This window comes from Streptomyces sp. SA15 (assembly GCF_002291145.1).
Classification (GTDB): Bacteria; Actinomycetota; Actinomycetes; order Streptomycetales; family Streptomycetaceae; genus Streptomyces.
Genome location: NZ_NTGE01000188.1, coordinates 1 through 56,260 on the forward strand (window position 1 = coordinate 1; position 56,260 = coordinate 56,260).

At 69.6% G+C, this 56,260-nt stretch carries 49 protein-coding genes and 3 pseudogenes; 29 read left to right on the forward strand and 23 right to left on the reverse strand.

All coding sequences use genetic code 11. The features are described 5' to 3' along the window. A partial coding sequence (locus tag CLM62_RS40000) for a PQQ-binding-like beta-propeller repeat protein (RefSeq protein ID WP_179382425.1) occupies positions 1-1,252 on the forward strand: 1,252 nt, incomplete at its 5' end. A gap of 162 nt (positions 1,253-1,414) precedes the next feature. On the opposite strand, the pseudogene CLM62_RS40005 reads toward CLM62_RS40000, so the two are convergent. Next, positions 1,415-1,744 (reverse strand): annotated as a pseudogene (locus tag CLM62_RS40005) (IS701 family transposase); the annotation flags it as partial. A 175-nt stretch (positions 1,745-1,919) separates the two neighbouring features. Between CLM62_RS40005 and CLM62_RS53310 the strand changes: the two are divergent. Continuing rightward, positions 1,920-2,065: pseudogene (locus tag CLM62_RS53310) on the forward strand (transposase); the annotation flags it as partial. An 86-nt stretch (positions 2,066-2,151) separates the two neighbouring features. Here the strand turns inward: CLM62_RS53310 and CLM62_RS40010 are convergent. From CLM62_RS40010 to CLM62_RS40025, 4 genes are all read right to left on the reverse strand, one after another. Next, positions 2,152-3,501: a hypothetical protein gene (locus CLM62_RS40010; protein WP_095754799.1), complete on the reverse strand. Its 1,350-nt coding sequence runs from the start codon at positions 3,499-3,501 to the stop codon at positions 2,152-2,154. Between the two features lie 1,334 nt (positions 3,502-4,835). After that, complete coding sequence (locus CLM62_RS40015; protein WP_095754800.1) at positions 4,836-5,609, reverse strand: enoyl-CoA hydratase/isomerase family protein; 774 nt, start codon at positions 5,607-5,609, stop codon at positions 4,836-4,838. Then, positions 5,606-6,025, reverse strand: coding sequence for a Zn-ribbon domain-containing OB-fold protein (locus tag CLM62_RS40020; protein WP_095754801.1), 420 nt, complete (start codon positions 6,023-6,025; stop codon positions 5,606-5,608). Before CLM62_RS40020 ends, CLM62_RS40015 begins: the two co-directional genes overlap by 4 nt. A gap of 61 nt (positions 6,026-6,086) precedes the next feature. Further along, complete coding sequence (locus tag CLM62_RS40025) at positions 6,087-7,283, reverse strand: lipid-transfer protein (RefSeq protein WP_257004361.1); 1,197 nt, start codon at positions 7,281-7,283, stop codon at positions 6,087-6,089. Positions 7,284-7,423: 140 nt separating this feature from the next. Here CLM62_RS40025 and CLM62_RS40030 point away from each other — a divergent pair, with 140 nt between their 5' ends. The 3 genes from CLM62_RS40030 to CLM62_RS49560 all read left to right on the forward strand — a co-directional run bounded on the left by CLM62_RS40030 (position 7,424) and on the right by CLM62_RS49560 (position 10,699). Continuing rightward, the gene (locus tag CLM62_RS40030; protein WP_095754803.1) at positions 7,424-9,046 is read left to right on the forward strand and encodes a FadD3 family acyl-CoA ligase; all 1,623 of its coding nucleotides are present in this window, start codon (positions 7,424-7,426) and stop codon (positions 9,044-9,046) included. A gap of 433 nt (positions 9,047-9,479) precedes the next feature. Then, entirely contained in the window at positions 9,480-10,070 is a 591-nt protein-coding gene (locus CLM62_RS40035; protein ID WP_095754804.1) for a response regulator transcription factor, read from the forward strand. Positions 10,071-10,306: 236 nt separating this feature from the next. Beyond that, positions 10,307-10,699 carry a hypothetical protein gene (locus tag CLM62_RS49560; protein ID WP_143659233.1) on the forward strand — a complete coding sequence of 131 codons (393 nt, stop codon included), beginning with the start codon at positions 10,307-10,309 and terminating at the stop codon, positions 10,697-10,699. A gap of 167 nt (positions 10,700-10,866) precedes the next feature. Here the strand turns inward: CLM62_RS49560 and CLM62_RS40040 are convergent, their stop codons facing one another. The 3 genes from CLM62_RS40040 to CLM62_RS40050 form a co-directional block, all read right to left on the reverse strand. Continuing rightward, positions 10,867-11,565, reverse strand: coding sequence for a hypothetical protein (locus tag CLM62_RS40040; protein ID WP_257004363.1), 699 nt, complete (start codon positions 11,563-11,565; stop codon positions 10,867-10,869). Between the two features lie 321 nt (positions 11,566-11,886). Further along, the gene (locus CLM62_RS40045; protein WP_095754805.1) at positions 11,887-12,090 is read right to left on the reverse strand and encodes a DUF397 domain-containing protein; all 204 of its coding nucleotides are present in this window, start codon (positions 12,088-12,090) and stop codon (positions 11,887-11,889) included. Further along, complete coding sequence (locus CLM62_RS40050) at positions 12,071-12,922, reverse strand: helix-turn-helix transcriptional regulator (RefSeq protein WP_095754806.1); 852 nt, start codon at positions 12,920-12,922, stop codon at positions 12,071-12,073. Before CLM62_RS40050 ends, CLM62_RS40045 begins: the two co-directional genes overlap by 20 nt. 117 nt (positions 12,923-13,039) lie before the next feature. On the opposite strand from CLM62_RS40050, the gene CLM62_RS40055 reads away from it, so the two are divergent. The 3 genes from CLM62_RS40055 to CLM62_RS40065 are packed head-to-tail and all read left to right on the forward strand — an operon-like array spanning position 13,040 to position 14,342. Next, positions 13,040-13,612, forward strand: a complete 573-nt coding sequence (locus tag CLM62_RS40055) for an ATP-binding protein (protein ID WP_095754807.1) — start codon at positions 13,040-13,042, stop codon at positions 13,610-13,612. A gap of 41 nt (positions 13,613-13,653) precedes the next feature. After that, the gene (locus CLM62_RS40060) at positions 13,654-13,944 is read left to right on the forward strand and encodes a hypothetical protein (protein ID WP_095754839.1); all 291 of its coding nucleotides are present in this window, start codon (positions 13,654-13,656) and stop codon (positions 13,942-13,944) included. Continuing rightward, on the forward strand, positions 13,944-14,342 hold the full coding sequence (locus CLM62_RS40065; protein ID WP_179382427.1) for a hypothetical protein: 399 nt from the start codon (positions 13,944-13,946) through the stop codon (positions 14,340-14,342). Before CLM62_RS40060 ends, CLM62_RS40065 begins: the two co-directional genes overlap by 1 nt. Before the next feature lie 81 nt (positions 14,343-14,423). Here CLM62_RS40065 and CLM62_RS40070 read toward each other — a convergent pair whose 3' ends face one another. Both CLM62_RS40070 and CLM62_RS40075 read right to left on the reverse strand, forming a co-directional pair. Beyond that, positions 14,424-14,612: a hypothetical protein gene (locus CLM62_RS40070; protein WP_107483855.1), complete on the reverse strand. Its 189-nt coding sequence runs from the start codon at positions 14,610-14,612 to the stop codon at positions 14,424-14,426. 208 nt (positions 14,613-14,820) lie between these two features. Continuing rightward, positions 14,821-17,799 carry a BTAD domain-containing putative transcriptional regulator gene (locus tag CLM62_RS40075; RefSeq protein ID WP_095754808.1) on the reverse strand — a complete coding sequence of 993 codons (2,979 nt, stop codon included), beginning with the start codon at positions 17,797-17,799 and terminating at the stop codon, positions 14,821-14,823. A gap of 210 nt (positions 17,800-18,009) precedes the next feature. Here CLM62_RS40075 and CLM62_RS40080 point away from each other — a divergent pair, with 210 nt between their 5' ends. The 7 genes from CLM62_RS40080 (at position 18,010) to CLM62_RS40115 (ending at position 27,288) form a co-directional block, all read left to right on the forward strand. Then, a complete protein-coding gene (locus CLM62_RS40080) occupies positions 18,010-19,296 on the forward strand; it encodes an amidohydrolase family protein (protein WP_257004364.1) in 1,287 nt (428 codons plus the stop codon). Further along, a complete protein-coding gene (locus tag CLM62_RS40085) occupies positions 19,296-20,210 on the forward strand; it encodes a TIGR03619 family F420-dependent LLM class oxidoreductase (RefSeq protein WP_095754842.1) in 915 nt (304 codons plus the stop codon). The genes CLM62_RS40080 and CLM62_RS40085 overlap by 1 nt, the downstream gene beginning before the upstream one ends. A 9-nt stretch (positions 20,211-20,219) precedes the next feature. Beyond that, positions 20,220-20,990 (forward strand): SDR family NAD(P)-dependent oxidoreductase, encoded by a 771-nt coding sequence (locus CLM62_RS40090; RefSeq protein WP_095754809.1) that lies wholly within the window; start codon positions 20,220-20,222, stop codon positions 20,988-20,990. Between the two features lie 123 nt (positions 20,991-21,113). Continuing rightward, on the forward strand, positions 21,114-22,232 hold the full coding sequence (locus CLM62_RS40095; protein WP_095754810.1) for an LLM class flavin-dependent oxidoreductase: 1,119 nt from the start codon (positions 21,114-21,116) through the stop codon (positions 22,230-22,232). 15 nt (positions 22,233-22,247) lie between these two features. Continuing rightward, positions 22,248-23,981, forward strand: a complete 1,734-nt coding sequence (locus CLM62_RS40100) for an amidohydrolase family protein (RefSeq protein WP_095754811.1) — start codon at positions 22,248-22,250, stop codon at positions 23,979-23,981. A gap of 8 nt (positions 23,982-23,989) precedes the next feature. Continuing rightward, positions 23,990-25,486, forward strand: coding sequence for an aldehyde dehydrogenase family protein (locus CLM62_RS40105; RefSeq protein ID WP_095754812.1), 1,497 nt, complete (start codon positions 23,990-23,992; stop codon positions 25,484-25,486). A 1,001-nt stretch (positions 25,487-26,487) separates the two neighbouring features. After that, complete coding sequence (locus CLM62_RS40115) at positions 26,488-27,288, forward strand: alpha/beta fold hydrolase (RefSeq protein WP_095754813.1); 801 nt, start codon at positions 26,488-26,490, stop codon at positions 27,286-27,288. A 32-nt stretch (positions 27,289-27,320) separates the two neighbouring features. On the opposite strand, the gene CLM62_RS40120 is transcribed toward CLM62_RS40115, so the two are convergent. Then, positions 27,321-27,716, reverse strand: a complete 396-nt coding sequence (locus CLM62_RS40120; RefSeq protein ID WP_095754814.1) for a nitroreductase family deazaflavin-dependent oxidoreductase — start codon at positions 27,714-27,716, stop codon at positions 27,321-27,323. Beyond that, positions 27,716-27,895, reverse strand: a complete 180-nt coding sequence (locus CLM62_RS40125; protein WP_095754815.1) for a DUF397 domain-containing protein — start codon at positions 27,893-27,895, stop codon at positions 27,716-27,718. Before CLM62_RS40125 ends, CLM62_RS40120 begins: the two co-directional genes overlap by 1 nt. Before the next feature lie 302 nt (positions 27,896-28,197). Between CLM62_RS40125 and CLM62_RS40130 the strand changes: the two genes are divergently transcribed. The 5 genes from CLM62_RS40130 (at position 28,198) to CLM62_RS40150 (ending at position 31,771) form a co-directional block, all read left to right on the forward strand. Continuing rightward, entirely contained in the window at positions 28,198-28,476 is a 279-nt protein-coding gene (locus CLM62_RS40130; protein ID WP_143659234.1) for a hypothetical protein, read from the forward strand. Between the two features lie 181 nt (positions 28,477-28,657). Continuing rightward, positions 28,658-30,247, forward strand: coding sequence for a peptidoglycan-binding protein (locus tag CLM62_RS40135; RefSeq protein WP_095754817.1), 1,590 nt, complete (start codon positions 28,658-28,660; stop codon positions 30,245-30,247). Between the two features lie 142 nt (positions 30,248-30,389). After that, positions 30,390-30,782, forward strand: coding sequence for a type VII secretion target (locus tag CLM62_RS40140; RefSeq protein ID WP_179382428.1), 393 nt, complete (start codon positions 30,390-30,392; stop codon positions 30,780-30,782). 43 nt (positions 30,783-30,825) lie between these two features. Further along, entirely contained in the window at positions 30,826-31,347 is a 522-nt protein-coding gene (locus CLM62_RS40145) for a protease inhibitor I42 family protein (protein WP_257004368.1), read from the forward strand. A gap of 13 nt (positions 31,348-31,360) precedes the next feature. After that, on the forward strand, positions 31,361-31,771 hold the full coding sequence (locus CLM62_RS40150; RefSeq protein WP_095754820.1) for a hypothetical protein: 411 nt from the start codon (positions 31,361-31,363) through the stop codon (positions 31,769-31,771). Between the two features lie 9 nt (positions 31,772-31,780). Here CLM62_RS40150 and CLM62_RS40155 read toward each other — a convergent pair whose 3' ends face one another. After that, positions 31,781-33,322 (reverse strand): CehA/McbA family metallohydrolase, encoded by a 1,542-nt coding sequence (locus CLM62_RS40155; RefSeq protein WP_095754821.1) that lies wholly within the window; start codon positions 33,320-33,322, stop codon positions 31,781-31,783. Positions 33,323-33,478: 156 nt separating this feature from the next. On the opposite strand from CLM62_RS40155, the gene CLM62_RS40160 reads away from it, so the two are divergent. The 3 genes from CLM62_RS40160 (at position 33,479) to CLM62_RS40170 (ending at position 37,719) form a co-directional block, all read left to right on the forward strand. Continuing rightward, positions 33,479-34,399, forward strand: coding sequence for an LLM class F420-dependent oxidoreductase (locus CLM62_RS40160; protein ID WP_257004369.1), 921 nt, complete (start codon positions 33,479-33,481; stop codon positions 34,397-34,399). Between the two features lie 68 nt (positions 34,400-34,467). Further along, the gene (locus CLM62_RS40165; RefSeq protein ID WP_095754822.1) at positions 34,468-37,053 is read left to right on the forward strand and encodes a bifunctional FO biosynthesis protein CofGH; all 2,586 of its coding nucleotides are present in this window, start codon (positions 34,468-34,470) and stop codon (positions 37,051-37,053) included. Between the two features lie 96 nt (positions 37,054-37,149). After that, positions 37,150-37,719: a hypothetical protein gene (locus CLM62_RS40170; protein WP_095754823.1), complete on the forward strand. Its 570-nt coding sequence runs from the start codon at positions 37,150-37,152 to the stop codon at positions 37,717-37,719. A 34-nt stretch (positions 37,720-37,753) separates the two neighbouring features. On the opposite strand, the gene CLM62_RS40175 is transcribed toward CLM62_RS40170, so the two are convergent. From CLM62_RS40175 to CLM62_RS40185, 3 genes are all read right to left on the reverse strand, one after another. Beyond that, positions 37,754-38,260 carry a DUF2165 domain-containing protein gene (locus tag CLM62_RS40175; protein WP_095754844.1) on the reverse strand — a complete coding sequence of 169 codons (507 nt, stop codon included), beginning with the start codon at positions 38,258-38,260 and terminating at the stop codon, positions 37,754-37,756. Between the two features lie 81 nt (positions 38,261-38,341). Beyond that, on the reverse strand, positions 38,342-38,695 hold the full coding sequence (locus tag CLM62_RS40180) for a hypothetical protein (protein ID WP_095754824.1): 354 nt from the start codon (positions 38,693-38,695) through the stop codon (positions 38,342-38,344). Continuing rightward, positions 38,692-39,153, reverse strand: coding sequence for a prevent-host-death family protein (locus tag CLM62_RS40185; RefSeq protein ID WP_095754825.1), 462 nt, complete (start codon positions 39,151-39,153; stop codon positions 38,692-38,694). Before CLM62_RS40185 ends, CLM62_RS40180 begins: the two co-directional genes overlap by 4 nt. A gap of 576 nt (positions 39,154-39,729) precedes the next feature. Here CLM62_RS40185 and CLM62_RS50475 point away from each other — a divergent pair. Beyond that, positions 39,730-39,894: a hypothetical protein gene (locus CLM62_RS50475; RefSeq protein WP_179382429.1), complete on the forward strand. Its 165-nt coding sequence runs from the start codon at positions 39,730-39,732 to the stop codon at positions 39,892-39,894. Positions 39,895-39,898: 4 nt separating this feature from the next. On the opposite strand, the gene CLM62_RS40190 is transcribed toward CLM62_RS50475, so the two are convergent. After that, the gene (locus tag CLM62_RS40190) at positions 39,899-40,087 is read right to left on the reverse strand and encodes a DUF397 domain-containing protein (protein ID WP_095754826.1); all 189 of its coding nucleotides are present in this window, start codon (positions 40,085-40,087) and stop codon (positions 39,899-39,901) included. After that, a pseudogene (locus CLM62_RS40195) lies at positions 40,084-40,883 on the reverse strand (helix-turn-helix domain-containing protein). The gene CLM62_RS40190 and the pseudogene CLM62_RS40195 overlap by 4 nt, the downstream one beginning before the upstream one ends. Positions 40,884-41,017: 134 nt before the next feature. Here CLM62_RS40195 and CLM62_RS40200 point away from each other — a divergent pair. Further along, on the forward strand, positions 41,018-42,136 hold the full coding sequence (locus CLM62_RS40200) for an ADP-ribosylglycohydrolase family protein (protein ID WP_095754827.1): 1,119 nt from the start codon (positions 41,018-41,020) through the stop codon (positions 42,134-42,136). A gap of 22 nt (positions 42,137-42,158) precedes the next feature. On the opposite strand, the gene CLM62_RS40205 is transcribed toward CLM62_RS40200, so the two are convergent. From CLM62_RS40205 to CLM62_RS40215, 3 genes are all read right to left on the reverse strand, one after another. After that, positions 42,159-44,729: a sialidase family protein gene (locus CLM62_RS40205; protein ID WP_095754828.1), complete on the reverse strand. Its 2,571-nt coding sequence runs from the start codon at positions 44,727-44,729 to the stop codon at positions 42,159-42,161. Positions 44,730-44,851: 122 nt separating this feature from the next. Then, complete coding sequence (locus CLM62_RS40210; RefSeq protein WP_095754829.1) at positions 44,852-46,426, reverse strand: sodium:solute symporter family protein; 1,575 nt, start codon at positions 46,424-46,426, stop codon at positions 44,852-44,854. 163 nt (positions 46,427-46,589) lie between these two features. After that, positions 46,590-47,375 carry an SDR family oxidoreductase gene (locus tag CLM62_RS40215; RefSeq protein WP_095754830.1) on the reverse strand — a complete coding sequence of 262 codons (786 nt, stop codon included), beginning with the start codon at positions 47,373-47,375 and terminating at the stop codon, positions 46,590-46,592. Between the two features lie 203 nt (positions 47,376-47,578). Between CLM62_RS40215 and CLM62_RS40220 the strand changes: the two genes are divergently transcribed. After that, on the forward strand, positions 47,579-48,433 hold the full coding sequence (locus tag CLM62_RS40220; protein WP_095754831.1) for a hypothetical protein: 855 nt from the start codon (positions 47,579-47,581) through the stop codon (positions 48,431-48,433). 4 nt (positions 48,434-48,437) lie between these two features. On the opposite strand, the gene CLM62_RS40225 is transcribed toward CLM62_RS40220, so the two are convergent. Continuing rightward, positions 48,438-50,387, reverse strand: coding sequence for an MFS transporter (locus CLM62_RS40225; RefSeq protein ID WP_095754832.1), 1,950 nt, complete (start codon positions 50,385-50,387; stop codon positions 48,438-48,440). Positions 50,388-50,560: 173 nt separating this feature from the next. Next, on the reverse strand, positions 50,561-53,617 hold the full coding sequence (locus tag CLM62_RS40230) for a D-alanyl-D-alanine carboxypeptidase (protein WP_095754833.1): 3,057 nt from the start codon (positions 53,615-53,617) through the stop codon (positions 50,561-50,563). A gap of 227 nt (positions 53,618-53,844) precedes the next feature. On the opposite strand from CLM62_RS40230, the gene CLM62_RS40235 reads away from it, so the two are divergent. From CLM62_RS40235 to CLM62_RS40245, 3 genes are all read left to right on the forward strand, one after another. Beyond that, positions 53,845-54,600, forward strand: coding sequence for a GPP34 family phosphoprotein (locus CLM62_RS40235; RefSeq protein ID WP_095754834.1), 756 nt, complete (start codon positions 53,845-53,847; stop codon positions 54,598-54,600). Positions 54,601-54,969: 369 nt separating this feature from the next. Continuing rightward, on the forward strand, positions 54,970-55,827 hold the full coding sequence (locus tag CLM62_RS40240) for a helix-turn-helix transcriptional regulator (RefSeq protein ID WP_095754835.1): 858 nt from the start codon (positions 54,970-54,972) through the stop codon (positions 55,825-55,827). A gap of 183 nt (positions 55,828-56,010) precedes the next feature. Further along, positions 56,011-56,202, forward strand: a complete 192-nt coding sequence (locus CLM62_RS40245) for a DUF397 domain-containing protein (protein WP_095754836.1) — start codon at positions 56,011-56,013, stop codon at positions 56,200-56,202. The last annotated feature ends 58 nt before the right edge of the window (positions 56,203-56,260 follow it).

Genomic DNA, 56,260 nt, shown 5'->3' on the forward strand with positions numbered 1-56,260 from the left:
CGCCGTCAAGGCGCCCCCTCCGGAGGCCGGCCTGGTCGCCTCCTGGTCCAAGCCCCGCCCCGGCGTCAACGGCGCCGACCCCGCCGTACCGTCGGCGCCTCCCCCGCCCCCGGAAACCGCGTCGGGCTGGCGCCCGTGGCGTTTCCGCATGTCGAACGACGTCTGGGGCACCCCCTCCGTCGCCGGCGACCTCGTCTACGTGACCTCCTTCGAGGTCCACGCGCTCGACGTGGCCACCGGCCGGCGCCGCTTCAAGACGCGGGACGTGGCCTGGTCGATGGCGGTCGCGGACGGCCGTATCCACGCCTCCGACGGACCCACCCTGTTCGCCCTCGACGCCCGTGAGGGCGCCGACCTGTGGCGGCTGTCGACGGACGCCTGGGTGTACTCCCTGAAGGCCGACCGCGGCACCGTGATCACCGGCACGCGCGGTGGCGGCGTCCAGGCCTGGGAGGCCTCCAGCGGCCACAAGCTGTGGGAGATCACCGGCTGCCAGACCGACTTCGAGTCCCCGGAAGCCGGACCGACGCTGCACGAGGGCACGGTGTACCTCTGGCAGGACGCCCGGCTGCGCGCCCTGGACGCCCGCACGGGCGACGAGCGCTGGTCGTACCCGATCGGCGACGCCGCCTCCTGCGGCGGGGTACCGGTGCGGGTGGCGCCGGCCCACGACGGATACGTGTACGTCTCCGCCGGCACCCGTGTCCTCGCCCTGGAGGCCGCCGGCGGCCGGGTGCGCTGGCACTTCGAGGCGCCGGCGGTCTTCCTCTGCGCGCCGACCTTCGTACCGGGCCCGGCGGTCGCCGGCGGCGGCATCTACCTGACCGACTACCTCGGCACGGTCTACGCCCTCGACGCCACCGACGGCCGCGACCGCTGGCGCATCGCGACCGAGGCCCGGGCGTCCATCGAACCGGTGCTGGTGGCCGCGGGGCATGTGCACGTGGGCAGCGGCAAGGGGCTGTACACCCTGGACGCCGTCACCGGCACCCCGAAGTGGCGCTTCCAGGCGGGCGGCGACATCGTGGGCGCGCCTGCGGTGGCGGAGGGCCGTATCCATTTCGGCTCGACCGACCACCTGCTGTACACGCTCAAGGCCGACGACGGCCGCCTCCGCTGGAAGCTGGCGACGGGCGGCGAGATCACCGGCTCCCCGGTCGTGAAGGACGGGGTGGTGTACGCGTGCAGCAAGGACCGGTGCGTGTACGCGCTGGACGCGGAGAAGGGGACGGGGACGGCGCGCACGGCTTGAGTACTGCAACGGTGCTTGTTCTGATTGCTGGGCAGTTTCAGGGACTGTGTCCGCGTCGTTTGTAGTGGTTGATGCGGGCTTGGTGCTGGCGTCGTCGTCGCCAGTGCGACCAGTGCAGAACGTCGTCGACCGGGGTCGGACGGCGGTCCGTGAGGCGGGTGATCAGGCGTCGGATCTCGGCGAGGCTGAGGTGGATGAGCTGGGAGGATCCGTTTCTGCTTTCTCCGTGTCCAGCTCCCGCGCCCGCAGGACGGTCAGGCAGGCGTGAGCAGCCATGGCCAGGGTCATGTGGCGGTGCCAGCCGGGGTAGCGGCGGACCTGGTAGTCGTTCAGGCCGCATTCCTGCTTCGCAGTCTGGAAGCATTCCTCGACAGCCCACCGGCTGCCCGCGATGCGGATCAGCTCGTCCAGGGTCGTGTCGGCGGGGCAGTAGGCGATGTAGTAGGAGATCTCTTCGGGCCGGCTGACGCTGCGGCGGGCCAGAACCCGCCGCATGTAAGCCAGCGCCGACTGACGCGGCTCCTCCCGGTTGAACCTGTGCACGAACCGCTCATGCAGAGCGTCCAGTTCACCCGCCCACAACCTGACACCAGCATGGTCCCCACCCATAACCACACCAACGAGCGATGGCCAGCAGTCACGGCAAGCACCGTTGCAGTACTAACAGGTGAAGGCGGACGCCACCGTCACCTCCGCCTCGCGGGGCTTTGACGCCGGGAAGAAGATCAACGGACGCAAGCGCCACCCGCTTACCGACACCTCGGGCTCCTTCTGGCCGTGCTGGTCACGCCGACCTCCACGACCGACCGGGATGCGGATTCTGCTGCCTGCGGCGCAGAGGACGGGACGGCCCCCGCGTTGCGTTCGGCGGGGGCCGTCAGTAGGCGTACCGGAGCGGGCTATTCGAGGCACAGTCGGGGGACTTGCTCGCACTTGTAGGGCGGCGGGCCTGGGGGCTTGGGGCTCGGCGGTGGTGGCGGCGTCTTGCCGGGGTCGGTGACTCTCGCCCCGGCCGGGTACCTCGCCACCTCCTGGATGCGGTAGCGGACCTCGAAGTCGTTGGACGTGGACCTGGTGACGTGTGTGGACCCGACGCCGAACGCGTCCCGGGCGGTGAACGTCCTGGCGAATAGCCCGATGACGTCGTTGTTGTCCAAAAGGCTTCCGCTCACCTTCGCGGGATCGCGTTTGACGCCGAACTTCCCGTCGATCCAGTCCGACTCCCAGCCGCTGCTCTGGAGGTGGAGGCTGCCGTTGTCGGGGACGAAGAACTCAGCCGTCATGTTCGGCAGCTGCACGGTCTGGCCGTTGTCGACGTCCCTGAGGGCTCTGCTGCTAGCGGCATTCGGCCGCAGCCAGCGTGGGCCGGCCTGCAGGTACAGCTCCCATTCCCCGGAGGCTATGGGGTCATGGTCGCGCAGGACCCGGATCGAGTCGAACGTGACGCGCAGTTTTCGGTAGCCCCGCGTGAGCTGTGTCTCCCGCCATCCGGTGACGATCGTCGCGCCGTAGGTGTGGGAGGGGGCGGTCCTGCCCGCGTTCATCGGGATGCGCACGTGGACTCTGGTGGGGTTGTCGGCCGGGGTCGGGGTGAGCACGGGCCGCCCTCTCCCGGCCATCGTGCCTTCCCGGTGGGGGGTGAAGGCGATCGGCCTGGCTGTGGGCGAGGGCCGGGGCGGCAGCGGAATGTCGAACTCGTAGTCACGGTTGGCGACGGGGGCGTTGTAGTAGCCGCCGCGGCCGTGCGCCCAAAAGCGCGTGACGTTGGTGAGCGAGGGCGCCTGGTCGCGCCCGACCGTGATCCTCGGCTCCGCACGGGTGAAGGCGACCGCTTTGGGCGGGTGTATCTCCGTGCGGTAGGGACGGTGGCCGCAGTCGAAGACGTGCCGTCCCATCATCCAGGCGCGGTCGCCCTTGGTGGGGAAGTACGTCATCGGGAAGTAGGCGGTCTCCCATTCCATTTCCATGGCACGTGGGCGGTCGGTGTAGCGGTGGTCCCGTACCAGGTCGACGATCTTCTCGTTCCCGTTGCTGACCATCCGGTGGTAGTACGGCGCGTCGATCGCCATATACCAGATCCAGTCGTGGCTGTTGTGGCTGAACGGCCAGTCCTCGCTGGTGACCTTGCTCAGCAGGACCTTGCCTTCGACCGCTTCGGGCCGCCCGGCGTTCCCGAGCTCGGGAAGTGTCCCCGGTGGCCCCGCGATTGTGTCGCGAGGATCGTTGCTTACCCACTGCGGCTTCACCATGTTGAGCTGCTGGCCGCCCCAGCTTGGGCCGCCGGTACGGCAACCGCGGGCCCTCGCCCGCTCGTTGGGGATTTCCCCCGGGGGCCCGGCGAGGGCACTCGACGTTATGACCAGACCGAGCGCGGCACACAGCAGGGCAAGCGTACGGCCGCCTCTTCGGGCTGTCCGGGATCGAGGAGCGCTCATGAATCCGTCCTCTCCGGTGCTGTTTCGGCTTTCCTGACTGGTGGCAGTACCTATTGACGGCGGGACAAGGCACGCCGACGAATCAGCGGAGAAAACACCTCGGCTCGCCGCCGACACGCCTGCACAACACGCGGCCGGCTCGCACGAAAGCACCGGCTGCACAGCCACTGCGGAAACGTGGCGGAGGCGGCGCCGAAGGCCGCGTCGCCGGTTGTCACTCCGCATCCGACCACATGACCGCAAGACCGGTTCCGCCGTTGCCATCGGTCTTTGATGGAGCTAGACACGATGATCGGCACCCGAATCTCTTACTCGAATGCGCGACTGATACCTCTCAGCTGCAGCATTCCGCAGCTTCCTGTATTCGTGCGTGCACGGGGGCATGGCAACGCTGGCGCAACTCAGGAGGCCGTATCTCTGTGAAGGTTGAAGGCCTCCAGGCGCGAGAAACTCCCGTTGGTTCCGTCGGATTATGGACCAGAGCGGATCAAACCGCTACTGTCGACGCATCCCTTTCGGCTCCTCTGCTCAGAGTGCACCGAGCGGTCCTACTCGGCAAATCCGAGAGCCGCGGCAGCATCGAATGCGCCACCTCAGACCGCAGGTGGACGTCGCCTGCGGGACTGGCCCGAGCAGTTCTGCGAGGGCGTGACCTGGCCCTGCAGGCGATCCAGTACCGGGGCAACGCCCCGATCCCGGCGGAGACGATCAGGGAAGAACAGGCAGTGGGCGGCGAGCCTGATCCCGGATCAGACGTTCTGTAACGACCAGCCGATCGGCTAACCACCGCGTCAATACGGGCTGTGCGGCGCTCTCCCGTGCTCTCGCCCTGGCCCTGGGTCTCCTTTTTTTTGGGGGGGGCGGGGCGCGAAAGGCTGTCAGATCGCGGTCTACGCCTCCGGTTGGCGGGCAGTGCGGGGCCGGGGCTCCCCGTTGCCCCGGGCGCCGTGTTTTTGCACAGGTCACCACGCCCGTACAGGCGAGGCGGGGTGGTGATATCCCCCTCAGTGCCTGTGTGCTGCCCCGATTCTGATTAGTTAGGGGTCCTTGCACTATGAGCGCGCGACCCGGGCGGGCCTAGTGCAAGGACCCCTGAGGTGTGCTGTCCGGCGGCGGGGCGCGTACGGCATCCCAGGCGTTACGCCCGGTCACCGCACCATGAACCCGTCGCGTCGCCGGGCGGCGAACAGCTCCGCCTGGCGGTCGGCGGGCAGGTTGCCCAGCGCGATGAGGTGCGGCGCCTGCGCGAACCCCTGCGCCAGTGCCGCCTCCCTCGCCGCCCACAGCGCACGGACGGTCCCCTGCACGCCCTCGGCCGGATACCCGGCGATGACGCCGGCGCAGGCGACCGCCGCGTCCAACGCCCCACCCGCCTCGGCGACTTCGGACACCAGCCCGACCTCGTACGCCCGCCGGGCGGAGATCCGCTCCGCCGTCCCCATCAGCATCATCCGCGCGACCTCCCCGTACGGCATCCGCTGCGTCATGAGCATCGACTCGTACGCGCTGACCATGCCGTAGGTGGTGTGCGGGTCGAAGAAGGCGGCGTCGGCCGCGGCGACGACGAACTCGCACTCCCCGAGCAGATAGAAGGCGCCCCCACAGGCCAACCCCTCCACGGCGGCGACGACCGGCTTCCACAGGTCGTTCGCCTTCGGCCCGATCCGCAGCAGGGGATCGTCCTGCATGTACGGCGAGTTCGGCTGCGGCACGACGGCGTCCCGGTCGAGCCCGGTGCAGAAGGCCCGCTCGCCGGCACCCGTGAGCACGATGGCCCGTACGGCATCGTCGAACCGCAGCCCCCGCCACACCTCCTGTAGTTCTCCGGCCATGGCGAGGTCGATGGCATGGAGCTTGCCCGGCCGGTCGAGGGTGACGACGGCGACGCCGGTGTCCTTGTCGGTGGTGAGGCGTACGGTCACGGGTGCTCCAGGATCCACTGGGGGAGGTGGGCCGTCCGCTCGAACACGACGTGCACCTTCGCGCCGATGCGAATGCTCCGCGGATCACGGGAGTTGAGCGGCGCTCCGGCCTCGCTGACCAGGTTGCCGACCATCCGTATGCGCGGGGCCTCGGCGAGCTCGACGACGATGACGTTGTACGGGGCCTGCTCCGCGTACTCGGGCAGGAGGGGCGGGTGGGGAACGACGTACGACCAGATCCGCCCCTGCCCGGACACCCGGCGCCACTCGCTCGCGAAGGACTGGCAGTGCGGGCAGCAGGGCCGGGGCGGGAACCGGAGCTCAAGGCAGTCGGCGCACCTCTGGACGCGCAGCTCGCCCTGGGCGGCGTACTGCCAGAAGGGGGCGCCGTCGGGGTCGATGACGGGGGTCAGCATGGGCAGCTCCTTCAGCTCAGCTTCTTCGGCTCTCTCAGCTCCTTCAGCTACATGGGCTACTTCAATTCCGCAGCAGCAGGGCGGAGGTAGGGACGCCTTCACCGGCGGTGACCAGGCAGGTGGCGGCGCCCGGCACTTGGGCCGTACTCGTCCCCCGGAGCTGCTTGACACCTTCGTTGATGAGGTTGAAGCCGTGCACGTACGCCTCGCTGAGCCCGCCGCCCCCGGTGTTGAGCGGCAGCCGTCCGCCGATCTCCAGCGCACCCCCCTCCGTGAAGGCCCCGCCTTCCCCCCGCCCGCAGAAGCCGTAGCCCTCGAGGGAGAGCGGTACGAGAGGGGTGAACGCGTCGTAGATCTGGGCGACATCGACGTCCTGGGGCGTGAAGTCGGCGTGTTTCCAGAGGTGTCGGGCGGCGGTCCAGGCGGGGCCGGTGAGCGGGTCGTCGTTCCAGTAGTTGACCATGCCGTGGTGCTGCGCGGGCAGCCCTTGGGCGGCGGAGTGGACGTGGACGGGTCTGTGCCGGCAGTCCCGCGCACGCTCCCTGCTGACGATGACGCAGGCCAACGCCCCGTCCGTCTCCAGGCAGTTGTCGAAGAGGCAGAGGGGCTCGCTGATCCAGCGGGAGGTCATGTACATCTCGCGGGTCAGGGGCCGTTCGTACATGATCGCGGCGGGGTTCTGGTTCGCGCGGTTACGGCAGGCGAGGGCGACGTTGAAGAGGTGGTCGCGGGTGGCGCCGTACTCGTGCATGTACCGGCGGGCGAGCACGGCGATCTCGTCGACGGGCCGGAGGAGACCGAAGGGCCGGGTCCACTGGGCGGGCGTGGGCAGTTGGACGGCGGTGTTGCGCCAAGGCCGGGGCCCGGACCCCCGCTTGCGCGACCGCCAGGCGACGCCGACGGTGGCCTGCCCCGTGGCGATGGCGGCGGCGAGGTGGGCGACGGTCGCGCAGGAACCGCCGCCGCCGTACCCGATCTTGCTGAAGAAGGTGAGGTCACCGAAGCCGACGGCTTTCGCGAGCTCGACCTCGTCGGTCTCCTCCATCGTGTACGAGGCGAGGGCGTCGACCTCGCCGGGCGCGATCCCGGCGTCGTCGAGGGCGGCGAGGACGGCACGGCAGGCGAGGGTCTTCTCGTCCTCGGGGAGGCGCTTGGCGAAGGGGGTCTGACCGATGCCGACGATGGCGGTGGCGTCTTTGATTCCTGCCGGTCCTACTGCTCCTGCTGCTCCGGCCATGGTTCCTGCTGCTCCGGCCATGCTGGGCGTTACCTCCGCACGCTCGCTGGGCGGCTGACAGACCGTCAGGCTACAGCTAATCTGACGGATAGTCAGCTAGTAGTCAGGTAGTAGTCGGCTAGTAGTCGGCTAGTGAGTGGGGACTGGACTGGAGGCCTGCTGTGCGCGGTGACTTGGAGTGGGGAACCATCCCCGGGCTGGTCCGGTCGGCGGCCGAACGGTACGCGGACGTCGAGGCGGTGGTGGAGGGCCGTACCCGGATCTCCTACGGCGAACTGGGCACCCGGGTGGAACGCGCGGCGGCGGCGTGCGTCGCGAACGGCGTGGCGGTGGGCGACCGGGTCGCGATCTGGGCCCCGAACACCCTCGACTGGATCGTCTCGGCGCTGGGCGCGGTGTCGGCGGGCGCGGTACTGGTCCCGCTGAACACGCGCTTCAAGGGGGCGGAGGCGGCGGACGTGCTGCGGCGGAGCGGTGCCCGTCTGCTCTTCGTGACGGGCACCTTCCTGGGTACGTCGTACGTGGCGTCGCTGCGGAGGGCGGCGGGGGAGGGGCCCGGCGGTCCGGGACCGCTGCCGGGGTTGCCGGCGCTGGAACAGGTGGTGGTCCTCTCGGACGACGCCCCGGCGGACTTCCGCACCTGGAAGGACTTCCTGGCGAGCGGGGACGGGGTGGCGGAGGCGGAGGTACGGGCACGGGTATCGGCGCTCGCCCCGTCCCTTCCGTCGGACATCGTCTACACGTCGGGTACGACGGGCCGCCCCAAGGGCGCGGTGATCACCCACGCACAGACACTGCGCGCGTACGAGATCTGGACCGACCTGGCGGGGCTGCGCCGCGGGGACCGCTACCTGATCGTGAACCCCTTCTTCCACACGTTCGGCTACAAGGCGGGGGTCGTGGCCTGCCTGATGCGGGGCGCGACGATGATCCCGCAGCCGGTGTTCAACGTGGACACCGTGCTGGCGAACATAGCGGCGGAGCGGGTGTCGGTCCTCCCGGGCCCGCCGACACTCCACCAGTCGCTGCTGGATCATCCGGCTCGCGACGCACACGACCTCTCGGCGTTGAGGCTGGTGGTGACGGGGGCGGCGGTGGTCCCCCTGAGCCTGGTGGAACGGCTGAGGGCCGAGCTGGGCGTGGACACGGTCCTGACGGCCTACGGCCTGTCGGAGGCGACCGGCATCGTCACGATGTGCCGCCGCGGCGACGACCCGTCGGTGATCGCATCGACGTCGGGCCGGGCGATACCCGGCACGGAGGTCCAGGTGGTGGACGCGGGGGGCAGGCCGGTGGCGGCCGGCGTCGCCGGCGAGGTCCTGGTCCGCGGCTTCAATGTCATGCGGGGGTACTACGAGGACGAGGCGGCGACGGCGGAGGTGCTGGAGGACGGCGGCTGGCTGCGGACGGGGGATGTCGGCGTGCTGGACGCCGACGGCAATCTGCGCATCACGGACCGCCTGAAGGACATGTTCATCGTCGGCGGCTTCAACGCGTACCCGGCGGAGATAGAGCAGGCCCTGGGCCTGCATCCGGATGTCGCGGACGTGGCGGTGATCGGCGTACCGGATCCGCGACTGGGTGAGGTCGGCAAGGCGTACGTCGTCCGGCGGGCGGGGTCGGTGCTGACCGGGGACGACCTGATCGCCTGGGCACGACGGGAGATGGCGAACTACAAGGTGCCGAGGGCGGTGGAGTTCGTGGGGGAGCTGCCTCGGAACGCGAGTGGGAAGGTGGTGAAGGGGGAGTTGCGGGGGCGGGCGAGTCGTCACTCATTGGGGTGATCAGTGAGGGTGTCTGTCCGTGCGGATGCACGTGTGGGCTGCGATCCGGCGGAGATCCGCCGCGAACAGGACCGGAGATCCGCCGCGAACAGGAACGGAACAGGAACTCACGCAGCGTGACATCGCGCCCTCGGAATGTCTCCGGACTCAGCCCGTCAGCCCAGTGGGCGGCACCTCGGACGGGCTAACCCGGCGCGCTGGACTCTCCGATCCCGCCGAGGCTGAGAACTAGTGCCCCGGCGGGCAACGTTCGCCCCGTCGCGACGCCCGGCACGCCTCCCCCGCTGCCTCAAGGGCGTGGGAGGTGCGCGAGATCGGAGATGTCCATGAACGGTTGCGGTGAGGCGATGGCCACGGTCATGCCCGAGCCGGACAGATGTGCCCGGTTCTCCGCTCTGCCATGCGCCGGTCGGGGCCTGTGAGTACCGGATTCATGCGTATCGCGGTCATCGGGGACTGTCCCCTCTTCCGGCACGGTGTTTCACAACTGGTCTCCACCGCTCCCGACCTCCGCCTGGTCGTCACGGCGTCGTCGCTCCAGGCCGCGGACGGCAGCCTGCATGGCGCCGACGTGGTCCTGATGGACCTGCAGCAGTCGCCCCCGAGGCTCGCCGCGACCGTGGCGGAGTTGCGGAAGCGGGGGCATGCCGTCATCGTCGCGTCGTCCTGTGCGCAGATCGACGCGGCTCAGATGATCCGGGCGGGAGCCGGTGGATATCTCAGCCGACAGGCCGAGGGGGACGAACTGCTGACGGCGATTCGGGTCGTGGGCTCGGGTCGCAGTTATGTGTCGGCGCCCGCCGGACATCTACTGGAAAAATCCCCGAACTTCACGGATCGGGAGCAGGACATCCTGAGGCTTGTCGTCAAGGGTGCGACGGACAAGGAAATCGCCGACAAGCTGTGCATCAGTAAGCACACTGTGCAGTCACATCTCGACCGAATCGGCGAGAAAACAGGATACCGGCGCCGCTCCGACCTTACTCGACTCGCGATCGAATACGGGCTCGTCGACCGGGGATAGAGCCGTCGTACGCGGTTGCCGTGAGTTTGCCGTGGGTAGTTCTACCCCGCCACGCGTGGGTAGTTGTTGCCCTTGACCATCACGGGCTGAGGTCAGACCTTGGTAGAGGAAAACTTCACCCGGATCAGTCGGAACAGCGAACAGCGAATCGGATTCCCGGAAATGCTGCGCCTTGACAGTCGCGGGAACTCTATTCGCGGCATTCGCAGCGCGAGCCGACAAGCTAGGAGAAAGTCATGCGCAGTCGCATCGCAATTCTCGCCGTCACAGTGGTACTCCCTCTGACAGCCGTGACCTCGCTCTCGGCTGCGAACCAGGCAGCGGCCGATCCGCAAAGTGGCAAGGTCGTGGTCTGGGGGCAGGTCGCGGACTGTCCAAGTACAAACGCCCCCACGAAGGTGGAAATAAGCTCGGGCGCGGAAGCCATCAAGACGGACGCAAATGCGGGTGTAGCCAGGACGGGCCTGTACGCCGTCATCTTCGAAAATATCCCCAAGGGCGTGAATCAGAGGGCCACGGCCACCGTGACCTGCGGTCCTGGTGGGGGTACTAATACCTACCAGGACCAATTCAGGATCACGCGGCCTGCCGCAGGAGAGCTGGTTCAGAAGACGAATCTCGAGCCCTGAGGGCTCCTTGCGGGGGTGACCTCCCACGGCGGAAGCCGTGGGAGGTCACCGACGAGTGACCCACACCGGTCCCGGCTGGTCATGGCCCGGTAATTGGCAGATCTGTTCCACCCCGAGAGGGGAAAAGCCCAGGTCGGCGGTCCTGGTGGGTGGAACAGATCTGCCAATTACTCCCCCCGACGGTTCAGGGCCGAGCGGATCTCGCGGATCATTTGCGCGGGGTGGTGGAAGACGGCCTCGGCGGTGTAGCGGAGCAAGGTGCGTACCTCGGGGCAGCGGAGGACCTGGTTGAAGCGGGAGACGTCCCGGCGGTGGGCCTCGCGGGAGCCGTGGTAGGCGTAACCCTCGATCTCGACCGCCACTCCCTCCCGGCGGAAGAGGAAGTCGAGGAATCGGCGGCCACCGCCGGGGACGCGGAGCTCGACCTGGGACTCGGGGCGCAGGCCGGCGTCGAGCATGCGCAGGCGGGCGACCGTTTCCGCTGGTGAGCCGGAGCGGCGGTCGGCGAGGTGGAGCCAGTCCCGAGCACGGGCGGCTCCCTGCAGAGGGGGTTCGAGGGCGAGGGCCAGCGCGGCTGGGGTGGTGAGCGGTGGGCGACGTACGCCCGCGACGGTGCGGTAGCCCAGCGCGGACTCGATGGCTACCAGGGCGCCGTCCCGCGGCCCGGCGCGCAGGAGGTCGGCGACGGTGCGGGGGACGTCCGTGACGCGCAGTCCCCCGCACCGCACCACGTCGATTTCGGCGAGGGGGATCCGGTGGACTCGTACGTCCGCGAGGCTCTGCCGGGTGGTGAGTCCCGGGTCGGTGAACTCGAGGCCGGGGGCCTCCCGGCCATCCCTACGTACGTCCAGGGTCTCGATCTGCAAGAGGCCGGCTGCCGAACGATGGCTCACTACCAGCCTCGGCCTGAGGAGTTGGGCGGCCTTCAGCCGTACGGCCAGGTCGACCCATCACCCCGGCTCGGCCCAGGCGCCACTGCGGACCCGGGTCCAACCCTCCGAGTTCAGCCTTCGGAAGAGGGGAACCCGAGACCACCCGGCCCCCAGCGCCTGCGAGGTGAGCAACACGCCTCCCTCGACCAGCGCCCTCAACTCCGCTCGCTCCACGCGTCCACTGTTCCGGAGGAGTCGCCCACTCGCTCGCCCCTGTGGATAACTCGGTGGAAGGCGTAGAGGGCGGAGTACGGGTCAGCGCTTCACGGATGCGAGGAAGGTGGTCCAGGTCGAGGCCTCGAAGAGGAGTACGGGGCCTTCGCCGGCCTGCTTCGAGTCGCGGACCGGGACGGTGGTGGGGAGGTTGGGGGCGACCTCGACGCAATCACCGCCAGTGCCATTGCTGTAGCTGCTCTTGCGCCAGCGGGCGGCGCTCAGATCAATCTCGTGGCTTGCCATGTCGATAGTCCTCTGCCGCAGCCTCGATCATCGCCAGGGACGCCTCAGGCGGCATTGCGACGGCCCTGAGCAGATCGTACGACTCCCGGTACTGCTTCACGAGCGCCGGATAGTCGATGAGTTGGCCGCTGTGCAGACTCTCGGTGTACACGACAGGAGGGGCGTCCGCGAAGGTCATGAACTTGGTCATGCCCATCATGAAGGGATGAGCGGCGGAGGTTTCCGGGACGATCTGCAGAATCGAGTGCGTGCTCCTGATCAACCCCGCGATGTGCTCCAGCAGCTCCGCCATCTCCTCAGAAGGAAGAGCGGCACGGCGGATCAAGGACTCGTCGAGGATCGCCCAGAACTTGGGTGGGTTCTCCGAGGTGAACAGCTTGGCCCGTCCCATCCGCGCGCCCACCTTCTCCTCGACCTCGTCGTCGGAGGCTCGGGGCATGGCCGCTCGTACGATCGCCCGCGTGTAGAGCGCCGTCTGCAACAGACCGGGGACGAGCATCGGCGCCCACTCCTCGATCGTCTCCGCGTGCTGCTCCATCTCCGCCACGTCCGCGAAGTACTCCGCGTGCCCCGACTGCCGGGCCCTGCGAGCGTCTTCACAACGCCGCTCGAAAAACCCGTCCGTCTTCAGCGCCTTGTCGACGTGCTGGGCGAGATCCAGGGGCATCCGCCGCTCACCTCGCTCGATCTGGCTCAGAAAGGGGATGCCGTGGAAGCTCCCTTCCGCCAACTGTTCGAGCGTCAGACCCGCCAGCTCCCTCTTGTAGCGCAACTCGGCGCCGTAGAAGGAGGGGACGTTCGCCGACGCGTCGGGATCCTTACGTGGGGGCACAACTCATCACCGCCGTTTGCCAGTTGCGCTTGCGCAGTCGAAAGCCCTTTTACGGTACCGAGCTTCGCGTCAATGTGTGACTGATTCGTCACAGAGCGCACAGGAAGGCGCCTCCCTATGCAAGACCCTCAGCCCCCCGCCGCCGACGTGGACCACTGCGTGACCGCCCTCCGCACCGCCCTCGCCGCCCACGGCATCACCCTCCCCTCCCTCCGCGCCGACCTGCCGACCTTCGCGGGCACGTACGCGCCCCCGGTCGGCCTGGTCGCGCTCGGCAACTGCAACACCGTGACGGCGCGCAAGCTGGCGGCGGTGCTGCGGGGAGGCCTCGACCTGGACCTTCCGGCCACCCCGAAGGCCGTCCCGGATCTCCGCCGTGCCGTACGTCTGCACCTGGGTGGACCCTGCGCCGATGTCCAGCTGTGCGTCACGGAACTCGTCGCCAACGTGATCCGGCACGTGGGGGAGGGGACGCCGGTCCGTGTGAGGGTGGCCCGTGTGGACGGTGGCCGGATCCGGATCGAGGTCACCGATCCCGACACACGGGCCCTTCCGGTGCTCGTGCACGCCACGGGCGACGACGAGGCCGGGCGCGGCCTTGCCCTGCTCGACGCGGTGGCCCTGCGGTGGGGCGTGGAGCAGGGGGCGTCGGGCAAGACGGTGTGGTGCGAGCTGGCGGAGGGGGAGTGAGCGGCGGGCTGATCGTGGCGTACGGCGGTATGGTGAGCGGTATGGCAACCAAGAAGTACACCGTGACGCTGCCGGAGGAGCTCGCCGAGGAGATCCGGCGTGAGGTGGGGGCGGGCAACTTCAGCGCGTACGTGACGCGGGCCATAGAGCGTCAGCGGGAGCAGGACCGGCTGGGGGAGCTGGTGGCCTGGCTTGAGGAAGAGCACGGTCCTCTCACGGAGGCCGAGCTTGCCGAGGCCGAGGCGGAGCGGCGGGAGCATGAGCGGTACTTCGCCGCCCTCAAGGCCGATGCGGCCGGCGGTGACGGCTCGCACTACCCGATGGCGGGCTGATGACTGCTGCCACCAGCTACGTGCTGGACTGCGAAGGGCTGTCCAGGGCGGTCCGGGGTGACCGCCAGATGATCGCCCGGCTGAAGGACGCCCACCGCTCCGGCATCCGCGTCGTCACCAGCTCCATGACCCTGATCGAGGCCTACCACGGGCAGGTGCAGCATGCCGCCTGGGCGTGGGCGATGTCCGGGGTCGTGGTGGAGCCGGTCACGCGGGATGTTGCCGAGCGGGCGATCGGGTTGCTGCGGGACACAGGACTGCACGGTCACAAGTACGTCATCGATGCGGCGCTGGCCGTGATCGCCGGGCGGCTCGGCGGGAACGTCGTGCTCTACACGTCCGACGAGGACGACATGACGAAGTTGTGCGGGGAGGGCGTTCGGGTCGTGGCGCTGTGATGGTGTGCCCGGTCGGACACACCTCGGCCGCGGCGGCTCCCCCTCGGCGCCGCCGCGGCCGACTCCCCCGTCAGAACAACTTCATGCGGTCTCGTCAGAGGCGTGATTGTCCTGGGGCGTGGCCTCTCCCCCCGACGCATGGTTGTCCAGGGTGGTTATCTCGCTTTCCGACGCCTGATCCTTCGTGGCGTCGGTGACGTTCTCCCCAACAGCGGAGGCGTGGTTGTCGAGCGGCTTGACGACATCGTCGTCCTTCTCGGCCTTGCCCATGATCATCAACTCCAGCAAGTCGTACTGCAAACAGTCGGAGCGACCCGTCCGACGACTCCCCCGAGGGCCGTCGGACGGGCGCATATGGGCCGCTCACCCTAACGGTGTGGCCTCTCCGTGATCCGTCTGCCCCCCGACGCGACGGATCGATGTACGTAAGAGTGCCGAGCGGCGATAAACGAACGATGAACGGTGCCGCGACACCTGCCTATGCGGCAGCCACCGGGGCCAGGAGCTCACGAAGCTCGTCGGCTTCGGGGGAACCCAACTGCTCGTAAATGGAGAGGGCTTCTCGCCAGCAGGCGGTCGCGCGGTCGGACTGGCCGAGCCCGGCGAGGGCCTTCCCCAGGACGGTGAGTACGGTCCCCCGTCGCCACTCCCCGCCGATGCCGCGCAGCGCAATCGCCTGTTCGGCGTGGCTCGCGGCGAGTGCGGGGTGACGGGCCGCTAGGTGTACTTCCGCAATCCGGAAGTGCGTGACGCCTTCCCAGAGAGGCTGACGATTGTCGTGGAACAATGCCAGCGCATCGGTGAGCTGTTCGAGGGCCTCCGCCAATTCTCCGGCCTGAGTCAGAGCGATGCCCAGGGCGTATCGGCCGTTGGCGAGCCTCAGCGTGAGGCCCATACGGTCGTAAATGTCGATGCCCCGCTGAGCGAGCTCGATCGCACTGCCCGTCCGACCCATGGCGAGGTGGATTCGAGAGAGATTGCACAGTGCACTTGCCTCGCCGACGTCGTTGCAGTCGTCTCGGAAGTTGTCGATCGCCTGCTGCAAGTAGCGTTCACCGTCGGCATGCCGATTCTGGTAAATGGCGATGATGCCTCGATCGTTGGGAGCCCAGCAGCTGGGGAGCGGGTCATGGGCATCCCCGGCGAGTTCCAAGGCGAGCCGTGCTTCCTCATCTGCCTCGCTGAAGCGACCCGCGACAAGATGGACGTTCGTCAGCACAGTGCGGGCACGTCCCTCGGTGCGGGTGTCTCCGGCCGCGTGCGCGGCGTCCCGCACTGTACGGGCCGCCACTTCATACTCGCGTGCGTTGGCGCCCGACTCCGCCAAGTCCTTGGTCGCCCATAGCAGATCAACACCCCTTCTCAGAGTCTGGGCGTGGATGGACTGGCGTACGCACGCTATGAGGCAATTCGCTTCGGAGTAGAGCCAATCCTGCGCAGCGCGCGGGGACTCGAATACGAGGCCCGGGTAAGCAGTCGCCTGCAAGTGATCCACCAGCCGATCCCCAGGCCGCTCAATCGCATAAACCCCCGCCGCAGTAGCCAGATAAAAGTCCAGCAACCGCGACATAGCCGCATCCCGCGCGCTCGCCGGCTCCTCGTCCCTCTCCGCACACGCACGCGCGTAGAGCCGTACCAGATCATGGAAGCGATACCGACCAGGAGCCGCCGACTCCAGCAACGACGTGTCCACGAGGGACTCCAGCAAGTCCTCCGTCTCCTCCACCGGCAGGTCCAGCACCGCCGCAGCCGCCGCGAGGGAGATGTCCGGCCCGTCCGCCAGCCCCAGCAGCCGGAATGCCCGTGCCTGGGCCGGCTCCAGCGCCCCGTATCCCAGCTCGAAGGTCGCCTTGACCGCCAGGTCACCGGCCTGCAGCTCGTCCAGCCGCCGCCGCTCGTCCGCCAGCTTCGCCGCCAGGACCGACACCGTCCACGTACGGCGGGCCGCCAGCCGCGACGCCGCGATGCGGATCGCCAGTGGGAGGAAGCCGCACGACGCCACCACGTCGAGAGCGGCCTCGCGCTCCGAGCGGACCCGTTCCTCGCCCACGATCTTGGTGAAGAGCGACAGCGCCTCGTCCGGGGACATCACGTCCAGGTCCACCAGGTGCGCCCCGGCCAGGTCGACCATCCGGACCCGCGAGGTCACGAGAGCCGCGCAGCCCTCCGTGCCGGGCAGCAGCGGGCGCACCTGGGCGGCATCGCGCGCGTTGTCCAGCAGCACCAACACCCGCCGCCCGTCCAGAACCGACCGGTACAGGGCCGAGCGCTCCTCCAGCGAGTCCGGGATGGCGGAGTCGGCGGTGCCCAACGCCCGCAGGAAGGAGCCGAGCACCGTCTCCGGTTCCGCCGCCCGCGCGCCGGCGCCCTGGAGGTCGACGTACAGCTGGCCGTCGGGGAACGCGCCCCGCGCCTGGTGCGCCACGTGCACCGCCAGTGTCGTCTTGCCGACGCCGCCGATGCCCGCCAGCGCCGACACCGCCATCACCCGGCCCTCCGCCGACGCCAGCACTTCGCTCAGCTCGGAAACGAAGGACGTACGGCCCGTGAAGTCGGGGACGGTCGCCGGGAGTTGGGCCGGGCGGACCGGTACGGCGGCAGGTTCCGCCACCGGTGCCGACGGCTCCGCCAGGCCCGGGTCCGCCCGCAGGATGCGTTGCTGGAGCTCGCGGAGGCCCGGGCCGGGGTCCACGCCCAGTTCGTCGGCCAGCAGGCGGCGCGTGTCCGCGTACACCGCCAGGGCCTCCGCCTGGCGGCCGCTGCGGTACAACGCCAGCATCAGCAGTTCGCGCAGTCGCTCGCGCAACGGGTGCGCCGCCGTCAGGGCGGTCAGTTCCGAGACCGCCTCCGCGTGGCAGCCCTGCTCCAGGTCCATGTCCAGCCGGGTCTCCAGCAACTGGAGCCGCCACTCCTCCAGGCGGACCCGTTGCGCCTCCGCGTACGGGCCGGGCACCCCGGCCAGTACCTCGCCGTCCCAGAGGGCCAGCGCCCGGTTCAGTACGTCACGCGCGTGGCACAGGTCCCCGGCGTTCCGCGCCTTCTCCGCCTCCGCCCCCAGCTCCTGGGCCACCGCGAGGTCGAGGGCGCCTTCCCCCACCGAACGCACCGCGTACCCGCCCGACTCGCTCACCAGGACGCCGGGGTCGAGCACCTTGCGCAGGCGGGAGGCGTACGTCCGCAGCGCCGCCAGCGCCTGCGAGGGGGGTTCCTCGCCCCACAGGGCGTCGATCAGTTCGGCCGCGGTCGCCGTACGGCCCTCGCGCAGCAGCAGGGCGGCCAGCAGGGCGCGTTGCTGGGGTGAACCGGTGTTCAGCGACTCCTCGCCGCGCCAGGCGCGTACCGGACCCAGCACGCTGAAACGCAGCGCCACGGCCTCCGACCCCTCCCCGACGCCGGTGTCGTGACCCCTCTGCTCCGGCACTCGCGGTACCTCGGGCACTCGCGGCACACCGTCCATCCCGTCGTCCCCCTAGAGATCCTGAGCAACCCCGCCAGTTTGCCTTGTTCATGGCAGATGCGTCAGCTGTGGAGAGCGTGATCACAGGGAGGCGCGCGGGATATCACGAGGCCCTCACATGCTCTTCGCACGCATCCGCACAGGAACCACCATTACCAGGGCCGGTACGGACAGCTGACGACCCGTCAGATCGGCGCTACCGTGAGCGCCATGGACACCCAGACCAGCACCCAGACCAGCACCCGGACGACCACCCAGACCGCCACCACTCAGACCCCGCTCCCCCTGATCATCTCCGTCGACGACCACACCGTGGAGCCCAGCACCGTCTGGCAGGACCGGCTCCCGAAGAAGTACCTCGACATCGGGCCCCGCACAGTCCGTGCGCCCCTGAAGGAAATGACCTTCCTCGGCGGCCGGTTCAAGCCCGTCATGGGCGCCCCGGGCACGGACGACGGGCCCATCGGCGACTGGTGGGTCTACGAAGACCTCCACCGCCCCCTCACCCGTCTCGACACCGCCGTCGGCTACAGCAGGGACGAGATCAAGCTCGAAGTCATCACGTACGAGCAGATGCGACCAGGTTCGTACGACGTCCCCGCCCGCCTCGCCGACATGGACGTCAACCACGTCCAGTCCGCCCTCTGCTTCCCGACCTTCCCCCGCTTCTGCGGCCAGACCTTCACCGAGGCCGAGGACCACGAGCTGGGGCTCCTGTGCATCCAGGCGTACAACGACTGGATGGTGGAGGAGTGGTGCGGGCCCCAGGCGCACGGACGCCTCATCCCCCTCACCCTCATCCCCCTCTGGGACGCCGAGCTGGCGGCCCGGGAGGTCCGGCGGAACGCGGCCCGCGGCGTCCGTGCCGTCGCCTTCTCCGAGATACCCCCGCACCTCGGACTGCCCTCCGTCCACACCGACGACTGGGACCCCTTCCTCGCCGCCTGCGACGAGACCGGCACCGTCGTCGCCATGCACATCGGCTCCAGCAGCCGTATGCCCTCCACCTCCGCCGACGCGCCGCCCGCCGTCGGATCCACCATCACCTTCGCCAACTGCTGTTTCTCGATGGTCGACTGGCTGATGAGCGGCAAGTTCGAGCGCTTTTCGAACCTGAAGGTGATGTACGCGGAAGGGCAGATCGGCTGGATCCCCTACATCCTCGAGCGCGCCGACGTGGTGTGGGAGGAGAACCGCGGCTGGGGCGGCGTCGCCGACAAGGTCCACCGCCCGCCGTCCGAGCTGTTCGCCGAGCACGTCTACGGCTGCTTCTTCGACGACGCCTTCGGGCTGCGGAACCTGGATTCCATCGGGGTCGGGAACGTGCTGTACGAGACCGACTATCCCCACTCCGACTCCACCTGGCCTAAGTCCCGGGAGGTCGGCGAGGCCCAGATGGGGCACCTGGAGGCCGACGTGGTGGAGCGGATCGTACGGCGGAACGCGATCGAGCTCCTCGGGCTGACACCCGACGGACTCTGGGACGGTCCACGGTGATCCAGTACGGCATTCAGCTCCCCGTCCAGTCCCAGAGCACGATCTACGCCGAGCCGTGGGAGGCCGCGGCCGGCCCGGAGGACCTCCTGGCCATCGCCCGTACCGCCGACCGCGCCGGCTTCGCCTACGTCGCCTGCTGCGACCACGTCGCCATCCCTCGCCACCTGGCACCCGCGATGAGCACGGTCTGGTACGACCCCGTCGCCACCCTCGCCTTCCTCGCCGCCGCGACCGAGCGGGTACGGCTGCTCAGTCACGTCGCCGTCGTCGGTCTACGGCATCCCCTGCTCACCGCCAAGCAGTACGCCACCCTCGACCATCTGAGCGGCGGGCGGCTGATCCTCGGGGTCGGCGCCGGGCATGTGCGGGAGGAGTTCGAGGCGCTCGGGGTCGACTTCCGGCAGCGGGGGGCCGTCCTCGACGAGTCCATCGACGCGCTGCGTACCGCCCTCGGGCCCGACGAGTTCCCCGAACACCACGGCAAGCTCTACGACTTCGACGGGCTCGGGCAGCGGCCCCGGCCGGCCCAGGAGCGCGTGCCGCTCTGGGTCGGCGGATCGTCCCCCGCCGCCGTACGCCGGGCCGCGCTCAAGGGCGACGGCTGGCTGCCGCAGGGGGATCCGCGCGATCGGCTGCCCGAGCAGATCGAACGGATCAGGCAGCTGCGGAGCGATGCCGGTATTCAGGGGCCGTTCGCCATCGGGGCCATCGCCGAGCCCCTGTACGTCGGCACTCCCACCTGGGACGTGAAGCCCCGCACCCTCACCGGAGGGCCGCAGGAACTCGCCGAGTCGCTGCGCGCCTACCGGGCGATGGGCGTCCACCAGATCCAGGTGCGGTTCCGCAGCCGGAGCCGCGCCGAACTCACCGACCAGATGGCCGCGTTCGGGGCCGAAGTGGCTCCCCACCTCTAAGGAGACCGCATGGGCAAGCTGGACGGACGTGTCGTGATCGTCACCGGCGCGGCGCGCGGGCAGGGGGAGCAGGAGGCCCGCCTGTTCCGGGAGGAGGGCGCCGAGGTCGTCGTAGCGGATGTGCTCGACGACCAGGGGCAGGACCTCGCCAAGGAGATCGGTGCGCTGTACGTCCATCTCGACGTGCGCCGGGAGGACGACTGGCGGCGGGTGGTGGCCTCCGCCACCGACGCCTACGGCCGCATCGACGGGCTCGTCAACAACGCCGGCATCCTGCGCTTCAACACCCTGCTCGACACGCCCGTCGACGAGTTCATGCAGATCGTCGAGGTCAACCAGGTCGGCTGCTTCCTCGGCATCAAGACCGTGGCACCCGCGATGCCCGACGGAGGCACGATCGTCAACACCGCCTCGTACACCGGCATGACCGGGATGGCGGCCGTGGGCGCCTACGCGGCGACCAAGCACGCGATCCTCGGGCTCACCCGGGTCGCCGCCCTGGAGCTGGCCGCGCGGAAGATCCGGGTCAACGCCATGTGTCCGGGTGCCATCGACACCGCGATGTCCAATCCGGCCCAGCTGGATCCGGCGGCGGACGCCGAGGAGGCCTCCCGGGGACTCGACCGGTTCTACCGCAAGGTCGTGCCGCTCGGGCGGATCGGGAAGCCGGAGGAGGTGGCGCGGCTCGCGCTCTTCCTGACCTCCGACGACTCCTCCTACATCACCGGGCAGCCGTTCGTGATCGACGGCGGGTGGCTCGCCGGAGTCTCCATCGTCTGAGCACCGTACGAGCGATATCTGACTAGCCGTCAGCTATTGACGGTCCACGCGCCCGGTGCCAGAGTCGGCGGCAGATCGCCAATCTGACGAAGCGTCAGAAACGACTGGGGACGGTGAACCTCCTTGGAATTCGGGCTCTTTGTACAGGGATACGTGGGCAAACGCGCCGAGAGCGACCCGCTGGCCGAGCACAAGGCGCTGATGGAGGAGACCGAGTACGTCATCCAGGCGGACCGGTCCGGCTTCAAGTACGCCTGGGCGTCGGAGCACCACTTCCTGGAGGAGTACTCGCACCTCTCCGCGAACGACGTCTTCCTGGGCTATCTGGCGCACGCCACCGAGCGGATCCACCTCGGGTCCGGGATCTTCAACCCCCTCGCCCAGGTCAACCACCCGGTGAAGGTCGCCGAGAAGGTGGCCATGCTCGACCATCTCAGCGCCAACCGCTTCGAGTTCGGCAGCGGGCGAGGAGCCGGTTCGCACGAGATCCTCGGGTTCCTCCCGGGCATCACCGACATGAACCACACCAAGGAGATCTGGGAAGAGACCATCGCCGAGTTCCCCAAGATGTGGCTCCAGGACGAGTACGAGGGCTTCCAGGGCAAGCACTGGCAGCTCCCGCCGAGGAAGGTCCTTCCCAAGCCGTACGGGAAGTCCCACCCCGCGATGTGGTACGCCGCCGGGTCGCCCCCCTCGTACGCCATGGCCGCCCGCAAGGGCCTCGGGGTGCTCGGTTTCAGCGTGCAGAAGGTCTCCGACATGGAGTGGGTGCTCGAGCAGTACAAGACGGCGGTCGTCGATGCCGAGCCGATCGGGGACTTCGTCAACGACAACGTGATGGTGACGACCACCGCGATCTGTGCGCCGACGCACGAGGAGGCGGTACGGATCGCTGTGAACGGTGGGCTGCACTACCTGCCGTCCCTCGTCTTCCGGTACCACGACACCTTTCCGCGTCCCGAGGGGTTCCCGGTGTGGCCGGAGACGTTGCCGGAGTACACCGCGGACTTCGTCGAGGTCCTCATCGAGGAGGAGCTGTTGATCTGCGGGGATCCGGATGAGGTGTTCCAGCAGTGCAAGCGGTGGGAGCAGGCCGGGGCGGATCAGCTGAGCTTCGGGTTGCCGGTGGGAGTGCCCAAGGAGGAGACGCTGCAGACGATTCGGCTGATCGGCGAGCACGTGATTCCGAAGATCGATACGGATCCGGTGCACCGTACGACCCGGTTCCGGCAGGCTGTGTAAGGGGGCTGGCCCAGGATGCTCGACCACCTGATCAAAGGCGCGACCGTCGTGGACGGGACGGGCGCGTCCGCGTACACCGCCGACGTGGGGATACGCGACGGTCGTATCGCCGTGATCGGACAGCGGGTCACCGAGGAGGCCCGGACGACGGAGGACGCCTCCGGCCTCGTCCTCGCCCCCGGTTTCGTAGACCCGCACACCCACTACGACGCCCAGCTGTTCTGGGACCCGTACGCCACCCCGTCCCTGAACCACGGGGTCACCACGGTCGCGGCCGGCAACTGCGGTTTCACGCTCGCCCCGCTCAACCCCGAGCGGCCCGAGGACGCCGACTACACCCGCCGCATGATGTCCAAGGTCGAGGGCATGTCCCTGATCGCGCTGGAGGAGGGGGCGCCCTGGAGCTGGAACTCGTTCGGGGAGTATCTGGACGCCCTGGAGGGGCGGATCGCCGTCAACGCCGGCTTCATGGTGGGGCATTGCGCGCTGCGGCGTTGCGTCATGGGGAAGGAGGCGGTCGGCGGGCAGCCGGGTGAGGAGCAGCTCGCGGCCATGGTCCGGCTGCTCCACGAGGCCATGGAGGCCGGTGCCTGGGGGCTGTCCACCACCCAGTCGTCCAGCCACTCCGACGGGGACGGCAAGCCGGTCGCCTCCCGGCACGCGCGGCCGGACGAGCTGCTGGCCCTGTCGCGCGCCGTCGGTGAACACGAAGGCACGCAGATCGAGGCGATCGTCGCGGGCTGTCTCGACCAGTTCAGCGACGCGGAGATCGACCTGTTCGTGGAGATGAGCGCGGCGGCGGGACGCCCCCTGAACTGGAACGTCCTGACGATCGACGCGTCCGTCCCCGAGCGGGTGCCCAGGCAACTGCTGGCGAGCGAACGGGCCCGCAAGGCGGGCGGCAGGGTTGTGGCGTTGACCATGCCGATCCTCACGCCGATGAACATGTCCCTGGGCACGTTCTGCGCGCTGAATCTGATCCCCGGGTGGGGACCGATCCTGGGGCTTCCGGTGCCGGAGCGGATCGCGCGGTTGCGCGACCCGGGCGTACGGGCCGAGATGCTGGAGCGCGCCCACTCCAAGGAGGCGGGCGTCTTCCGGCGGCTGACGAGCTTCGGGCGGTACGTCATCGGCGACACCTACAGCGAGGCCAACCGCGGCCTGAGCGGGCGGGTGGTCGAGGACATCGCGGCGGAGCGCGGGCAGGACCCGTTCCACTGCCTGGTGGAGATCTGCGCGGCCGACGAGCTGCGTACGGTCCTGTGGCCCATGCCGACCGACAACGACCCGGCGTCCTGGTCCCTGCGCGCCGAGACCTGGCAGCACGAGGACGTGATGTTGGGCGGCTCGGACGCGGGGGCGCATCTGGACCGGATGTGCGGGGCGCCGTACACCACACGCTTCATCGGGGACTGTCTGCGCGGGCGGAAGCTGGCGAGCCTGGAGCAGGCCGTGAAGATGCTGACGGACGACCCGGCGCGGTTGTTCGGGCTCAGGGAACGGGGCCGGATACGGGAGGGCTGGCATGCCGACCTGGTCCTCTTCGACCCGGAACGGATCGACGCCGGCACGGCCACCCTGGTGCACGACCTGCCGGGTGACAGCCCCCGGCTGGACTCCAAGGCGATCGGCATCCGGGCCGTGTGGGTCAACGGGATCGAGGCGATCCGGGACGACGCGGTGAGCGGGGCGGTGCCGGGGAAGGTGCTGCGCTCCGGGCGGGACACGCGGACGGTGGCGACCAGGTGACTGTTCAGATGACTGCTCAGGTGACTGCTGAGGGGCAGCGGCTGTTCGTCGGTGGTGCCTGGGTGGAGCCGGACGGCGGTCACTACGAGGTCGTCGACCCGGCGACCGAGGAGACCGTCGGCTGGGCGCCGGAGGCCTCGCGGGATCAGGTGCACGCGGCCTGTGCCGCGGCCCGCGAGGCCTTCGGGCCGTGGTCGCGTACGACGCCCGAGGAGCGGGCGGCCGTACTGGCGCGGGCCGCGGAGATCATCGGCGGCCGGCTGGAGCCGTACGCGGAGCTGGCCCGGGCGGAGACCGGAGCGACCACGGCGACGGCGCGGCGTATGCAGGTGGGCGTGGCCGCCGCCCGCTTCCGGCGGTACGCGCGCGTGGAGCCCGCCGAGTGGGCGATACCGCCGCAGATCAACGAGGCCGGGCCGATGGGTCGGGCGGCGGTGATGGGCGCGCTGGCCGTGCGGCAGCCGGTCGGGGTCGTCACCTGCGTCACGTCGTACAACAACCCGTGGGCGAACCCGGCCGGAAAGGTCGCCCCGGCGCTGGCGATGGGCAACACGGTGGTGGTGAAGCCGGCCCCGCAGGATCCGCTGTCGGTCTACCGGATGGCTCAGGCGCTGGAGGCGGCGGGGGTGCCGCGGGGGGTCGTGAACGTGGTGTCCGGCCGCTCGGTGGAGGTCGGCGAGGCGGCCGTGGAGTCGCCGGACGTGGACATGGTGAGCTTCACGGGCTCCACGGCGGTCGGGCAGCGGATTGCCGAGGTCTGCGGCCGGGACATGAAACGCCAGTTGATGGAGCTGGGCGGGAAGGGGGCCGCGGTCGTCTTCGACGACGCGGACGTCGGCTCGGCCGTGGCCGGGATCGGTACGACGTTCTCGTTCTACTCCGGCCAGATCTGCACGGCGCCGACGCGGGTGCTGGCCCAGCGCGGTGTGTACGACCGGCTGGTCGAGCAACTGGCGGCGTACGCGGGCCGGTTGAAGGTGGGCGACCCGAGGGAGCCGGACACGGTGGTCGGGCCGGTGATCTCGGCGGCGCACCGGGACCGGGTGGAGTCGTACGTGGAGCTCGGCCGGAAGGAGGGGGCGGTGGTGGTCGCGGGCGGCGAACGGCCGTCTGCGTCCAAGGCGTCCAAGGTGTCCGAGGTGTCCGATCGGGGCTTCTACGTCGCCCCCACCCTCCTCGCCGACTGCACGAACGACATGCGGGTGGCGCGGGAGGAGATCTTCGGGCCGGTGGTCGTCGTCATTCCCTTCGAGGAAGAGGAGGAGGGAGTGGAACTGGCCAACGACACCGACTACGGGCTCATCGACTACGTCTGGTCGGCGGACGTCTCCCGCGCCTTCCGGGTGGCGAGGCGGCTGCGGGCCGGCGGGGTGGGGGTGAACACGGTCGGCCGCAACATGGAGGCGCCGTTCGGGGGGTTCAAGAGGAGCGGGGTCGGGCGGGATGTGGGGTCGTATGCACTGCATGCTTACAGCGAGGTGCAGGCGATCGTTTGGCCGGGGTGAGGCGGGCCTGCGCGGTGCCAAGGATCTGGGCGGCAGGTAGCTTCGGGGAGGCGTTGAAATCGAAGCCTTCCAAGGTGGCCTGCTGCTCGAACTTGGCCTTGCGCAGGCGGCGTTCGAGGGCGACGGTCTCGCGGCGGGGGATCTCGTCCTGGCAGTTCCTTCCTCGGCGTCACCGCTGTCCTGGTCGTCGTGGACGTTGCCCAGCATCTGGGTGGGGATGCCGGCGGCGTTTGGCCCTCTCTTGCGAATGCCCTCGGTACTCCACGATCACGGTCGCCAGTGCGGCGACCTGGGCCAAGGCCCCTGCCCAGCTGGCGATCAGACCTGCCGTTGGCTGGTTTTCCTGAGTTGCTTGGGCAACTGAATGCTGTGCGGCCTCGGCAGGGGCAGGATCGAGGGCGGCCCCTCGATGGCCTTGCGGTTCGGCTGGGGGAGGAGGTGGTTCCTCTGCAGGGGGCTGTTCGCCCGGCGACTGCTCCTCAGGGGGCTGTTCCGGCGATGGTTGCTGCTCTGTTGGTGGCTGCTCTGGGCTCGGCGTGACCGGCGGGGTCGTGGTGGTCGGCGGGGTCGTGGTGGTCGGCGTCGAGGGCGGGCTCGTCGTCGGCCCTCCCGGCGACGGCGACGGCGAGGGCGACGGCGAGGGCGAGGGGCTCGGCGACGCCGGAAGATTGATCGCCACCGTCACGGTGAACAGACCACCGATCGTCAGCACCGACCCCGCCAACGCCAGCGCAAGGCTGAGAAAGAGCATGGTGCTCCGCATATACAGCACGGCCAGCGAGCCATCGCGATCCAGTGGCGACATGGCGATCACTATAGGAACCATCTGCTCTGTATCGATTACACAGCGTTACGCGTGTCGAGGGTCTACGACCGCGCGGCTTCCTCACGTCATAAGGAATGGTCACGTTGCGTCGCAGGGGGAACCAGCCGGCCGCTCGCCGCAGGGCTTGGCCAATATCGTCTTGTTGCCGGACCAGCCGTCGGGGCAAAGTCGTCCCATGGAGTCCATGGTGCGGGTCAAGGGTGGCGAGGTCTGGGCGGATGACACGGGTGCCGGCACGGGTGCGGGCACGGGCGGGGAGGGTCCTCCGGTGGTTCTGCTGCATCCCGGGATCGCCGATTCGCGGGTCTGGGACCCGGTCGCCCCGGCCCTCGCCGAGCGCCACCGTGTGATTCGGTACGACGCCCGCGGCTTCGGTCGGTCGCCGAATCCGACGGTGTCGTACTCACTGGCCGAGGACCTCCGCGCCGTTCTGGACCACTTCGGCGTCCAGCGGGCCGTGCTGGTCGGGTCGAGCATGGGCGGGGCGACCGCGATCAGTGGCGCGCTGGACGAGCCGGACCGGGTCGCCGGGCTGGTCCTGCTCGTGCCGGGCGTGACCGGGTACCCCGACCTGGAGGATCCCGAACTGACCGCGAAGATCGGCGAGTTGGCCACGGCTGGGGACATGGACGGCCTCGTCGCCCTGTCCCTGAGCGCCTGGGCGGCGGCCGGCACGCCCCCCGACGCCGAGGCCGAGGCGCTGCTGCGGGCGGCGATCCCGGCCTGGTTCACGACGTACGGCCACGAGACCGAGGACCCGCCCGCCTTCCCGCGTCTCGGCGAACTGTCCCTGCCCTGCACCCTGCTCCTCGGCGAGAAGGACCTGCCCCGCACGGTCCGCTGCAACGAGGCCATGGCCGAAGCGATCCCCGGCTGCCGCCTCGTACGCCTGCCGGACTGCGACCACCTGCCGACGCTGCGGGCGCCGGAGACCGTACGGGAGCTTGTGCTGGAGGTGTGTACGCGGGTGCGGTGACGGGGCAGGCCGTCCGTTACTCGCCTACTCGCCTACTCGTCCAGGTCCACCCGCACCGTCAGCAGCCCAGCCCCCACCACCCGCACCGCCGCGCTGTTGAGCCGGGGCAGAGCGCGCAGACGGGCGACGGGGTCGTCGTCGGGGAGGAGATGGGCCGTTCCGGTGTGCCAGTGGCCCCGGATGCGGACGCGGACTCTCGGGTTCGCCTTGATGTTGCGGACGTACTGGGACCGTTCGCCGAACTCGGAGACCAGCCAGAAGGAGTTCCCGACCCGGCGCCCGCCCACTGGCGTTCGGCGTGGCAGGCCGGAGGTGCGGCCGGTGGTCTCCAGGAGGGTCTGGGTCGGCAGGCGGCGCAGGACCGGGTTGCCGATGCGGCGCTGGAAGGCCGTGACCGCGCGGTACTTCGTCTCGAATGGGCGGGACATCATTTCGACGCTTTGAGGGTGTCGAGGAGGGCGCCGAAGGCGATGGGGGTGGTGGTGAGGACGGTTCGGGTGGGGTCGGCGCTTTCGGTGACGTGGACGGTTTCGGAGGTGGCGGATATGTGGACGCAGGCGTCGCCTTCCTGGCAGCAGGACGACTTCTGCCAGCGGTGCCAGGACATGTCGGCTCCCTTACAGGTTCTGGGCGATGGTGTGGATCAGATCCCGGGATTTCTCGGGGCTGAGGGCGGTGGCTTCCACGATGTCGAGGAGGTTCCGGTACTTAGGTACCGCCCGGTTTCGCGGACCGGGACGGCCCCGCGCCCCCACTGGACACGGAAGACGGCCGTGGACTGCACCTGGTCCGTTCCTGCGCGAACGCGTGGGGCGCGTCGGTGCTCCGGGGGCTGGGCGCGTCGAAGGCCGGCAAGCTGCTGTGGGCCGAGTGCGGGGGCGGGGCGGTGACGTGGTGAGTGGAGCCGTTGTGAGCGTGGGTGGCGGCTGGGGAGCGATGCCCCTCCCGGAGATCCGGACCGTGGACGACCTGCGCAGTGCGCTGAGCCGCTACGGCTTCCCGGGCGACCGGGAGCGGTTCGAGAAAGAACTGGCGGTGGCCGTAGGAGCCTCACCAACCGAAGACTTCGCGGGCGCCGCCGCTGTCGTCCGGGTCTACCGGCATCGGATCCTGATCAGGAACTCACCCGAGATCATGGCGGCCCTGGAAGATGCGCGCGCCGGAGGCGGCGGCACGTGGCCTTCTTGATGAGCTCCCCACCCTGCGCCTGATCCTCCAACGCTTCCTACGGCCCGACACGCCGGCCTGACGACGCTCTCACGGGGATGCTGTGGGAGCCGTGTGCGTGGCTTGTGATCTTCATACCTATGCACTCGGCACCGTGTTAGCGTCCCGCGGGCGTGATCATGACGGGGGAACGGGGCCGGCGATGTCAGGAGTCTTGCGGCGGGTCAACGAGTCCGCGGCCGAGCGTGCCGAGCGGCTGGCGGGGCTGAGTGAGCGGATGCTGGCGGCCGGGAGCAAGAACGAGCTGCTGGATCTGATCGAGCAGGCGGGCGCAGAGCCCCGGCCGGAAGGTGATCCGGGGACCTTGGAATCGCTGGGCAGGCGGTATCGCGACCAGCTCGACGAGACCATGGGCTTGCGCGACCGGGTGGAGAGGGTGGCCCGCAAGGGGCTGCCGGAGGTCTGGGTCGGCGACACGAGTGTCCTCGCCTCGGACGCGGTGAGTGCCGTGTCGCGGGCCGTGTCGGACATGGCGGAGGCGTTCGAGGGCGGTTTCAGGGCGCTGATCGTCCTGGCCGACGCTATCTCGGAGGCCCAGAACCAGGACAGCGAAGGCCGGGGGAAGCTGAAGCAGGCGCTGGATGCGATCGGCAGAGACCGCGAGGGCTTTTTCGACGAACTGCGGGAGAACGACGAGGAGGAGTGGGACCGGAAGAACGCCGCCCACGACGCCTCCTACGGCGTCGGTCTGATGCGGAAGGCCGTCCTCGCCGCCGGCGAGGCCCGCCGTATCGCGGCCCGGGACCTGAACAAGTGGGCTGCCGAGGCCCGTGCCGGGAAGATGGACACCGACGAGCTGTCCCCGGTCGACCGTCTCATGCTCGCCGACGCCAGCGGTGTGAAGGGCGAGGCCGAGTACAACGAGATCCTCACGGCTGGTGAGCTGGAGCGCTCGGGGCGGGCCATGGAGAACCTTCCGGCGGCCGATCGGGCCCGGATGGAGCTGCTCATGGCGAACACGTCGTCCCCGCAGGAGAAGGCGTACCTGATGAAGGCTCTCGCCGCGGGGCGCAGCGTCGACGAGATCGACGAGTTCGCCTTCAAGATCCAGGGCAAGGACCCGGCGTGGCTGCAGCGGCACCTGTCGCCGATCACCACCGAGGGCGACAGCCTGGACGACGAGGGGACGAACCCCAACGGGTCCAGCGTCAACACCGACGACCAGACGTTCAACGGCCAGAAATGGATCCAGGGCGGCGACGGCTCGGAGGGCACCTGCGTGGCCTCGTCCACCGTCACCGCGCGCGCCATGGTCGACCCCCTCTACGCCCTCGAACTCACCGGCGGACCCAGCGGACAGGAGGACGACCCCGACGCCTTCCGGCAGCGCCTGGTGGAGGAACAGCACCGGCTGCACACGGAGGGCGACGGCGGCGAGAACTGGACCGGCATGGGCCCCGAGGGGCAGGAACGCATCGCCGACGACGCCATCGGCGGCGCCACCGGCGAGGACTACCAGCGCCACGACATGAACAGCGCCGACGAGCGCAGGCAGGTTCTGACCGAGGTCGAGAAGGCGGTCGCGGAAGGGAAGCCGGTCCCGGTCGACGTCAAGAGCGACGACGGCGCCCACGCGATGACCATCATCGGCCAGGAGGGCGACATGCTCCAGATCTACAACCCCTGGGGCACCACCACCTGGGTCAGCGAGGACGACTTCATCAACGGCGACATGGGCAAGGCGTCGAACGGTGAGCTCGACGACGCGTACAGCGTCTACGTCCCGCAGTAGGAGAGCAGGCCGGAAGGGCTGCGCGGGGATGGTGTGGCAGCCGCGTGCGGGGCGTGTGAGCGGCGGACATCCGCGCCACCGCCGCGTGTTAGCCTCCCGCCGACGTGATCAACGGGGGATACGGGGAAGGCGGGGGATGACGATGACTTCTGCACAGGACTCCACGTCCGCGCGGGACTTCTCGGTACAGAAGAGCGGACTCACCGGCCAGGCGAAAGAGCTGAACGGCGCGGGCGACGACGCGGGGAAGATCCGCGCCGCGATCGACTCCAGGGCCTGCTACGCGACGGAGACGCTGGGCGGCGCCGACTCCGCGGAGGCGTTCAACTCCTACGCCGCGGCCTGGGCAGCGGAGGCCCGCACGATCGAGGACGCACTGCACGAGCTCGCCGACAAGGTCCACCTCGCCAAGGGGGCGTACTCCGGCAGCGACGGCCTCGTCGAGACCCGGGTCAGCAGCGTGAACGTGGCCGACAGCGAAATGACCACGATGCCGACCTTCGCCGAGCGGCCCTCGGTTCTGTCCCAGTACTGAGGGACAGGGACAGGGGCAGGGACAAGGAAGCGAAGAGCGAACAGTGAACTCAACGATGCGTGCGGCGTCCACCTCCCGGAGCAGGGCGGTGGTCACCGCGGTCGCGCTCCTCGCCCTCGCCACGGGGTGCGCCACGGGCAGCGACGAGCCCGAAAAGCCCGGCACGCCCACAAGCCACCCCACCCAGGACAGCAGCATCTCCGCCGAGGTCGGCGAGCGCTTCACGCTCACCGTCGAGGAGAACGCCTCCACCCGCGAGCACTGGTACCTGGGCGACCCCGAGCCCGACACCTCGGTGGTCCGCAGCCAGGGCAAGAAGAGCGAGTCGGACTCCGGCGACGAGCCGGTGCCCGGCGCCGGCAGCAGACTCACCTTCACCTTCGAGGCCACCGGCAAGGGCAGCACAGAGATCGTGCTGATGCACTGCACGTTCGCCACCACCTGTGAGGGAGACGGCAGCGGCACGCCCTCACCGGAGCCGGAGCCGGAGCCGACACCGACGCCGAGCGCGTCCGCCACCCCCTCCGAGCCCGAGCGGGTCACCTACACCGTCACCGTCAGCTGAGCCGAGGCCCGCGATGAACACGACCTCCGATCACCCGTCCTACACCGACGACGAACTGGCCGAGTTCGACGTCACCGTGCTTCTGCGCTACGGCCTCACCGCAGCCCCCGGCCCCCGTCGCACCGCCCTCTTCGGCGACGGCGCCGCGGCCGCCGCCGTGATCCTCGACCGCCTCGGCACCCAGCCGCGCTCCGTGGCCTTCCTCGCCGAGGTGGTCCGGGCCGGGGGCCTGGCGTACGCGGCGGAGCTGCCCGAGCCGTTGCCGCGCCCCGAGGCGGCAACGGTCGTACGCGACTGGCTGGAGGCCGCCACGCAACTCGCGGCCGGCGCCCCCGCCGACGAGGCGGCGGCCCGCTGGCTGGGAGCCGTCGCGACGATCATCGAGGTGAAGCACCTGACGAGGGCGCGCACGGCGCGGAACTGACCGAGTACGTCAGTCGACGCCTCGCCCCAGAAAGATCGGATTGGTGAACGCCGCCAACGCCCCCGGCAGCGGCCCCGCCGCCGTCTCGTGCCGCAACTCCGCACGGACGTACGCCGCGTAGGAGGGCGTCGTACGCCACTCGACCACCCCCGCCCCTGCCACCGGCAGCGGCGCGCTGGTGAACAGCACGCCCTGGTCGGTGACGAAGCGGACCGTGCAGCGCGGGGCGCCGGTGACCTCCAGGCGAGCCGTGACCGGGGTGTCGCGGTCGACGGGCAACCGCTCGCCGATACCGGCGTGTTCACCCCGCCCACCCGACACCGTGAAGGCCAACGAGACGTTCTTCGACTCGGCCACATACGACCGTCCCGCCCGGATGCCCTCCTGAATCGCCTCCCGCGTCAGGTCGTCGGCCAGGACGACCGTTTGCGGGGAGCCGACCGGGTCCGGATTGCGGTGCGCGTCGCTGTTGCCCATCGCCGGGATCCAGTCGCGGCCGCCGTCCCGCACCGACGCCACCAGCATGCCGTCCCAGTCCGCCAACGCCACCTCGTCGTCCGGCGTGTAGGGCCCGTTCCACACCTCGACCGCGTCCGCCTCCCCGAAGCCGAACTTCCAGTTGCAGCCGATGCAGGTGGCGTGCGGGTGGGCGGGGACGACGAGTCCTCCGGCACGGCGGATCTGGCGGGCGAAGCGGCCGAAGCGGTTGTCGCGGGCCCGGTAGCGCCAGTCGACGAAGGTGCCCGGGTCCGTGCCCAGCGCCACCACGTGGCCGTTGCGCGTCGTGACCTCCTCGCCCATCAGGACCAGCAGGTCGTCGCCCGCCACGTCCGCCCAGTGGGCGTGCGCCGCGTGCGTGTTGTGCTCCGAGGTGTTGATGAAGTCCAGCCCGGCGGCTCGGGCCAGCGCCCCGATCTCCGCCGGGGTGCGGCGGCCGTCGGAGTACCAGGAGTGCAGGTGGCAGTCCCCTCGGTACCAGGCGCGGCCCCGGCCCTTCGCACGGGAGGGCGGGTAGGCCGGCCGTACGGCCTCGCCCTGCTCGCCGTAGGTGAGGGTGATGGTGATCTCGTACGACAGGCCCTGCGGGGACACCGTGTACGGGCCGAGCGCGATGTGCCAGGTGCCTTCGCGCACCGGGCCCGGGATGTAGCCCGGCGTCGCGTCGTCCGCGCGGAGGAAGAATTCGGTCCGGGCACCTCCCGACCAGCCACGGAAGCCCTTCCCGCCCAGCTCGGTGCCGCGTTCGTCGAAGATGCCGATGTCGAGGGCGTTGCCGGGCGTGCCGGTCGGGACGGACGGGCGGTCGTAGGTGTAGGCGACCTTGATCTCTCGTACGCCGGAGGGGACTTCGAGGGGTACGTACACGAAGTCGGGCGAGCCGGCGGGCAGGGTGCCGCGCACCGTCTTCGTCTGCTGGTCCCCGTCCGTCCCGTCCGTCCCGTCTGCCGCTGAAGCGAAGCTCACGCTTCCCAACGTAAGCGCGGCGGCGGCTCCCGTCACGAACAGTGCGCGTCCTCCGATGCTGTGGTGGACCTCGTTGTCGTCACACATGCCCCAACCGTGCCGGACGCGTGTGAACTGCCGTGGAAAGTAAGGAGAATTGGCGTCCTGGTCGTGCTTCTCAGCCGATTCCGACGCGCCGCCCCCCCGATGAGATGCCGACCAGTCGGTATGGACAGATCCGGTGTGGCCGGGTACAGATGAGCCATGCGTATCTCCGTGACGGTCTTCCTCACCGACGAGACGATCACCCCGACCCGGCTCGCCCGTGAGCTGGAGCAGCGTGGGTTCGCCGGGCTGTATCTGCCCGAGCACACGCACATCCCCGTCGAGCGGACCAGTCCCTACCCGGCGGGCGGCGAACTGCCCCGCGAGTACGGCCGTACCCTCGACCCGTTCGTCGCGCTCGGCCAGGCCGCCGCCGTCACCGAGCGGCTCGGCCTCGGCACCGGCATCACGCTGGTCGCCCAGCACGACCCGATCGACCTCGCCAAGCAGGTCGCGACGGTCGATCACCTCTCCGGCGGACGGTTCACGTTCGGCCTCGGCTTCGGGTGGAACGTCGAGGAGGCCGCCGACCACGGTGTGGACTGGCGTACGCGGCGGGAGCTCGTGCGGGACCGGATGGCGCTGATGCGCGCTCTGTGGAGCGAGGAGCCGACCTCCTACGAAGGCGAGTTCGGGAGTGTCCGGGCCAGCTTCGCGCATCCCAAACCCGCACAGAAGCCGCGCGGCCCGGTCGTCGGTCCGCGCACGCTGGTCGGCGGGGCGGCCGGGCCGAAGCTGTTCGCGCACATCTGCGAGTACGCCGACGGGTGGCTGCCCATCGGCGGGCGGGGCCTGTCGGAGTCGCTGCCCGCCCTGCGTGCCGTGTGGACGGACGCCGGTCGTGACCCCGAGGCGTTGCAGGTCGTCCCGTACGCCGTCCATCCGAACCCCGGCAAGCTGGCGTACTACGCCGAGCTCGGCATCGAGGAGGTCGTGGTGCAGTTGCCGCCGGCGGGGGAGGCGGAGGTGCTGAAGGTGCTCGATGACTATGCCCGTTATCTAACTGATGGTCGTTATCTAACCGATGGTCGTTATGTCACCAATGCTCGTGATGTCACCGATACTCGTGGCACCGTGTAACGGCCTGCCCTCGTGGACGAATCGGCGGTGCCTGCCGGGTCTGATCACCTCGCTCGTATGCTCGAAGGATGACGACTTCCGTGACCTCCGGAACCGGCCCCACCGAGAACTCCATGCGTCGCGCCCTCAAACGCGCGCGGGACGGCGTCGCCCTGGATGTGACAGAAGCGGCGGTTCTGCTACAAGCCCGCGGTGAGCACCTGGACGACCTCACCGCCTCCGCCGCCCGGGTACGGGACGCGGGCCTCGACGCGGCGGGCCGCCCCGGCGTCATCACGTACTCGAAGAGCGTCTTCATCCCCCTCACCCGGCTGTGCCGGGACAAGTGCCACTACTGCACCTTCGTCACCGTGCCCGGCAAGCTGCGCCGCGCCGGGCACGGGATGTTCATGTCCCCCGACGAGGTCCTGGACATCGCCCGCCGCGGCGCCGCCCTCGGCTGCAAGGAAGCCCTGATCACCCTCGGCGACAAGCCGGAGGAGCGCTGGCCCGAGGCCCGGGAGTGGCTCGACGCGCACGGCTACGACGACACCATCGCGTACGTCCGCGCCATCTCCATCCGGATCCTGGAGGAGACCGGCCTGCTGCCCCACCTCAACCCCGGGGTGATGAGCTGGACCGACTTCCAGCGGCTCAAGCCCGTCGCGCCCAGCATGGGCATGATGCTGGAGACGACGGCGACCCGCCTGTGGTCCGAGCCCGGCGGCCCGCACTACGGCTCCCCGGACAAGGAGCCGGCCGTACGCCTGCGGGTCCTGGAGGACGCCGGCCGCTCCTCCGTCCCCTTCACGTCCGGTCTCCTCATCGGGATCGGCGAGACCTACGAAGAGCGCGCCGAGTCCCTTTTCGCCCTGCGCCGCGTGTCCCGGTCGTACCACGGCATCCAGGAACTGATCATCCAGAACTTCCGCGCCAAGCCCGACACCGCGATGCGCGGCATGCCGGACGCGGAACTGGACGAACTGGTCGCCACGGTGGCGGTGGCGAGGCACATCATGGGGCCGGCCGCCTGCCTCCAGGCGCCGCCCAACCTCGTCGACTCCGAGTACGAGCGCCTCATCCGCGCCGGTATCGACGACTGGGGCGGGGTGTCTCCGCTCACCATCGACCACGTCAATCCGGAGCGGCCCTGGCCGCAGATCGAGGAACTGGCGGAGAAGTCCCGGACGGCCGGTTTCGAACTGCGGGAACGTCTGTGCGTGTACCCCGAGTTCGTCCAGCGCGGCGAGCCGTGGCTCGACCCGCGGCTGCGTCCGCACGTACGGGCGCTGGCGGACCCGGAGACGGGCCTGGCCCGCCCGGACGCGACCGTCGAGGGCCACCCGTGGCAGGAACCGGACGAGGCCTTCCAGCCCACCGGCCGTACGGACCTGCACCGCACCATCGACACCGAGGGCCGTACGTCCGACCGCCGCGACGACTTCGACGAGGTGTACGGCGACTGGGGCGCCCTGCGTGAGGCGGCCGCCCCCGGCATGGTGCCGGAGCGCATCGACACGGACGTACGGCAGGCGCTGGCGACGGCGGCCGACGACCCGACCCGCCTCACCGACGAGGAGGCCCTCGCGCTCCTCCATGCCGACGGCCCGGCTCTGGACGCACTCACGCGCATCGCGGACGACGTACGGAAGTCGATGGTCGGCGACGACGTGACGTACATCGTCACGCGGAACATCAACTTCACCAACGTCTGCTACACGGGCTGCCGCTTCTGCGCGTTCGCGCAGCGCCGGACGGACGCGGACGCGTACACGCTGTCGCTGGACCAGGTGGCCGACCGGGCGCAGCAGGCGTGGGAGGTGGGTGCGGTCGAGGTGTGCATGCAGGGCGGCATCCATCCGGACCTGCCGGGGACGGCGTACTTCGACATCGCGCGCGCGGTGAAGGAACGCGTGCCGGGGATGCATGTACACGCGTTCTCGCCGATGGAGGTCGTCAACGGCGCGACGCGCACCGGGATGTCCATCCGCGAGTGGCTGACGGCGGCGAAGGAGGCGGGCCTCGACTCGATCCCGGGTACGGCGGCCGAGATCCTCGACGACGAGGTCCGCTGGATCCTGACCAAGGGCAAGCTGCCCACGGCGACCTGGATCGAGGTGATCACGACGGCGCACGAGGTGGGCATCCGGTCGAGCTCGACGATGATGTACGGACATGTGGACCAGCCCCGGCACTGGCTCGGGCATCTGCGGACCCTCGCTGGTATCCAGGAACGGACCGGCGGCTTCACGGAGTTCGTGACACTGCCCTTCATCCACACGAACGCGCCCGTGTACCTGGCGGGAATCGCCCGCCCCGGCCCGACGACGAGGGACAACCGGGCGGTCACGGCCATGGCCCGCCTCCTCCTCCACCCCCACATCCCCAACATCCAGACCAGCTGGGTGAAGCTGGGCACGGAGGGCGCGGCGGAGATGCTGCGCTCCGGGGCGAACGACCTCGGCGGCACGCTGATGGAGGAGACCATCTCCCGCATGGCCGGCTCCTCCTACGGCTCCTACAAGTCGGTCAAGGACCTGATCGCGGTGGCGGAGGCGGCGGGCCGCCCGGCACGTGCGCGTACGACGCTGTACGGGGAGGTGCCGGAGGAACGGCAGCGGGCGGCGGCCGTGTCGGACGGGCATCTGCCGGAGCTGTTGCCGGTGTTGGACTGAGGCGGGCCGGGGGGCTGGTTGGAGAGAGGCCACCCGCAGCCTCCCAGTACGATGATCGGACCCCTGATTGGAGGGGCCCCGTAACTGAGGAGATGCGTGCCCGTGCCTGCCCGACGGCTTCCCTCGTGGGTCTGGGTGACCGGCCTGACGGCGGGCGCGATCGTGGCGGTCGCCGCCCTGGCCGTACAGGCGGACAAGGGCGCGCACCCGACCGCCACGCCCGCCCGGCCGAGCGCGTCGGCGTCGGCGGGCGCGCAGCCCAAGCCCACGAAGTCCGAGGCCCCCGCCGTGGTGCCGGACGACTCCGGCACCGGGCGTCGCGTCGTGTACTCCCTCGGGCAGAAGCGGGTGTGGCTGGTCGACGCCGGCGACGCCTCCCGCCGGACGTTCACGGTGTGGCCGGGGACGGTGAGCCCCGACCCCGGCACCTACACGATCTCCCAGCGCACGGAGGCCACCACGGGCACCGACGGCGTGGAGATCGAGCACATCCTGTACTTCGCCGCCAAGTCCGGCCTGTCGATCGCCTTCTCGAACGCGGTGGACGGCTCGTCGCCCCCGCCCGCCGCCGGGATCCGGACCAGCGGCATCCGCATGGACAAGGCGGACGGATCGGCGCTGTGGACCTTCGGCGAGACGGGGACGACGGTCGTGGTGGTCAGGTAGTAGTGAGGGTCACGTAGTTATGTAGTCATGGTGGTCACGTGGTCGAGTCAGTCTGCTTCATGGGCAGGTGTACGGCGACCAGGACCACGCCACTGAACAGGAACGCCCGCGTCGCCGCGTCCAGCCCGTTCCAGTCCCCGGACTGCCACATCGCGAACCACTCACCACCGATCGCGATGAACCCGGCGCCGAACAGCAGCATGACCATGAGCAGGCCGTACGTGGAAACGCGGCGAGCCCCGACGTGGTCGCGTCGGGCCCACAGCCAGGTGCCGTAGAGAAGCACGAGCGCGGCGACGGTCTCCCACACGATGATGGCGACGTACGCCGCGTCCTGCACCCCCTCGTTGGTGATGGCCCGCCACATCAGGTCGTCGTCCTTGAACGTCGTATCCATGGCGAGAACGTGTCTGACGAACTGCTGGTTGGTGCCGAAGTCCGTGATGTTCCCGAAGGCGACGAGGGTCATGTAGAGGGCGACGGTGGCGGTGAGGAGGGTGGCGGTGAGGTGGAGGGCGCTGCGTGAGGTTGTAGTGGCCATGGCGGCCATTTTCCCCGCACGGGGCGGTGTCTCGGTACGCCTCGTACGCATTGAGCCAGAACGTTGCCGGACGCCGAAGTGCTATTCGGTGTCCTTGGGATGGCGGGTGGATGCGTACACGAAATGGACGGTGCGGCGTGCTTCGTCGACGAGATACCGCACACGACCGCCCGCGGTCACCTCGTACTCCCACTGGGGATACTCCTGACCGCCGAGGTTGCCGGTGGCCAGACGGCCGCGCAGCCGGTGCTGACGGTCGGGATCGGCTCGGGACAGAGGGTCGCCGCGCAGTGCCTCGAAGCAGCGCCGTGTGTTCCCCGGAGCCTCCGCGCCCAACTCGCCCCATCCCTTCGCCGCCTCGTTCGTCGCGAATCGCAGGCGCCATTCCTCGCCCACGGGCGGAGGGGCGACGTCGTCGCCACGTTTCGGGCTCACGGCGCGGTCACCTCGCCGTGGTCCTCGTCCGGCAGCCGACGGGTGAGCTGCGCGGTGAGCTCCGGGTCGGCGAGGACGCGTGCCGTCGCGCGCCATTCGACGACGACCCGGTGGAGATTGGCATGGACATCGAGCTGGGCCGCGTCGTGTGTCGCGTCGATGAGCTCGGCCACGAACTGCTTCAGCTCGTCCGCCGACAGATGACGGACCCATGGGAAGACCGAGGGAAGCGCGCGCAGTATGGCCCGCTCACCGGCATCGCTACGGACGAGGGCGGCGAGTAGACGCGCTGTGATGTCCGCCGTCTCCTCGCGCTGCTGGTCGTGGCGTGCTGTGGTCAGGTAGAGATCCTCGCCGTCCCGACGCGTGATGTGCACACGCTGAGCCCGGTCGAGCGTCTCGGCGACACGCTTCGAATTCTTCGAGAGCTCCGAGAAGGCGACGGTGGGAGTGGACATGATCCGAGGCTACTTCGGAACATATTCCGAAGTCAATCGATGGATGGCTGAGGTTGACCGGGCCCTGTGGCTGACCAGGCGGCTGCGACCAAGGGCCGGTGGAGATCGGCACGCCGGATGCACGCGCCGATGTGAGTTCGCCGGGGCTGGACGTGATGGGTGCGGCGTGGAGCCGGTGGCGGAGGCTGCAGTGTTGCAGGACGAGTTCAGGGATGATGCCGGTGCGTAGCCGAGAGCGATCAGGGTGAGCAGGGCTTCGTGTCCGTCGGCCTCGGCGGCTGTGCGGGGTGTGATGCCGAGGCGGCGAAACCACTTCGAAGCGCACGTTCGCGAAGAGTTCTCCACCTACGCCTGGATCCTGGAGGGCATGCTCGAGCGGGCCGGCTTCGACATCGTCTCCCGCGCATTCCGCACACCGACGCATGGCGAGTTTCTCTGCCGTCGCCGCTCACGGTGAACAATGGGCGAATGACCTGTGTGCGATCGTAATTCGACCGTGACTTGCCGCCGGTCGTGGGGTAATCTCCAGGTAAAGAGGTCTCAATCCTTGCAGGTCAAAGCTCAAAGGAGGCAACGGTGTTCGAGCACCGGAAAGAGGCAGAAATGAGGCTGCACTCGGAAAAGCTGGCCAGGGAACTCGCTCTGGCGAAGCAGCGTGAAGAGGAGTCGCGAGCCGATGAAGGGCCCGCGACCGATGAAAATGAAACCGCAGCCACCACCGACGCGGAGCCCGTTGGGTGACTCCTCAGCGTTCCGAGGCGAACGCGAGGAACTCGGTCCAGGCGCCGTCCGCGAACGCGAGACGTGCGCCTTCCTTGTCTTTGGAGTCGCGTACGTGGACCGTCGCGTCGGCCGCGGCTGTCGCGACCTCGACGCAATCAGGGCCGTCGTTGCTGCTGTAGCTGCTCTTGAACCACTCGAGGGTGGAGGTCATGTCTCTTCTCCCATGACTTTCTCGATGAAGGCCAGTGACTCGCGGGGCGTGAGGGCCTGCGCCCGGATCATTCCATAGCGCATCTCCAGGATCTGCACCTCCCGGGGATCGCTGATGACGCGGCTGTGCAGCTGAGCCTCTGATGCCCGAGTGTCTTGCCGTCCCGCAGTTTCAGCAGCCGGATCGACCCACCCATGCCCGCATGGTCCTCACGATCCGTCGGCATGACCTGGATCGATACGTGCCGCAACTTGCTGATCTCCAACAGATGTTCGAGCTGTTGCCGCAGGACCATTCTGCCTCCAAGAGGCCGTCGCAGCGTCACCTCTTCCTGGACAAAGGTGAGAAGTGGCCGTGGTAGGCGCTCGAAGACGGACTTTCGAGCCACGCGCGCGGCGACGTGACGGTCGATCTCCTCCTCCGTGAATGCGGGTCGTCGCATGGTGTACAACTCCCGCGTGTACTCCGGCGTTTGCAGCAGGCCGTGGATGTGGTGGCTGTCGTACGCCCCCAACTCCACCGCCTCATCCTCCAACTTCGCCAGATCCCGCACCTTCTTCGGATACCGAGCCCTTTCCACGTTCTCCTTCATCGCGGAGAGCTTCCCGCCCGCGCCGAGCACCTCATCGGCCTTGTCCAGGAAGTCCGGCTTGGGAATCCTCCGCCCCCGCTCCGCCGATGAGACCATCTCCCCGCCGTACCCGATCGCGTCCCCGAGCTCCGTCTGCGTCAGCCCGGCCGACTCGCGCCACATCTTGATCTTGCGACCGACCGTCCTGTGACGGACCCGGACCATCCAGGGTCACTCGCGACCAACCCGAACCACTCCCCTCACACCAGGCATACCGGCTCACCCCCTGAACCCCCCGTCCCCGTTCGATTACAGTGCTGAGCTGTCGTACGTACGGACGGTCGCCGTGGGAGGTCTTGGTGGGTGCGACAGCCGGGGCCGTCTGGGGGCGTGCCGAGCAGCAGGACTTTCGGAGCAGGGTGCGGGGGACGTTGCTCGGGGTGGCCGTGGGGGATGCCCTGGGCGCGCCTGTCGACGAGCTGGGGCTGGAGGAGATACAGCAGGAGTACGGTCCCGAAGGCCTCGTCGACCTGGCCTTCGGGTACGGCAGGCGCGGCGCGATCACCCACCTCACGCAGCTCACCCTGTTCACCGTGGACGGGCTGATACGCGCCCAGGTACGGCGGGACACCGGCGCCTGGCATCCGCCGACCGATCTGCACCGGGCGTATCTGCGGTGGGCCGCCACCCAGCGGGACTGGGGGCCCGATGAGCGGCGCAAGGATGACGGGTGGCTCGCTCGGGAGGAGTGGTTGTACGCCCGGCGGGATCCCGCCCGGTCGCTGCTCATCGGGTTCGGGGACGAGAACATGGGCACGCTGGAGTCGCCCAAGAACCCCACCGAGCTCGGGCCCGAGGCCACCGCCCGTTCCGCGCCCTTCGGGCTGCTCGTGGGGTGGGAGCCGCAGCTGGTCGTCCAGCTCGCCGTGGAGTGCGCGGCGCAGACGCACGGCCACCCCATCGCCTACCTGTCGGCGGGCGCGTACGCCGTGATCGTGCACGGTCTGGCCTGCGGCGAGAGCCTCGACGGGGCCGTGCAGCGGGCGCTCGCGCTGCTCGCCGCCAGGCCCGGGCACCAGCCTGTGTCCGACGCGTTGCAGCACGCGCTGGGTGCCGTACGGCAGGGGATGCCCACGCCGGCGCGGGTGGAGGAGCTGGCGGCGGACGGCTCGGCGGACGGGCTGCTGGCGGCCGCCGTGTACTGCGCGCTGGTGGGGGAGGACGTACGGCATGGCCTGTGTCTCGCCGTGAATCACGACGGGCCCTCGGCGACCGCCGGTGCCCTGACCGGCGGGCTCCTCGGCGCCCTGCACGGCGAGACGGCCCTCCCCCCGGCCTGGCTGGCCGAGCTGGAGGGCCGTCCCACGCTGCTGGAACTGGCCGACGACTTCGCGATGGAGATGACCCAGGGGCCCGCGCTGCACGGTCCGGCGGGGTCGTCCCCGGGGTGGCTGGCCAGATACCCCAGGGGTGCCTAGCCCAGTCCTCCCTTCGCGCCGATCACAGCGGCGCCACCGCCGACCACAGCCCCCGCCCGTGCGTCGCCACCAACAGCCGCCCCCCGTCCGGCGAGACGTCCAAGGACACGATCCCGGCGTTGGGCAGAGCCCCGCCGAGCCGGTACCAGGCGTAGCCGCCGTCGGTGGTGGGCGCCGCGGCGAAGACGCCGACGTCCGTGCCGACGACCACGTGGCCGTGCCAGAGGGTGAGCGCCCCGACCGGTGCGTCGGGCAGGCCGCCCGTGCGGTCGGTCCAGGTGGTGCCGCCGTCGGTGCTCTCGAAGACGTGGCCCTCGCCCGCGCCGGGGACGTACGAGCCGGTGAAGCCGCCGTACGTGGCCCAGACGTGGCGGGCGTCCCGAGGATCGACGGTGAGTGAGGTGACGTACCGGTTGGGCAGCGGCGCGGTGAGCCGGTGCCAGGTGCCGCCCGCGTTGGTGTCGATGCCGCTGGAGTACTGGGCGCCCTCCCAGTACTCCCAGCCCGCGTACGTCACGGAGCCGTTCACGGCGAGCGCGGTGACGGCGTGTTTCTCGCCGGTGTCGTGGACGTTCGTCCAGTCGCAGGAGGCGGCCGTGCAGCGGGTGTCCCAGCCCTTGCCGCCGTTGTCCCACACGTACCGGCCGCCCGCGACCCAGTGGTTCAGGTCGCCGGTGTCGGAGGTGTAGGGGGCGATGAACTCCGGGCCCGGGTCGCAGCCCTTGAGGTCGGCGTTCCAGTCGCAGGCGGGCGAGATGTCGGTGAAGGAGTTCGAGTTCTCCGTGCCGTCGGAGCGGCCGCCGTTGGTGGTCAGTCCCATGTCGAGGTTGACGTACTCGTACACGGCCCGGTCGGCGTTCGCCGGGTCGGCGATGACGTAGCCGCCGTCGCCGCCCGCGGGCTGGTAGAGCTCACGCGCGCCCGGCAGGCTCAGTACGGTGCCGTTGTCCTGGGTGCCGCCCCACGTGGACAGGGCTCCGGTCGCCGGGTCACGGCCGTAGGCGGCGTCGTAGTACTGGAGCGTGCGCAGGCCCTGGTTCAGGTTGGTCCAGCCTTCGGAGGGCAGCACCGGGTCCGGGCGCAGGGTCCCGGAGCGCTCGTAGACGCCGCCGTCGTTGCCGAAATACACCCGGTGGCCGGGGCCGAAGGCGATGGCGTGCTGGTCGGGGTGGGACGTCATCGGGCAGCCGCCCGCGATCGGCCCCTGGGTCCAGCACTTCAGGCCGTAGTTCCAGTACGGGCCGATCGTCGCCCATGTCTTTCCGCCGTCCCAGCTCTCGAAGACCTCGGAGAAGGCCGCGTAGACGTGCTGCGGGTCGGCGGGGTCCACGGCGACGTACTGGTTGTACCAGGCGGCGCCGGCCGGGTCGCTGTTCTGCGCGCCCGCCGCCTTGAGGACGTCCTCGTCGGCGACCGTCGTCCAGGGCCCGGTCGTGTCGCCGGTCGCCGAGCGGTAGATCGCCCCGTCGTCGCTGCCTTTCTTGGCGTCGGCGACGAGCGCGAACAGTGCGCGGCCGTCGGCCGAGTAGGAGAGGGTCGAGCGGCCGGGGGTGAGACCCGCCAGGTCGCCGGTCGGGGTGACCTTGTGCCAGGTGCCGGGCTTTCCGGAGTCGTCGGACTCGTAGATGCCGTTCCCGTCGCCGTCGGAGGTGAAATAGCGCGCGATCACGGCTATGACCTGCCGGCCGCCGGTTCCGGGGCGTACGGCGACGTCGGTCGCGGCCGAGGACAAGGCCCTGTCCGGGTCACCGGGGGCCAGGGCGACCGTCCAGTCGGAGGTGATGTCGTCGGCGTCGCGGCGCAGGACGCCCTCGTTGGTGGCCGCGTAGACGTGGCCCTGGCCGTCGAAGGTGATCCGGGGGACGACACTGCCGTCGATCCGCTTGCCCACCTGCTTCCAGGTGCGGCCCCGGTCGGTGGAGCGGTAGATGCCGAGGCCGGTGTAGGAGTCGCCGGAATTGCTGGGCTCGCCGGTGCCGATCCACAGGGAGTGGTCGGCGGGGTTCACGGCCAGGGCGCCCATGGCGAGGGTCTGCTGATGGTCGGAGAGAGGCCGCCAGCGCCGTCCGTCGTCGTCGGAGCGCCACAGGCCGCCGTCGGCGGCGCCCATGTACACCGTGTGCCCGTCGACGGCGAGGGCGGCGACGCGGCCGCTGTTCAGCCCCCATCCGGCGCCGAAGTTCGACGCGACGGGGTCGGCGTACCCCTTGTCCTCTTGCTGGAGGGGGACGTTCGTGACCTCGGACCACCGGGTCGGCACGGTCGGCAGCCGCCCGGCCTGGGTGCGCGCGTGGGCCAGCGCGCCGGGCCCGACGGCATCGCCGGGAGCCGTCTTCATACGGGCCTGCTGGGCGAACCCGGCGGTCGGGTCGTCGCGGTCGGTGCCGTCGTCGTCATCGCCGGGGTCGTCGCCGGCGTCGTTCGCGACCAGGGCGCCGGCCGCGGTGTCCGCCGTGGGGCTGACCGGACCGGGTCTGAGGTGGTCGTGCGGGGTGGCGGGCGACGCCGCGTCGGCGCGGCCCGCCACCAGGATCAGGGCGCAGGCGGCGATGACCGCCGCCCGCGCGCTCCGTGGGGGGTGGGAGAGGTTCATACCACCTGATCACACAGCGGTCTGTTGAACTTTTGAGTGATCAGGCGGCAATGATCCGGCAAAGGTCATCTCCCGTACAAACCAAGGGAGCTGAGAAGCCCTCAGGTCTGCCACACGCTGCGTCAGTCCTTCACCGGCGCCCGCACCGCGTCGTCCATCGGATCCGCCGGCGTCGGGATCGCCGCCGCGGCCGATCCGTCGTCGTCCGTGTTGATCTTCTCGATGATCGCGAGGCGTTCCGGGGTGTCCTCCGGCCTCAGGAAGCCGACGAGGATGTAGAGGATCAGGGAGACGGCCAGCGGGATCGATACCTGGTACTGGAGCGGGACGCCGCCCTCTACGTTCCAGTTGATGGGGTAGTTGACCAGCCAGAAGGCGAACAGGCCCATGGACCAGCTGATGAGCGCCGCGGTCGGGCCGGAGCGGCGGAACGGGCGCAGCAGGCCCAGCATCATCGGGATGGCCATCGGGCCCATCAGACCGGCCACCCACTTGATGACGACCGTGATGATGTCCTTGAAGGTGGGCGAGTTGACCTGCGTGGCCGCCGCCATGGACAGGCCGAGGAAGACGACCGTCGCGATCCGGGCCGCGATCAGTCCCGTCCGCTGGCTCCACGCCCGTGCCCGCGCCGACATCACCGGGGCGACGTCCCGGGTGAAGACGGCCGCGATGGCGTTGGCGTCGGAGGAGCACATGGCCATGGTGTGCGAGAAGAAGCCGACGATGACCAGTCCCAGCAGGCCGTGCGGGAGGAGTTGTTCGGTCATCAGGCCGTACGAGTCCGAGCCGTCCGGCTTCTGCGCCTCCACCAGCAGCGGCGACATCCACATGGGGTAGAACAGGACCAGGGGCCAGACGAGCCACAGCACCGCCGACAGCCGGGCCGAACGCGCTGCCTCCTTGGGGGTGGCCGTCGCCATGTAGCGCTGGGCCTGGTTGAGCATGCCGCCGTTGTACTCGAACAGCTTGATGAAGAGGAAGGCCAGCAGGAACACCGCGCCGTAGTCGGCGACCAGCGGTTTCTCGTGGCCCTGCAGGGCCGGCTGGTCCCAGGCGTCGATGAATCCGATGTTCCTGTCACCGAGTTCCATGATCACGGCGACGAACATCGCCACACCGGCGAGGAGCTGGATGACGAACTGGCCCAGCTCGGTCAGCGCGTCCGCCCACAGGCCGCCGATCGTGCAGTAGACGGCCGTGATGGTGCCGGTGATGAGGATGCCCTGGTTCAGGGAGATGCCGGTGAAGACGGACAGCAGGGTGGCGATCGCGGCCCACTTCGCGCCCACGTCCACGATCTTCAGCAGCATGCCGGACCAGGCCAGCGCCTGCTGGGTCTTCAGGTCGTAACGGTTCTTCAGGTACTCCAGCGGGGAGGCCACATGGAGCCTGGACCGTAACCGGTTGATGCGCGGGGCGAACAGCTTCGAGCCGATCGCGATGCCGAGGGCGATCGGGAACGACCAGGTGACGAAGGAGGTGACGCCGTAGGTGTAGGCGATGCCCGCGTAGCCGGTGAACATCACCGCGCTGTAGCCCGACATGTGGTGCGAGATGCCGGAGAGCCACCAGGGCATCTTGCCTCCGGCGGTGAAGAAGTCACTGACGTTGTCCACACGCTTGTGCGACCACACGCCGATGGCGACCATCACGCCGAAGTAGCCGATGAGCACGGCCCAGTCGAGACTGTTCATGGGCCCCCTTCCAGGGTCCGCCGCCAGGGTCAGGCATGTGAACTCTGAGTGGGGCGGCATGCCCACGGCAAGCGCGAGGAAGGTCAAGAGCGCGTAAAATTGTTCGGCTTTATGGCCCGGGGTTGTATATGTGAACGCGGGGGTTTGGCTGAAAAGGATCAGGTCAGCGCATCAATTCCCCGGCGTTCACCAACAGCGACTGCCCCGTGATCGCCCGCGCCCGGTCCGACGCCAGGAACACCGCCGCGTCCGCCACATCCGCGTCCGAGGCCAGCTCCGGCAGTGCCATCCGGCCGGTCAGCCGCCGCAGCACCTCGTCCTCCCCTACCCCTTCCGTCCGCGCCGTGAACTGGACGTACGCCCGCACCGGCGGGCCCCACATCCAGCCCGGCAGCACGGTGTTGACGCGGATGCGGTGCGGCCCGAGTTCCCGCGCCAGGGAGTACATCGCGCTGGTCAACGCCCCCTTCGAGGCCGCGTACGCCGCCTGCCGTACCTGCGACGGGGCCGCCACCGCCGACTGCGTCCCGATGAAGACCACCGAGCCGCCGCGTTCCTTCAGTCCCGGCAGGCAGGCCCGGGTCATCCGCAGCGTCCCCAGCAGATTCACGTCGATCACCGACTGCCAGGTCGCGAAGTCGGCGTCCTCCAGCCCGCCGAAGTAGCTGTCCCGGGCGGCCACATGGACGACGGCGTCGATCCGCCCGAACCGCTCCCGCGCCAGCGCCGCCAGCGCCTCGCACTGCCCCTCGTCCCTGACGTCGGTCGCCCGGTACGCCGTGTGCGCCCCGTCCGGATCGATCTCGGCCGCGCTCTTGGCGAGGTTCGCCTCCGTCCGCGCCCCGAGCACCGCGTTCCCGCCGTCCCGCACGACGGCCGCCGCGACCTGGTGACCGAGCCCGGCGCCGACTCCGGACACGACGACGGTCTTGCCCGTGAGCGGTGACATCGATGGCCTCCCCTTTTTTCGCGGCGGTTCACCTCCGGGGCGCTACAGCCTGTGTCGGGAGCGCGACCGTGCTCAGCCCTTCGGGCCTCCGCGCGCTCGCACTCCCGACACAGTCGCGCCCCTTCGGTTCACTCGCCGTAGCTCTGGCGCATTATCTGACGGAGCGTCAGAGTAGGGGCGACCGCAGGAGGAGGGAAGCTCCCATGTCCGAAGACACCCGCAGCGAGATGTACGGCGAGCTGGCCGCCGTAGGCCCGTACGGCGTCCGCGCCGGCCACGCGCTCATCACCATGGTCGAGCCGCACCCGGGCCACGAGTACGCCTACAACCGCTGGTACGAGGACGACCACTACTACGCCGGCGCCATGGCCATGCCCTGGATGTACGCCGGCCGCCGCTGGGTGGCCACCCGGGACCTGCAACTCCTGCGCCGGCCCGAGAAGTCGGCGATCGCCGAGCCGGTCACCGCCGGGTGTTACCTCTCCACGTACTGGATCACCGACGGCCGCTACGACGACCACATGCGCTGGACCGTCGGCATCAACAAGCGCCTCAACCGCGACGGCCGCGTCTACCGGGACCGTACGCATGTCTTCACCGCGTTCCAGGACCACGAGGCGACGGTGTACCGGGACGGGGCGGCCGGGCCCCGCGACTTCCACGCCCTCGACCACCCCTATGCCGGCCTGGTCCTCCAGGTCGTCGACACCGACTCGCCCGAACAGCGCGCCGAGCTGCTGGAGTGGCTGGTCTCCCGCGACCTTCCCAAGCGTGTGGCGCCCAAGGAAAATGTCACAGCTCCGTCCGCGATGGTGACCGTCTTCCGGCCGACCCTGCTGCCCGGCGACCGTATGTCGTACGTCAAGCAGGTCGAGGGCGTCGACACCCGGCTGACCCTGCTGTGGTTCCTGGAGGCGGACCCACGGGAGTGCTGGGAGCCGTACTTCACCGGCCTGGAGACGGCGGTCAGCGAGGCCGGGCTGGGAAGGGTGGAGTTGCTGGCCCCCTTCATCCCCACCGTCCCCGGCACCGACAAGTACGTCGACCAGCTGCGCTGACCGGCTACTTCAGCTCGTCCGGGCAGGGCGTGCCGCGCTGGACCGCGTACGGCGCCGCCAGCCGGTACGTCCCCGCCTTCGGTGCGAGCAGCATGGTCCAGCGGTCGCCGTCGGCGTCCTCCTCCGTCTCCATCAGGCAGCCGTTGACGTTGTCGTAAGACTTCGGCGTACCGTCGGAGCGGTTCTTGGACGCCTCCGTCTCCTGAGGCGGCTTCAGCCTGTTGCCCTCGGCGTCGACGATGCTCAGCCACGGCGAGTACGGGATCCGGATGAGGATCCGGCCCGCCTGCCTCACCCGCATCGTCATCTCGCCCTGCGCCGCACGGTCGACGACGGTGTTCGGCTCGGCGAGCGGCGTCGGATCGGTCACCCGGAACAGCTGCCAGTTGGCGTCGCCCCAGATCTGCTTCAGATACGGCATGCCCCGCTGCACCAGCTCACGCTCGCGCTCGCCCCCGTCGCCGTCCGGCTCGTCCTTCGGCAGCACCACGAAGTGCACGGCCCAGCGCTTGAGCCATTCGTGATAGTTCGCCGAGTTGAGCGTGTCGTCGTAGAAGAGGGGGTTGCGCTCCATGTCGGCCTGGCGGTTCCAGCCGCGGGCCAGGTTGACGTACGGGGCGAGGGCGGAGGCCTCGCGGTGGGAGCGGGCCGGTACGACCTCCACGCGGCCCTTCTCGGCGCCGACCTCCTGGAGTTCGTTGACCAGCGGCGCCAGCTCGCGCGCCCAGGAGGCCGCCGGGGTGGTGTGGACGATGTCGTCGACCGACTTGAAGCCGATCCAGGCGGTGAAGCCGACGAAGGCCACCACGATCGCGTACCACTTGAGGGTGCGCGGCACCGCGAACGGCAGCGCGGCGGCCAGGACCACTCCCGCGAACAGCATCGCGAGGCGCGAGATGTTGGAGCCGATCTGCGAGCTGACCAGCCAGACCAGGACGATTCCGATGGCGTACACCGCGGACGTGATCCGGACCGTCTTCCACTCCTTCGGGACGAGGAAGAGGACCAGCAGCGCGTACGCCAGCGGGAGGATCACCGAGCCGATCTTCATCGGCTGGGTGCCGGAGAAGGGGAACAGCCAGGCGGAGACGGCGACGACGGCCGAGGGCGCGATGCCCAGCGCCCAGGCGCCCGGACGCCGCTTCTGCAGGAACAGCGCCACCGCCACCAGGCCCACGAACAGGCCTGCGACAGGTGACGCCATGGTGGCGAGCGCGGCGAGCGGGGCCGCGCACAGGGCCTTGGCCCAGCGTTTGTAGCGCCAGCGGTACGGCCAGCAGAAGACGACCGCGACCGCGCCCAGCGCGAACAACGTGCCGAGGCCGAACGTCACCCGCCCGGACGCCGCGTTGCACAGGAACGCGAACACGCCCGCCAACGACGCCCACAGGGGGTTCTTCACGGAGCGGCTGCGGATGAGGAGCATCGTCAGCAGCCCGGCGGAGAGCGTCCCCGCGAGCATCATCGTCGTACGGACGCCGAGGACCGACATCAGATACGGCGACACCACGCTGTACGACACCGGGTGCATGCCGCCGTACCAGGCGAGGTTGTACGCCGAGTCCGGGTGCCGGCCGACGAACTCGGCCCACGCGTCCTGCGCCGCAAGGTCGCCGCCGCTGTTGGCGAACGTGAAGAACCAGACGACGTGAAGCGCGCCCGAGAGGGCGGTGACGGAGAGGACGGGGTGACGCAGCAGGCGCTCGCGCAGGGCCAGGACGGCGGTCCTGGGGGAGGACGACTTGGCGGACCGGGAGGGCTTTGTGGACTCGGAGGACTCGGAGGACTCGGAGGACTCGGAGGGCTCCGGAGCGTCGGCCGTGGAGGGTCTCTCGCGGTCCTCGACGTGGTCCTCGACGCGGTCCTCGATGTCACGTGCGGACACGTGTATTCGCGGGCCGGTTCCCGGGCCCGGATCGGTCTCGTCGGCGCGTGTCGGCTCCGTAGTGGCCACCTGAAGGCACTCCCCGTGGTGTCCCGTCTTCTGTTCTCGTACTGTTCGCGGTCGCGTCCCGTGAGCGACCCGCCCCGTTTCTGCCCTGTTTCGTGACGCTAGCACGCACCCCGCCGACCGGAACCAGGGCGTGCTCCGGTCGGCGGGGCATGGCGCTCACTCGGCGGCTCTTGTCAGCCGAGGCGCGTCAACTTGTCCGTGAAGGCCGGCTCCACGAGGTCCTTCTGCAGGGCGACCGGGACCTTGACCGCGCTGCCGGAGCCGTCGCCGACGGTGAGCGAGCCCACCTGGGTTCCGGCCTTCGCCGTGTGCGGCAGGTCGTCGGACGCGAACGTCAGCTTGACGGTCAGGCCCGCCCAGCCGACCGCCGTGACGTCCTTCGTGACGACGACCGGGGTACGGCCGCCGAGGCCGTCGTCGGCGTACCCGACGACATCGCCCTTCTTCAGGATGGTCGCGGAGTCCAGCGCGTCCTGCGCGGCCCGGATCAGCCGGTCGCCCGCGGAGAGGGCGCCCTGGAGGATGGTGTTGTCCGAGCCGCCCGCGGGCTGGCGCACCACGGCGCCGACGATGGTGCGCGTCTCGCCGCCGACCTCCTTCTTCGCCGCGAAGACGAGGTTGCCGAGGGCGGAGGTGGTGGTGCCGGTCTTGATGCCGACGACGTCGTTGTAGCCGACCAGCTGGTTCCAGTTGTTGTGCTTGGTGCCCTTGTAGTCGACGTACGACATCATCGTGGCGACCTCGCGGAAGGCGGGCTGCTTCATCGCCGCCTTGGCCAGCTTCACCTGGTCCACGGCCGTGCTGACGGTCGTGTTGTTGAGGCCCGAGGGGTCGGTGTAGGTGGTGTTGGTCATGCCGAGGTCGTCGGCCGCGGCGTTCATCTTCTCGACGAACGACTTCTCGGACCCGGCGTCCCAACGGGCGAGCAGTCGCGCCACGTTGTTCGCGGACGCGATCAGGATGCTCTCCAGGGCCTCGCGCTGGGTGATGGAGTCGCCCTTGGTCACGTCGACGGTCGACTCCTGGCCGGCGTCCGACTGGTCCTCGGCCGCCTGGTCGATCTCGATCTTCGGACCGGCGTCGCCGCTCTTGAGGGGGTGGTCGCGCAGGATGACGTACGCCGTCATGACCTTGGCGACACTGGCGATCGGCACGGCCTTCTGCTCGCCGGACGAGCCGAACGTACCGATGCCCTGCACGTCCAGCGCGGCCTGTCCGTCGGACGGCCACGGGATGTCGACCTTGTTGCCCTCGAAGGTGTATTTCTCCTCGGCGGTGAGCTCGAGCGAGGGGGTCGGCAGGGGGCGTACGGCCTGCACGATCGCAAAGATCACCGCGAGCAGCAGCACCAGCGGGGTCCAGATCTTGACCCGCCGGACGAGCGTGCGGACCGGGGTCTCCGGGGGCGGCGGCGTGTTCGTCAGCTCCGCCAGCAGATCCAGCGGCGGCTTGGGCGGCAACGGCTGCTGAGTGGTCCGCTCCGGCCCGACCTGCGGGAAGGGAGCGGTGGCATCGGCGGGGGCGTCGGCCTTCGGCTTCCGCGTCGACGGCTCGTCGAGGGGCTTGAGCGCGACGAACTTGCTTGTGCGCTCGACGTCGGACGGGACGTCCCTGGCGTCCTTGGCGTCCTTGGCGGCACCGCCCAGCTTCAGCATGGTCGTCGGCTGGTCCACGGCGGGCGCGGGGGGCCGTACGGCTTTGAAGGTGGTGGTGGGCTGGTCTACGGGGGGCTTGGCGGGGGTGGAGGGCTTGTCGTCGGGCTCGTCGTCCGTGGGGGGTGTGCCGGGCTCGTCGTCCGCGGAACGCGCATCGGGCTCGTCGTCCGTGGAAGGCGCGTCGGGGTCGTCGGCTGTGGGGGGCTCGGCGGCGGAGGGCTTCGCGTCTGCGGAGGCGGGCGTCTTGGGGGAGTCGGCGTCGGCGTCGGCGTCAACGGCCTGGTCCGCGTCGGCGCCGGTGTCGGCGGTGGCATTTGTCTCAGCGTCAGGCTGAGGCTCGGCGGCCGACTCGGCGGCCGGGGTGGGCTCCGCGCCGGTCTTCGAGTCGGCGTCGGCATCCGAGTCGGCCTTGGCACCCGACTTGGCCTTGGCACCCGACTCGGTCTCAGCATCCGACTGGGCCTGGGAATCGGCCTGGGAATCGGCCTCGTCCATGTCGGCACCCGACTCGGCGTCGGCGTCGGCGTCGGCGTCGGCTCGCGTGGGCTCTTTGCCCCCGGTGGCCTTCATCTCACCGTCGTCACCGGTATCCGCATCCGGCTCCTCGTCCGCCGACGCCACCCACGCGGCCACGGCGTCCCGAAGCCGGGGGTCACCATCCGCACCGGCCTCGCCCCGACCGCCGGAAGCATCGGAAGCGCCCTCGGCGACGGCCTCCTCCGCATCGGCGCCCTCGCCCTGCGGCTCCACGGTGTCCTGGCCGCTGACCTCACCGTCTTCCGGCTCGGCAGTGCCCTTCGCGGCCTTCCCGACCGGGGCCTGTGCCGCGTCCTGCCCGGCGGCCTCATCAGCTTCTGGCTCGGCGGCGTCCTTGGCTGCCTCTTCGGCGGCGGTCTCTGAGGTGTCCGGTGCGGTGGCCTCGTCGGCTTCCGGCTCGGCGGCGGCTTCGGCCGCAACGTCGGCAGCGGGCTCCGCCGCGTCCCGACCGGCGTCCTTGCCGGTCTGCGGCTCTGCCCCATCCCGACCGACGGCGTCGCCGGCCTGCGGCTCCGCCGCGTCCTGGCCAGTCGCCTGACCGTCCTTCGGCTCGGCAGTGTCCTTCGCGGTCTTCGCCGCGTCCCGTCCGTCTGCCTCCCCGTCCTTCGGCTCGGCAGTGTCCTTCGCGGTCTTCCCGGCAGCGGTCTCCACAGCGTCCCGGACGCCGACGTCCCCGCCCTCCGACCCCGCAGCGTCCTTCGCCGCCTCCCCGGCGGCGTCCTGTGCGCCCGTCTCCGCCCCTGTGGCGTCCTGCGCGGGGTTCTGTGCCGTCTCCGACCCCGTGGCCTCCTGCGGGCCCCTCTGCGCCCCTGTGGCGTCCTGCGGTGTCGTCTCCCGCTCGGGGGCGAGGTCTCGTACCGAGAAGACCCTCGTCGCCGTGTCTACGCCGCCGCGCGTCGTGGAGGGGTCGGATTCGCGGGCCACCGCGAGCCGGGGGTCCTCGGGAACCGGACCTGCGCTCCCCGACGTCGGTTCTGCCGACGACTCGCGCTGCTTCGACCTGTCGGGGGACTCGCCCGCCACCGATGCCTCCTCCATGCGCCACACGCCATCCGTGTCCGTGCGGCTATCGAACCGTGAACCGACGCTCGGACACCGCTGCCCCGCAGTGTCCGAACCATGTACCAGTGTCCTGTGTGCGGACCGAACTCAAGCGGTAGACGAGAACGACATACCTGCCGGTTCCCTCACAAACAGGTCACGCACCCTCGACAGACCAATGTGAGAGGGGTCACCCTGTCATTCATCCACGCGGGGAGGCATGGATGGGCAGGAGCCGCAGAACAATTCCGGAGGAGCTTCTGCTGCTGGCACTGGACCCGACCACGGGTACCACTGCACAGCCGCAGTCGCTCGACCTCGGTCTGGCCGGAGCACAGCTAGTGGAGCTGGCGTTGGCCGGACGGATAGCCCCAGACGGGGATCGTATCGCCGTGGTGGTGCCACGGCCGACAGGAGATCCAACTTTGGACTGCGCGTTGGAGTTGCTGCGAAGGCGTGGCGCTCCCGTACGCGCGGTGAACTGGATTGGCGGGCCCCGGCTGGGGCTGCGCCAGACCTACCTCTCGCATCTGGAGCGGTGCGGCATGGTGCATGCCGTGGCGGGCCAGATGTGCGGGGTGTTGCCGACGACTCGCTATCAGGCGACGGACAACGAGATCAGCCGGGAGATCAGGGCCCGTCTGGACTCCGCGATCCGCACCGGCGTGCCGCCGGACCCGCGGACGGCCGCACTCGCCGCACTGGCGCACGCGGTCGGCCTCGGCAAGCATCTGTATCCCGGGAACGAGGGGCGGTCCTCCCGCTCCCGGCTCAGGGATCTGATCCGGCACGACCCCATGGGCGGCCTCGTGGCACACGCCGTGATGGACGTTCAGAACGGCGTGGCGGCCCAGCCGCGCCGCAGCCCGGCACCGGCCGGCCGTCAGGCCGCCCCCGGAGCCAGGCCCGCACCGGAACCCGCCCGCGGCGTTCCGATGCAACCGCGCCGCGGATCCATGGCGCGCGCCGTGGCTCATTGAGCCGAGTCCCACGGCACACAGCACCAAAGCAGCACCAAAAGCGCCATCAAAGCGCCACAAAAGCAGGGCCAAAGCACCACGCACACGCACCACGCTCCACCGAGCGCCGCACCGCAGTCCCTTAAGACCCGGTACGGGAGCCGCTGGTTCGCGCGGGGCGACAGGACCGTACGTCCGGACGACGACGCGGTCCCGTCGCCCCGCGCGCCCTTGTGTCGCGCCTCTATGCGGCATGAACGCCTTTATGCGGCATGCACACAGCGCATATCCACTGTTTCCCAGCGGTAGTAAGCACCTTGGTGGCAGTCTGCTCAGCAGCAGATAGACAAAGTGGTAAGTACGAGGCACGCAGCCGGAGGTGCACGTCCCGTGGCGTCCAATGTCAATCCCACCGTCAGGCGACGCCGGCTGGGCCAGGAGCTGCGCAGGCTCCGCGAGCTCAAGGGCATGACGGCCGAGGAAGTGGCGGAGAGACTGCTGGTCTCGCAGTCGAAGATCAGCCGTCTGGAGAACGGCCGGCGCAGCATCAGCCAGCGTGACGTCCGCGATCTGTGCGGGGTCTACGAGGTCGAGGACCAGCGCATCGTCGAGTCGCTGATGCAGATGGCCAAGGACTCACGCCAGCAGGGCTGGTGGCATGCGTTCGGGGACATCCCGTACAGCGTCTACATCGGGCTGGAGACGGACGCCGAGTCGCTGCGGGTGTACGAACCCCAGATCATCACCGGCCTGTTGCAGACCCGCGCCTATGCCGAGGCCATCATCCGGGGCGGATCGCCGGAGACGTCGGAGCCGGAGATCGACAAGCGCGTCCAGGTCCGGCTGCGGCGGCAGGACCGCATCACCGCCGAGAAGGACCCGCTGCGCCTGTGGGTCGTACTGGACGAGGCCTCGCTGCGCCGCCTCGTCGGGAGCAAGCAGGTGATGCGGGAGCAGCTGGAGCACGTCGCCGAGATGTCCCAGGCGCCGCACATCACCGTGCAGGTGCTGCCGTTCGACGTCGGTGCGCATCCCGGTCTCAACGGCCAGTACTCGATCCTGGAGTTCTCCGACGCGGCCGACTCCAGCGTCGTGTACATAGGGGGCGTGACCAGCGACCTGTATCTGGAGAAGCCGCACGACGTGCAGAAATACACGGTGATGTACGAGCACCTGCGGGCCCAGGCGCTGAACGTGGACCAGTCGCGCCAACTCATCGAAGACGTCGCGAAGGAGTACGCGCGCTGAGCCCCGCTCCGGAGAAGCGCCGGATACTACACCCCTGATATGCCTGGCTGGAAGACCCACCTGGAATATGCCACCCAGCCGAGTGAATGACAGCTCCGAATGAGGAAGTCGGCGAGTAGCGTCGATCACGCCAACCGATCAACGGTGTTGGCGGAAACCGTGCAACTGGCTACCGGAGCAAACATGGCAATTCTGCAGGGTGCCACGGAAACGTGGACGAGTTCCTCGTACACCAACGGAGGTGGTGCGTGCGTGGAGGTCAAGTCCCCTACGCACTCACAGCTGGCCGTGCGCGACTCCAAGGTCCCCGAGGGACCCTTCCTGGCGTTCCCCACCGACGCGTGGAACACCTTCGTGGCATCGGTCAAGGAGTGAGGGGAAGGTCTTCCTGATCCTCGCCCGAGTCCACAACCGACAACTGCACAAGCACCAC

What these genes read in the sequence shown, in the direction of transcription:
- CLM62_RS40155 (WP_095754821.1), bottom strand. Translation starts at nt 33,322, where the DNA reads ATGTGTGACGACAACGAGGTCCACCACAGCATCGGAGGACGCGCACTG.
- CLM62_RS40135 (WP_095754817.1), top strand. Translation starts at nt 28,658, where the DNA reads ATGTCAGGAGTCTTGCGGCGGGTCAACGAGTCCGCGGCCGAGCGTGCC.
- CLM62_RS40070 (WP_107483855.1), bottom strand. Translation starts at nt 14,612, where the DNA reads ATGGGCAAGGCCGAGAAGGACGACGATGTCGTCAAGCCGCTCGACAAC.
- CLM62_RS40125 (WP_095754815.1), bottom strand. Translation starts at nt 27,895, where the DNA reads ATGTCCTGGCACCGCTGGCAGAAGTCGTCCTGCTGCCAGGAAGGCGAC.
- CLM62_RS40025 (WP_257004361.1), bottom strand. Translation starts at nt 7,283, where the DNA reads ATGGCCGGAGCAGCAGGAACCATGGCCGGAGCAGCAGGAGCAGTAGGA.
- CLM62_RS40120 (WP_095754814.1), bottom strand. Translation starts at nt 27,716, where the DNA reads ATGTCCCGCCCATTCGAGACGAAGTACCGCGCGGTCACGGCCTTCCAG.
- CLM62_RS40185 (WP_095754825.1), bottom strand. Translation starts at nt 39,153, where the DNA reads ATGTCCACTCCCACCGTCGCCTTCTCGGAGCTCTCGAAGAATTCGAAG.
- CLM62_RS40080 (WP_257004364.1), top strand. Translation starts at nt 18,010, where the DNA reads ATGGACACCCAGACCAGCACCCAGACCAGCACCCGGACGACCACCCAG.
- CLM62_RS40060 (WP_095754839.1), top strand. Translation starts at nt 13,654, where the DNA reads ATGGCAACCAAGAAGTACACCGTGACGCTGCCGGAGGAGCTCGCCGAG.
- CLM62_RS40220 (WP_095754831.1), top strand. Translation starts at nt 47,579, where the DNA reads ATGTCCGAAGACACCCGCAGCGAGATGTACGGCGAGCTGGCCGCCGTA.
- CLM62_RS40105 (WP_095754812.1), top strand. Translation starts at nt 23,990, where the DNA reads ATGACTGCTCAGGTGACTGCTGAGGGGCAGCGGCTGTTCGTCGGTGGT.
- CLM62_RS40215 (WP_095754830.1), bottom strand. Translation starts at nt 47,375, where the DNA reads ATGTCACCGCTCACGGGCAAGACCGTCGTCGTGTCCGGAGTCGGCGCC.
- CLM62_RS40035 (WP_095754804.1), top strand. Translation starts at nt 9,480, where the DNA reads ATGCGTATCGCGGTCATCGGGGACTGTCCCCTCTTCCGGCACGGTGTT.
- CLM62_RS40075 (WP_095754808.1), bottom strand. Translation starts at nt 17,799, where the DNA reads ATGGACGGTGTGCCGCGAGTGCCCGAGGTACCGCGAGTGCCGGAGCAG.
- CLM62_RS40020 (WP_095754801.1), bottom strand. Translation starts at nt 6,025, where the DNA reads ATGCTGACCCCCGTCATCGACCCCGACGGCGCCCCCTTCTGGCAGTAC.
- CLM62_RS40010 (WP_095754799.1), bottom strand. Translation starts at nt 3,501, where the DNA reads ATGGTGAAGCCGCAGTGGGTAAGCAACGATCCTCGCGACACAATCGCG.
- CLM62_RS40115 (WP_095754813.1), top strand. Translation starts at nt 26,488, where the DNA reads ATGGAGTCCATGGTGCGGGTCAAGGGTGGCGAGGTCTGGGCGGATGAC.
- CLM62_RS40230 (WP_095754833.1), bottom strand. Translation starts at nt 53,617, where the DNA reads ATGGAGGAGGCATCGGTGGCGGGCGAGTCCCCCGACAGGTCGAAGCAG.
- CLM62_RS40055 (WP_095754807.1), top strand. Translation starts at nt 13,040, where the DNA reads ATGCAAGACCCTCAGCCCCCCGCCGCCGACGTGGACCACTGCGTGACC.
- CLM62_RS40140 (WP_179382428.1), top strand. Translation starts at nt 30,390, where the DNA reads ATGACTTCTGCACAGGACTCCACGTCCGCGCGGGACTTCTCGGTACAG.
- CLM62_RS40245 (WP_095754836.1), top strand. Translation starts at nt 56,011, where the DNA reads ATGGCAATTCTGCAGGGTGCCACGGAAACGTGGACGAGTTCCTCGTAC.
- CLM62_RS40165 (WP_095754822.1), top strand. Translation starts at nt 34,468, where the DNA reads ATGACGACTTCCGTGACCTCCGGAACCGGCCCCACCGAGAACTCCATG.
- CLM62_RS40190 (WP_095754826.1), bottom strand. Translation starts at nt 40,087, where the DNA reads ATGACCTCCACCCTCGAGTGGTTCAAGAGCAGCTACAGCAGCAACGAC.
- CLM62_RS40045 (WP_095754805.1), bottom strand. Translation starts at nt 12,090, where the DNA reads ATGGCAAGCCACGAGATTGATCTGAGCGCCGCCCGCTGGCGCAAGAGC.
- CLM62_RS40205 (WP_095754828.1), bottom strand. Translation starts at nt 44,729, where the DNA reads ATGAACCTCTCCCACCCCCCACGGAGCGCGCGGGCGGCGGTCATCGCC.
- CLM62_RS40065 (WP_179382427.1), top strand. Translation starts at nt 13,944, where the DNA reads ATGACTGCTGCCACCAGCTACGTGCTGGACTGCGAAGGGCTGTCCAGG.
- CLM62_RS49560 (WP_143659233.1), top strand. Translation starts at nt 10,307, where the DNA reads ATGCGCAGTCGCATCGCAATTCTCGCCGTCACAGTGGTACTCCCTCTG.
- CLM62_RS40160 (WP_257004369.1), top strand. Translation starts at nt 33,479, where the DNA reads ATGCGTATCTCCGTGACGGTCTTCCTCACCGACGAGACGATCACCCCG.
- CLM62_RS40150 (WP_095754820.1), top strand. Translation starts at nt 31,361, where the DNA reads ATGAACACGACCTCCGATCACCCGTCCTACACCGACGACGAACTGGCC.
- CLM62_RS40175 (WP_095754844.1), bottom strand. Translation starts at nt 38,260, where the DNA reads ATGGCCACTACAACCTCACGCAGCGCCCTCCACCTCACCGCCACCCTC.
- CLM62_RS40235 (WP_095754834.1), top strand. Translation starts at nt 53,845, where the DNA reads ATGGGCAGGAGCCGCAGAACAATTCCGGAGGAGCTTCTGCTGCTGGCA.
- CLM62_RS40210 (WP_095754829.1), bottom strand. Translation starts at nt 46,426, where the DNA reads ATGAACAGTCTCGACTGGGCCGTGCTCATCGGCTACTTCGGCGTGATG.
- CLM62_RS40100 (WP_095754811.1), top strand. Translation starts at nt 22,248, where the DNA reads ATGCTCGACCACCTGATCAAAGGCGCGACCGTCGTGGACGGGACGGGC.
- CLM62_RS40090 (WP_095754809.1), top strand. Translation starts at nt 20,220, where the DNA reads ATGGGCAAGCTGGACGGACGTGTCGTGATCGTCACCGGCGCGGCGCGC.